We start from the raw sequence: 47,930 nt of genomic DNA on the forward strand, positions 1-47,930 counted from the left end.
GGCTCGGCGGGTTCGGCACGGGGGGCCTGGGCGGTCTGGGCGGGTTCGGCGCGCACGGCGCGGAGACCGGTCCGGTCCGCGCCGAGACCGACAAGGTGATGGACGACCTGCGCGACATCCTGGAGCGCCACGGGGAGGCCGGCGGGCCGGCGCAGGGCGAGGTCACCGTGCGCTGGGCCTACGAGGTGGCCGCGCCGGCCGTCGCCGGGGCGGTGCTGCTGGCGATCCTGCTGGCCGTGGGCTGAGGCCCCGGCGCGGGGGCGGAGTGTGACCGCGGGGCGTGGTGTGCGCGGGCCGTTCCGGGATGCGCGGCGTGGGTGGGGGACCGTGGGCCGCTTGGCCGCTTGGCTGCCTGATCGCCTGATCGCCCGTCCGGTGCCCGGGTCGTGGGGGTGTGGCGCGCGGGGCGGGGGTGCGGTGTCCGCGGGCCGTTCCGCGGTGTGTGGCGTACGCCGGGACTGTGGGCTGCCCGCTCGCCCGCTCGCCCGGGCCCTGGGGGTGCGGTGTGCGCGGGCCGTTCCGCTGTGTGTGGCGTACGCGGGGGCCGTGCGCCGCTCGCCTGCCCGCCCGCCCGGTGCTCCGGCCGTGGGGACGGGGCCGCGCGTTTCGGTCGGTCGCTTCGTCGTCGGTCCGCATTCCGACTGCCGGTGCCGTGTTCCGACGGTCGGCGCCGTGCCCCGACGCCTCACCCGGAGGGGCCGGAGCGCGCCGGGCGTACGGTCCGGCGCCCGGGTACGACGGAACGGGGCGCCCCGGGAGGGGCGCCCCGTTCCGTGCGTGGACTCCGTGCCGTACGCCTCAGATGCCGGCCGCCGCCGACAGGTCCCGCTTGACGGCCGCCAGCAGCTCGGTCGCGCGGGCGCGCGCGGCCGGCAGGCCGGTCCGGTCGGCGACCGGTACGACGACCTCCAGGTAGCACTTCAGCTTGGGCTCGGTGCCGCTCGGGCGGACGATGACCCGGGCGCCGTCGAGGGTGTAGCGCAGGCCGTCGGTGGGCGGCAGCGTGTCCGTGCCCCGGGTCAGGTCCTCGGCCCGGGTGACGGGCAGGCCCGCCAGTTCCGTCGGCGGCCGCTCGCGCAGCCGGCGCATCGCGTCGGCGATCAGGGAGAGGTCCTGGACGCGCACCGAGAGCTGGTCGGTGGCGTGCAGGCCGTGCTCCACGGCGAGGTCGTCGAGCAGGTCCAGGAGGGTGCGGCCCTCCTCCTTCAGCGCGGACGCCAGCTCGGTGATCAGCAGCGCGGCGGTGATGCCGTCCTTGTCGCGCACGCCCTCGGGGTCCACGCAGTAGCCGAGGGCCTCCTCGTAGCCGTAGCGCAGACCGTCCACGCGGGCGATCCACTTGAAGCCGGTCAGGGTCTCCTCGTACGCCAGCCCCGCCTTCGCGGCGATCCGCCCGAGCAGCGAGGACGAGACGATCGACTCGGCGAAGGTGCCGGTCACGCCCCGGCGGACCAGGTGGGCGGCGAGCAGCGCGCCGACCTCGTCGCCGCGCAGCATCCGCCAGTCGCCGCCGTCCTCGACCGCCACCGCGCAGCGGTCGGCGTCCGGGTCGTTGGCGATGACCAGGTCCGGGCCGGTGGCGCGGGCCCGCGCGAACGCCAGGTCCATCGCGCCCGGCTCCTCCGGGTTCGGGAACGCGACCGTGGGGAAGTCCGGGTCCGGGTCGGCCTGCTCGGCGACCAGCACCGGCTCCGGGAACCCGGCGCGGGCGAAGGCGGCCAGCAGGACGTCCCGGCCGACGCCGTGCATGGCCGTGTAGACCGTGCGGGCGGTGCGCGGGGAACCGGCGGACAGGACGGCGTCCGTACGGGCCAGATAGGCGTCCAGGACCGAGTCGTCCAGGACCTCCCAGCCGGACTCCGGGCGCGGCACGTCGTGCAGGGAGGCGATGGCGTCGATCCCGGCGGCGATCCCCGCGTCGGCGGGCGGCACGATCTGGGAGCCGTCGCCGAGGTACACCTTGTAGCCGTTGTCCCGGGGCGGGTTGTGGCTGGCGGTGACCTCCACGCCGGCGACCGCGCCCAGGTGCCGTATGGCGAACGCCAGGACGGGCGTGGGCAGCGGGCGGGGGAGCACGGCGGCGCGCAGACCGGCGCCCGTCATCACGGCGGCGGTGTCCCGGGCGAAGTCGGCGGACTTGTGGCGGGCGTCGTAGCCGATGACGACGAGTCCGGCGTCGTCGCCCCCGTGCGGGGTGCCGTTCTCCTTCAGGTACGCGGCGAGGCCGGCGGCGGCGCGGATGACGACGCTGCGGTTCATGCGCATCGGGCCGGCGCCCAGTTCGCCGCGCAGGCCCGCGGTGCCGAACTGGAGGGTGCCGGCGAAGCGGGCGGCCAGCTCCTCCGTGTCACCGGCGGCGATCAGCTTGGCCAGTTCGTCGCGGGTCTCCTGGTCCGGGTCCTCCGCGAGCCAGGTCTCGGCCTTGCCGATGAGATCGTCGTGCACCGTGGGATCAACCTCTCCGTGTTTTCCTGCTCCACTGGGGGCTCGGCCCCCGGATGGCGGGACTCCGCCACCGGCCCCCTCCGCCCGTCCGCCCCGCCGCGTCGGTCGAGGGGCGGGCGCGGGGGTCCGTCACCGGCGCGGCAGCGCCCGGGGTCCGCTACAGCTTGCCCAGCACCCGGCCGAGCAGCTCGCCCATCCGGGCCGCCGAGTCGCGGCCGGCCTGGAGGACCTCCTCGTGGTTGAGGGGCTCGCCGGTCATCCCCGCGGCGAGGTTGGTGACCAGGGAGATGCCCAGCACCTCGGCGCCCGCCTCGCGCGCGGCGATCGCTTCCAGCACCGTCGACATGCCGACCAGGTCCGCGCCGATGACCCGGGCCATGCGGATCTCGGCCGGGGTCTCGTAGTGCGGGCCGGGGAACTGGGCGTAGACGCCCTCCTCCAGCGTGGGGTCGATCTCCTTGCACAGGGCGCGCAGGCGCGGCGAGTACAGGTCCGTCAGGTCGACGAAGTTGGCGCCGACGATCGGGGAGGTCGCGGTGAGGTTGATGTGGTCGCTGATCAGCACCGGCTGGCCGGGGCGCATGCCCTCGCGCAGGCCGCCGCAGCCGTTGGTGAGGACCACGGTCTTGCAGCCGGCGGCGACGGCGGTGCGCACGCCGTGCGCCACGGCGGCGACACCGCGGCCCTCGTAGTAGTGGGTGCGGCCCAGGAAGACCAGGGCCCGCTTGTCACCGAAGGAGTACGAGCGGACCTTGCCGCCGTGCCCCTCGACGGCCGGCGGCGGGAAGCCGGGCAGCTCGGTGACCTGGAACTCGGCGTCGGGCGCGCCCAGGGCGTCGACGGCCGGAGCCCAGCCGGAGCCCATCACGAGGGCGACGTCGTGGGTCTCGGCGCCGGTGAGGGCGCGCAGGCGCGCGGCGGCGGCGTCGGCGGCGGCGTACGGGTCGCCCTGGATGTCGTCCGGAAGAAGAGATGCGTTCACGCCGATGAGGGTAGCCGGTTCTCGCCTACGCGCGTAGATGACAGACCTCACGGGATTGCTTTCGTTGCCTTGTCGTTTCCCACAACGGGGGCCGAAAGCGGAGGAAAGCCGCGCGAGGGCGGGGCGGACCGGCGTGGCGGGCCGGTTCAGCAGGGGCGCTTGCGCAGCTCCATCACATAGTCGTGCGGCGCCCCGGCCGACTCCGCCGCGTCGGCGATCTCGCCCAGGTAGCGCGCCGACGGCAGCCCGCCCTCGTAGCTGTCGAGGACGTACGTCCAGGCGGACTCCTCGCCGTCCAGGGTGTGCACGCGCACGCGCACCCGCCGGTAGAGGTCGAGTCCCGCGCCCTCCCACCGGTCGAGCGACTCCTCGTCCATGGGCGCGATGTCGTACAACCCGACGAAGACCTGGGCCAGCGGGTCCTCGACGATCGTCGCCAGCGCGCCCTCCCAGCTCAGCTGCTCGCCGCCGAAGGTCAGCCGCCAGCCGTTCAGCCAGCCGGTGGCGCGCAGCGGCGAGTGCGGGGCGCGGCGGGACATCAGGCGCGCGTCGAGGTTGCCGGCGTACGCGGCATAGAGCGACATGCACAGAGGGTACGGCAGCCGCACCATGCGTCCCGGGCGTCCCGGGAGTGACACCGATGGCGCCGGTGGCGCCCCGGGCCGTGGCACGTTGAAGCGTGCGGGACAATGGAATACGTGACTCGGATCGTGATCATCGGTGGCGGACCCGGCGGATACGAAGCGGCGCTGGTCGCCGCTCAGCTCGGCGCGGAGGTGACCGTCGTCGACTGCGACGGTCTGGGCGGGGCGTCGGTGCTGACCGACTGCGTGCCGTCGAAGACCCTTATCGCTACGGCCGAGGTGATGACCACCTTCGACTCCTCCTACGAGGAGCTGGGCATCATCGTCGCCGACGACACCCCGCCGCTGGAGCAGACGGCCCGGGTGGTCGGGGTGGACCTCGGCAAGGTCAACCGCCGGGTGAAGCGCCTGGCGCTCGCCCAGTCGCACGACATCACCGCGTCCGTCACGCGCGCCGGTGCCCGGGTCATGCGCGGGCGCGGCCGGCTGGACGGCATGCAGGCCCTGGACGGGTCCCGGAAGGTCGTCGTCACGGCCGCCGACGGCACCGAGGAGACCCTCACCGCCGACGCCGTCCTCATCGCCACCGGCGGTCACCCGCGCGAGCTGCCCGACGCCCAGCCCGACGGCGAGCGCATCCTGAACTGGACCCAGGTCTACGACCTCACCGAGCTGCCGGAAGAGCTGATCGTGGTCGGCTCCGGCGTCACCGGTGCCGAGTTCGCCGGCGCCTACCAGGCCCTGGGCTCCCGGGTCACCCTGGTCTCCTCCCGGGACCGGGTGCTGCCCGGCGAGGACCCGGACGCCGCGGCCGTGCTGGAGGACGTCTTCCGGCGCCGTGGCATGAACGTGATGGCCCGCTCCCGCGCGCAGTCCGCCAAGCGCGTCGGCGACAGGGTCGAGGTGACGCTGGCCGACGGCCGGGTCATCACCGGCTCGCACTGCCTGATGGCCGTCGGCGCCGTCCCGAACAGCGCGGGGCTCGGCCTGGAGGAGGCCGGCGTCAAGCTGCGCGACTCGGGCCACATCTGGACCGACAAGGTCTCGCGGACCACCGCCCCCGGCGTCTACGCGGCCGGTGACGTGACCGGTGTCTTCGCCCTCGCGTCCGTCGCCGCCATGCAGGGGCGCATCGCCATGTACCACTTCCTCGGCGACGCGGTGGCCCCGCTGAACCTGAAGGCGGTCTCCTCCAACGTCTTCACCGACCCCGAGATCGCGACGGTCGGCTACACCCAGGCGGACGTGGACGCGGGCAAGATCGACGCCCGGGTCGTCAAGCTGCCCCTGCTGCGCAACCCGCGCGCCAAGATGCAGGGCATCCGGGACGGCTTCGTGAAGATCTTCTCCCGGCCGGGCACCGGGATCGTCGTCGGCGGTGTGGTCGTGGCCCCGCGCGCCTCGGAACTGATCCACCCCATCTCGATCGCCGTCGACAACAATCTGACGGTCGAACAGATCGCGAACGCCTTCACGGTGTACCCCTCCCTTTCGGGGTCGATCGCTGAGGTCGCCCGGCAGTTGCACACCCGCAAGGCGAGCGCGGAGGCCTGACGGCCGCCGCCGGCTCTCCCCTGGTCACGGGGGTTCGCGGCGGGCGCGGGCGGCTTGGTCGGGGCGGATGGGGTCTATATCACCTCCCGCCCCGCCCTGCGAACAACTTCTGCTATTCGCCGCAAACTGCTGAAAGCAGACGGTCGCTGGGGTTACTGTCAGTTTCGTGTTCGCTGCTGAACGTCGCCAATTGATCCTCGAAATGGTGCGAGCGAACGGTGCCGTGTCGCTCCGTGAACTCGCCCGAGTCGTCCAGACCTCCGAAGTGACCGTACGACGGGACGTGCGCGCACTGGAGGCAGAAGGACTCCTCGACCGTCGGCACGGCGGTGCCGTCCTCCCGGGCGGCTTCACGCGCGAGTCGGGCTTCCCGCAGAAGTCCCACCTCGCGACCGCCGAGAAGACGGCGATCGCCGATCTCGCCGCGGGCCTCGTCGAAGAGGGCGAGGCCATCGTGGTCGGGGCCGGTACGACCACGCAGGAGCTGGCCCGCCGCCTCGCGCGCGTGCCGGGCCTGACGGTCGTCACCAACTCCCTCCTGGTGGCCCAGGCGTTGGCCCACGCCAACCGGGTGGAGGTGGTGATGACCGGGGGCACCCTGCGCGGTTCCAACTACGCCCTCGTCGGCTCCGGCGCCGAACAGTCCCTCCAGGGGCTGCGCGTCTCCAGGGCCTTCCTCTCCGGGAGCGGTCTGACGGCCGAACGCGGCCTGTCCACCTCCAACATGCTCTCGGCGTCCGTCGACCGGGCCCTCGTCCAGGCCGCCGCGGAGGTGGTGGTCCTCGCCGACCACACCAAGCTCGGCACCGACACGATGTTCCAGACCGTGCCGACGGACCTGATCACCCGGCTGGTCACCGACGAACCGCCGGCCCACGACGACCGCGCCGGTACGGAGTTGCAGGCGCTCGCCGACCAGGGCGTGCAGATCGCCGTTGCGGGGGCGAGCGGGAACCCGGGGGGTGACCAGGTCCCGGCGGGCCGCCGTACTCCCCTGCCGGGACCGCGCAGGGGTCATGTACCGGGTGCCACGGCCCTGCGCTCCGCCGCGGGACTGGGAGAGCCCGCGGGAGCCGACCGGGGCCGGGTCGCGGACCTGCGCCGCCGCTGACCGCCCCCACCGGACGGCGCCCACCGGGTGTGGGGCCCGGCCGATGGCCCGCGGGGAGACGGGCCACGGGCCCGCGCGCCCTCACCCACCCTCACGCCGGGGGGCTCCGCCGCCTTGCCCCTCGCCGGGTTTCTGCCGCGTTGGCTCTCGCCGGAGCCTCCGCCGCGGTGTCCGCCGCAGCGCCGGGGCCTTTTGCGACAGGCACGCCGCCCGTGCGGGGCTTGCGCTGCTGCCTGCCGTGCGCCCAGGCGGGGCTGTCCCCGCTGCCTCCCGCGCGCCCTTCGGGGGTTTCGCCGCCGAGTCCGAGTCCGTGTCCGTGCCGGTGCCTGCGCTGCGTTCCGGGTGGCCGTGCGGGGTTGTCCTCGCTGCCTCCCGCGCGCCTGCGCGGGGTTCTCGCCGCTGCGTTCCGCGTGCTCGTGCGGAGTCGTCCCCGCTGTGTCACGCGTGTCCGTGCGGTTCTCGCCGCCCGCCTTACGCGCGCCCTCAAGGGGCTTTCGTCCTCTTCCGTGACCGTGCCCCGGCGCCCGCGCCGCGCCCCCGGTCGGCCGAGTGATGCCGTCGGCCCGGAATCGCCGTCGGTCGAGTGACGGCGTCGGCCGGGAACGGCGTCGGCCCCCGGCGGGTGTGCCGGGGGCCGACGCGCTGTCGTGCGGGGCGGGTCAGTCCTTGATCTCGCAGATCGCCGCGCCCGAGGTGATGGACGCGCCGACGTCGGCGGTCAGGCCCTTGATGGTGCCCGCCTTGTGGGCGTTGAGGGGCTGCTCCATCTTCATGGCCTCCAGGACGACGACCAGGTCGCCTTCCTGGACCTCCTGGCCCTCCTCGACGGCGATCTTCACGATCGTGCCCTGCATCGGCGAGGCGAGGGTGTCGCCGGAGGCGACCGGGCCCGACTTCTTCGCCGCGCGGCGCTTCGGCTTGGCGCCGGCCGCCAGACCCGTGCGGGCCAGGCTCATGCCCAGCGACGCCGGCAGGGAGACCTCAAGGCGCTTGCCGCCGACCTCGACCACGACCGTCTCGCGGCCGCCGTCCTCCTCCGCCTCGACGTCGGCCGGGGCGGCGAACGGCTTGATCTCGTTGACGAACTCGGTCTCGATCCAGCGGGTGTGGACCGTGAAGGGATCCGCCGAGCCGGTCAGCTCCGGGGCGAACGCCGTGTCCCGGACGACCGCGCGGTGGAACGGGATGGCCGTGGCCATGCCCTCCACCTGGAACTCGTCCAGGGCACGCGCGGCCCGCTCCAGCGCCTCCTTGCGGGTGCGGCCGGTCACGATCAGCTTGGCGAGCAGCGAGTCCCAGGCGGGGCCGATCACGCTGCCGGCCTCCACGCCCGCGTCCAGGCGGACGCCGGGGCCGGAGGGCGCGTCGAACCGGGTCACCGTGCCGGGGGCCGGGAGGAAGTTGCGGCCCGGGTCCTCGCCGTTGATGCGGAACTCGAACGAGTGACCGCGCAGCACCGGGTCGCCGTAGCCCAGCTCCTCGCCGTCGGCGATGCGGAACATCTCGCGGACCAGGTCGACGCCGGCGACCTCCTCGGTCACCGGGTGCTCGACCTGGAGCCGGGTGTTGACCTCCAGGAAGGAGATCGTGCCGTCCTGGCCGACCAGGAACTCACAGGTGCCGGCGCCCTCGTAGCCGGCCTCCTTCAGGATGGCCTTCGAGGCGCGGTACAGCTCGGCGACCTGCTCCTCGGAGAGGAACGGCGCCGGGGCCTCCTCCACCAGCTTCTGGTGGCGGCGCTGGAGCGAGCAGTCACGGGTGGAGACCACGACCACGTTGCCGTGCTTGTCGGCCAGGCACTGGGTCTCGACGTGGCGGGGCCGGTCCAGGTAGCGCTCGACGAAGCACTCGCCGCGGCCGAACGCGGCCACCGCCTCACGGACGGCGGAGTCGTACAGCTCCGGGACCTCTTCGAGGGTGCGGGCGACCTTCAGACCACGGCCGCCACCACCGAAGGCGGCCTTGATGGCGATCGGCAGGCCGTGCTCCTCGGCGAACGCCACGACCTCGTCGGCGCCGGAGACCGGGTCGGGCGTGCCGGCCACCAGCGGGGCGCCGGCGCGCTGGGCGATGTGCCGGGCGGCGACCTTGTCACCCAGGTCGCGGATGGCCTGCGGCGGCGGGCCGATCCAGGTCAGGCCGGCGTCCAGGACGGCCTGCGCGAACTCGGCGTTCTCCGAGAGAAAGCCGTAGCCGGGGTGTACGGCGTCCGCGCCGGACTCGCGCGCCGCGTTCAGGATCTTGTCGATGACCAGGTAACTGGTGGCCGGGGTGTCACCGCCCAGGGCGAACGCCTCATCCGCGGCGCGGACATGCAGAGCGTCCCGGTCCGGGTCGGCGTATACGGCCACGCTCGCGATCCCGGCGTCCCGGCAGGCCCGGGCCACGCGGACAGCGATTTCGCCACGGTTGGCGATGAGCACCTTGCGCACGATTGAGGCTCCCTCCTTGAAACAAGCCGAGTTTAGGGACTGCCGACACGGCACTTCGACCCGTCCCCAATGGTGAGCTTGCCCACACGGAGCGTGATACGAGGCTCGCTCGACCCGAGAAAGCCCATGTCGTACCTCGGTACGCAGGACTCCTGCGGAAAACCCTAGCCCTGTCATGTGGTCAAGGTCTCTGTGAGAGCGTGCTGCGGCCCACTCTGATTCTTTGTCGAGTCCCTACGAATGGCCCAATGATTCTTTGCTGCCGCCCGAACCCTTGTCCCTGGGTTTACCCGTTAGTAGCGTCTGCGCTGTCCGGAACGTACCTGAGGTAACAGGCCGTCGGCGTGAGAGTGGGTGGGGACCGGTGGTACGCAGACCGGTGGCAGGGGTCGTGGCGGTGGTCCTCCTCGCGGAGGCGGTCGTCGTCGCTGCGCTGAACTGGTTCCTCGGGGTGGTCGTGGGCCGGCAGAAGATGTCCCTGGCCGGCCTCGACCCCGACGTTATGGCGACGTCCTCGAAGGTCGGCGGAGTCCTCTTCGGGCTCTACTTCGTCCTGTGCGCGCTGGTGGCCGTGCTCGTCGCGGTACGGGACCGCGCCCCGGCCGGTTTCGGCCGCGTCCTGCTGATCAGCGCCGCCGTGGTGCACGGCCTGCTCGGCGCGTTCGCCTGGGGCCTGGTCGGCTGGCCGGCGTTCCTGTTCATGGTCGTCGTGCTCGGGCTGATCGTGCTGCTCCTGATGACGTACGACCGTGCGGGCGGCCCGGGGCGCCGGGCCCCCGGCGGCGCGCCCGGGTCGGGCGCCGGTCCGGCGGCGCGGACGGAACCGGGCGCGGTGCCCGCCGCCGGCCCGGCCGCGCCGGCGAGCCGTACGGAGGAGCCGCGGGACGGGGACGACGAGCCGCGGGACTCCGCCCCCGCCGGGATCACCGTTCCGGCGCCCACAACTCCGTGATGCCCACGCCCAGTTCCGACAGGAGCCGGCGGAGCAGGGGGAGGCTGATGCCGATCACGTTGCCGTGGTCGCCGTCGATGCCCTCGATGAACGGCGCCGAACGGCCGTCCAGGGTGAAGGCGCCGGCGACGTGGAGGGGCTCCCCGGAGGCCACGTAGGCGGCGATCTCGGCGTCGCTCGGGTCGCCGAACCGGACCACGGTGGAGGCGGTCGCCGACACGTACCGCTTGGCCTCCGTGTCCCACACGCAGTGGCCCGTCTGGAGCACACCGGCCCGCCCGCGCATGCTCTTCCAGCGGGCGGTGGCCTCCTCGGCGTCGGCCGGCTTGCCGAGCGCCCGCCCGTCCAGCTCCAGCACCGAGTCGCAGCCGATCACCAGGGCGCCCTGCACCTCCGGCCGGGCCGCCACCACGGACGCCTTCGCCTCGGCCAGGGCGAGCGCCAGCTCCGCCGGGGTGGGCGCGGTGACGGCGTCCTCGTCGACGCCGCTCACGATGACTTCGGGGGCGAGACCGGCCTGCCGGAGCAGGCCCAGCCGGGCCGGGGACTGGGAGGCGAGCACGAGTCGCCTGCGGCGCGTTGCGGTCATGCGGCCAGGTTAGTCAGCGCGTGCCGCGAGGCTCACCTCAGGCCGATGACGATCATGATCAGCACCATGGCGAGCGCCACGAGGAGGCCGAGCCGCCGCAGCATGTCCTGCGCGTCGCGCAGTTCCTTCGGCGGCTCGTTCTCGGGGTCTGACCACAGCATGTCACCAGCGTGCGGCCGGGACGGGCGGGGTGCCTGAGTAGGCGTACTCAAATCGGCACCCGTGTCGGTCACCCCGGCCAGTAGGTGCGGGTCCAGGAGGCCGGGCCCGGCCGGGGGACGCGGGCCGCGGCGATCCGGGACGGGTCCGACCAGGCGTCCCGCGGGCCCTGAGCGCCGGACGGCCGGACCGCGGCCGCCGCGGCGCGGGCGCGGACCACCGCCAGTGCGGCGGCCAGCTCCTCCGGGGTCGGATTGCCTCGTACGACCTTGATGTTCATGACCGCTCCCAGGGTCGGCGGGCCTACAGGGGGATGTTGCCGTGCTTCTTCGGCGGCAGCGACTCCCGCTTGGTGCGCAGCTGGCGCAGACCGCGGACGATGTGCGCACGGGTGTCGGACGGCATGATCACCGCGTCGACGTAGCCGCGCTCGGCCGCGACGTAGGGGTTGAGCAGGGTGTCCTCGTACTCCCGGATCAGCCGGGCGCGCACCGCCTCCACGTCCTCCCCGCCGGCCTCCGCCTCCGCGAGGGTGCGCCGGTGCAGGATGTTCACCGCGCCCTGCGCGCCCATGACGGCGATCTGCGCGGTGGGCCAGGCGAGGTTGAGGTCGGCACCCAGGTGCTTGGAGCCCATGACGTCGTAGGCGCCGCCGAACGCCTTGCGGGTGATGACGGTGATCAGCGGGACGGTGGCCTCGGCGTAGGCGTAGATCAGCTTGGCGCCGCGCCGGATGATGCCCTCGTGCTCCTGGCCGACGCCCGGCAGGAACCCGGGCACGTCCACGAAGGTCAGCACCGGGACGTTGAAGGCGTCGCAGGTGCGCACGAACCGGGCGGCCTTCTCGGAGGCGTCGATGTCCAGGCAGCCGGCGAACTGCATCGGCTGGTTGGCGACGACGCCGACCGGGCGGCCCTCGACCCGGCCGAAGCCGGTGACGATGTTCGGCGCGAACAGCGCCTGCGTCTCGAAGAACTCGGCGTCGTCCAGCACGTGCTCGACCACCGTGCGGATGTCGTACGGCTGGTTGGCGCTGTCCGGCACCAGCGTGTCCAGCTCGCGGTCCTCGTCGCTGACGGCGAGGTCGGCCTCCTCCGGGAAGACCGGGGGCTCGGAGAGGTTGTTGGACGGCAGGTACGACAGCAGCTGCTTGATGTACTCGATGGCGTCCTTCTCGTCCCCCGCCATGTGGTGGGCCACGCCGGAGACCGAGTTGTGGGTGCGGGCGCCGCCCAGCTCCTCGAAGCCGACGTCCTCGCCGGTGACCGTCTTGATGACGTCCGGGCCGGTGATGAACATGTGCGAGGTCTGGTCGACCATGACCGTGAAGTCGGTGATCGCCGGGGAGTAGACCGCGCCGCCCGCGCACGGGCCGACGACCAGGCTGATCTGCGGGACGACACCGGAGGCGTGGGTGTTGCGGCGGAAGATCTCGCCGTACGCCCCGAGGGAGGCGACACCCTCCTGGATCCGGGCGCCGCCGGAGTCGTTGATGCCGATCACCGGGCAGCCGGTCTTCAGCGCGAAGTCCATGACCTTGACGATCTTCTGGCCGTAGACCTCGCCGAGGGCGCCGCCGAAGACGGTGAAGTCCTGCGAGAACACGGCGACCGGGCGGCCGTCGACGGTGCCGTAGCCGGTGACGACACCGTCGCCGTACGGGCGGTTCCGCTCCAGCCCGAAGTGGGTCGACCGGTGCCGGGCGAACTCGTCCAGCTCGACGAACGAGCCCTCGTCGAGGAGCAGTTCGATCCGCTCACGGGCCGTCAGCTTGCCCTTGGCGTGCTGCTTCTCGACGGCGCGCTCCGAGCCGGCGTGCGTCGCCTCGTCGATGCGGCGCTGGAGATCCGCGAGCTTCCCCGCGGTCGTGTGGATGTCGATCTCTGGGATCTCGTGACGCTCTTCCGGCTCGGACATCGGGATGCGGCTCCCTGCCTGCTCAAAAGGGGGGACGGTTACTCATCCGTAGAGTAGTGGCGGCCCCACGGATCAGCAGTGCGTCGTTTACCACACCTAGGGTGGCTTGCATGACGCCGCAGAATCCATCAGACAACAGCCGCTGGTCCGACCTGGACCGCCCGCCCCTGAACGTCGCCGCGCTGCGGCGCGGGCTGGTCCGCGAGGGAGGGCTGTACCGCGACATCGAGGTGGTGCAGCGGACCGGTTCCACCAACTCCGACCTCGCCGCGCGGGCCGCCGCCGGGGAGGCCGAGGAGGGCGCGGTGCTGATCGCGGAGGAGCAGACGGCCGGGCGCGGCCGGCTGGACCGCCGGTGGACCGCGCCGCCGCGGTCGGGACTGTTCTTCTCGGTCCTGCTGAAGCCCGCCGGGGTGCCGGTGGCGCGCTGGGGGTGGCTGCCGCTGCTGACGGGTGTGGCGGTGGCGACCGGGCTGGCGCGGGCGGCGGGCGTCGACACGGCGCTGAAGTGGCCGAACGACCTGCTGGTCACCGTCGACGGCCAGGAGCGCAAGGCCGGCGGCATCCTCGCCGAGCGGGCCGGCGAGGACGGTGTCGTGGTCGGCGTGGGCGTCAACGTCAGCCTGCGGGCGGACGAGCTGCCGGTGCCGCAGGCCGGCTCCCTGGCGCTGGCCGGGGCGGTGGGCACGGACCGGGACCCGCTGCTGCGGGCGGTGCTGCGGTCGCTTGAGGACTGGTACGGGCAGTGGCGGGCCGCCGCCGGCGACCCGGCGGCCGGCGGTCTCCTGGAGACGTACACGGCGGGCTGCGCGACGCTGGGCCGGGTGGTGCGGGCGGAGTTGCCGGGCGACCGGGCGGTGGTCGGGGAGGCCGTGGCCCTCGACGGGGACGGGCGCCTGATCATCGCCACGGAGGACGGGGTGCAGGAGCCGGTGGGGGCGGGGGACATCGTGCACCTGCGGCCCGCGTGACGGAGGCCGCTCATGCGACCGGTGAAGCGTGCGGGACCCGCGGGGTCCGCGACCCGCGCGCGGCACGAGGGCGTGGGGAGCTCGGGGAGCCTGCGCGGTCGTGTCCGGCGGACCGGGTGCGGCCCGCTCGGGGGATCACGGTGCGGCGTAGCCCTCTCCGGGGCGCGGGGGCCGCGCGGCCGGTTCCGGGGCCGGTGCCCGGCGACCGTCGGCACGCCTCCGACCTGGACCGATGCCGGAAACCGGGCAGGACGCCCGCCCGCCCGGCCGGTGCCGGGAGGCGGGCCGCCGGCCCGACCCGACGGAGTGAGCTGGCGCACATCTGCCGTAGAGTTGAGGCCGGTCGATACCTGACCGCGGCAGATCGGAAGGGCAGCAGGCGTGACCGTCGACGACACGGGCTCCGGCGCTGACGGGGACGGCCGGGTGGACCCCGACGCCCCCGACAACGGCGACAACCCGTTGGCCCTGCGGCTCGAACAGCTCATCCTGGGCGCCGAGCGCCGCTACACCCCGTTCCAGGCCGCCCGCAGCGCGGGCGTCTCCATGGAACTGGCGTCCCGGTTCTGGCGGGCCATGGGGTTCGCGGACATCGGACAGGCCAAGGCGCTGACGGAGGCCGACGTGCTCGCCCTGCGCCGGCTCGCCGGTCTGGTCGAGGCGGGCCTGCTCAGCGAGGCGATGGCCGTGCAGGTGGCCCGGTCCACGGGGCAGACCACCGCCCGGTTGGCCGAGTGGCAGATGGATTCCTTCCTGGAGGGCCTGACCGAGCCGCCCGAGCCCGGGATGACCCGCACCGAGGTGACGTACCCGATCGTCGAACTGCTCCTGCCCGAGCTGGAGGAGTTCCTGGTCTACGTGTGGCGGCGGCAGCTCGCCGCCTCGGCCGGACGGGTCGTGCAGTCGGCGGACGACGAGGAGATGGTCGACCGGCGGCTCGCCGTCGGCTTCGCCGACCTGGTGGGGTTCACGCGGCTGACCCGCCGGATGGAGGAGGAGGAGCTGGGCGAGCTGGTCGAGGCGTTCGAGACGACCGCCGCCGACCTGGTGGCCGCGCGCGGCGGCCGGCTCATCAAGACCCTCGGCGACGAGGTGCTGTACGCGGCGGACGACGCCGGTGTCGCCGCGGACATCGCGCTGCGGCTGGTGGAGACGCTGTCGAACGACGAGACGATGCCCGAGCTGCGGGTCGGCATGGCGTTCGGCACGGTCACCACGCGCATGGGCGACGTGTTCGGCACGACGGTCAACCTGGCCTCCCGGCTGACGTCCATAGCTCCCCGGGACGCCGTCCTGGTGGACAGCGCCTTCGCCGAGGAGCTGATCCGCAGCGGTGAGGCGCCCGTCTCGGAGGCGGAGGCGGCGGAGGCCGCCGCGGCGGCCGAGAAGGAGGGCGAGGAGCCGCCCGCCTACCGCTTCGCGCTCCAGCCGATGTGGCAGCGCCCGGTGCGCGGGCTCGGCGTGGTCGAGCCGTGGCTGCTCGCCCGTCGCGACGGCCGGCTCTAGCCAGGGGACTTCCTCCTGCCCGTCGCGCCGGGCAGGTCCACGCACAGGGCGATCACCGGTACGCACAGCTGGCCCGGTGCGGGTGCCGCCGTGCCCGGGTCCGGTGCCGGGGTCCGGGTCGGTGCCGGGGGCGTCGGGGGCGGGGGCGTGGCGGATCTCTTCGGCGTGGGCCGCGCCGTGCGGCCGGGCGTCCGCGGGGCCGTGGTGGGGGCGGGGCGGCCCGTCGGTACCGCGGTCGGAAGAGCCGCGGTCGGTACGGCGGTGCCCCCGGCCGGTGTCCCGGACGCCGGAGCCTTCGACGCCGAGGTCCCGGCGGGTGCCGGGGCGGGGCTTGTGCCGCCCGTGACGGAGGTCGCCGAGGGCCGTGCGGTCGGGGCGGCGGCGAGGGTGGCGGCGGTGTCCGGTGCACGGCCCGGGGCCCTGCCGGGCGGGCCGGGCCGGGGCTCGGCCGCCGCCGTGCCGGGCGTGCCTGCGCCCGGCTCCGGGGCGACCCGGACCAGGCTGAGCAGGCCGGCGGCCAGTGCGAGGCCGCCCGCGACGAGCAGCACCCGCCGGGACCGCGGCTTGCGGTGCCGCCCGCGCCGTACGCCCGGCGCGGGCTCCGCACCGGACGGCGCGGGTATCGGTGCGGATGTCGGCACACGTGTCGATGGCATGGGTTCCCCTCCCCGCCGCGCGCCCGGGACGCGCCACGGCGGAGGCACGCTATGCGTCCGTGTGGGCGGTGTGCGGGGAGACGGCCGGGATGTCACTCGAACGGGCGTAGCCTCCCGGGGTTTCCCGGAACCGGGTACGACTGCGATGATCGGACCGGCAGTCAGTTAACCCGCGTTAACCGGAGGGTGTCATGAGCGAGGAGCGGTTCGGGGAGTTCGTGCTGGTGCGGCGGCACGGGCACGTCGCGGAGCTGGTGCTGGACCGGCCCAAGGCGATGAACGCCGTCTCCACGGAGCTGGCCCGCTCCCTCGCGGGCGCGTGCGCGGCGCTCGCCGGCGACCCCGCGGCCCGGGTGACCGTCCTGACCTCGTCGCACGAACGGGCGTTCTGCGTCGGGGCCGACCTGAAGGAGCGGAACTCCTTCACCGACGCCGACCTCGTCCGGCAGCGGCCGGTGGCGCGGGCGGCGTACACCGGGGTGCTGGAGCTGCCGATGCCGACGATCGCGGCGGTGCACGGCTTCGCGCTGGGCGGAGGGTTCGAGCTGGCGCTGTCCTGCGACCTGATCGTGGCCGACCCTACGGCCGTGGTGGGGCTGCCGGAGGTGTCCGTGGGCGTGATCCCGGGCGGCGGCGGCACCCAGCTGCTGCCCCGCCGGGTCGGCGCGGCGCGGGCCGCCGAGCTGATCTTCTCCGCGCGCCGGGTGGCGGCGGCGGAGGCGGCGGAGCTGGGCCTGGTCGACCAGCTGGTGGACGAGGGCCGCGACCGGGAGGAGGCGCTGGCGCTCGCCGCCCGGATCGCCCGGAACTCGCCGGTCGGACTGCGTGCCGCCAAGCGGGCGCTGCGGCTGGGCCATGGCCTGGACCTGCGGGCCGGTCTGGAGGTCGAGGACGCGGCCTGGCGTTCGGTGGCGTTCTCCGGCGACCGGGCCGAGGGTGTGGCGGCCTTCAACGAGAAGCGCACGCCTCAGTGGCCGGGGGAGTGAGGGCCGCCCGTACCCGGCGCCGGTCCGTGGCGCCGCGCGGTGTCGACGGGGGCGCCACCTGATCGCCGCTCCGACATCCCGAACCATCACATTCCTCCCTAACCTGGAGTAATGGGTGAGGACAAACGGCTGATCGCGGTCGTGGCGCTGGCCCAGGGCATGGCGGCGGCGCACACCCCCCGGGAGTGCTGGCGGGCCGCCGCCCTGGGCGCCTGCCACGCGCTGGACGGCAGTTTCGCCGCGCTGTCGGTGTGGGAGCGCGAGCTGGGCCGGCTCCGGGTCCTCGCCAACGTGGGGGACCGCGCCCCGGACGAGGAGGAGTTCCCGGAGGACGAGACGTATCCGGTGCACCAGTTCCCGGAGATCACCGAGTTCCTGCACGAGCGGTGGGCCGGGGGCGGCGGTCCCAACGCCTGGGTGGAGACGGCCGTGGGCGCGTCCGCCGGCACCCCCGGCTACCTCCACCAGCGGGTCGCCGCCCTGCGCCGCCGGGGCCGCGGCTGCTGTGTCGTCGCCCCCGTCGTGCTGCACGGCCGGGCCTGGGGCGAGCTGTACGTGGCGCGCGAGGGCGGCGCGCCGGTGTTCGCGCGGGCCGACTCCGACTTCGCCACCGTGCTCGCCGCCGTCGTCGCCGCGGGCATAGCGCAGACCGAGCGGCTGGAGGAGGCCCGCCGGCTCGCGTACACCGACGCCCTCACCGGCCTCGCCAACCGGCGTGCCGTGGACGTGTGCCTGGAGGAGGCCGTCGAGCGGCACCGCGCGGAGGGCGTGGCCGTCAGTCTCGTCGTCTGTGACCTCAACGGGCTCAAACGGGTCAACGACACCCTCGGGCACGCCGTCGGCGACCGCCTCCTGGAACGCTTCGGCTCGGTGCTGTCGCTGTGCGGCGCGATGGTGCCGGGCGCGCTGGCCGCGCGGCTCGGCGGGGACGAGTTCTGTCTGCTCGCGGTCGGGCCGCCCGTCGGTGACGTACTGAAGGCGGCGGACGAACTGTGCCGCCGGGCGGGGGAGTTGGAGCTGGGGGAGGGGGTCGCGTGCGGGGTCGCCTCGACCGAGGAGCCGATCGGCGAGGTGGGCGACGCCCGGCGGCTGTTCCGGCTCGCGGACGCTGCCCAGTACCGGGCCAAGGCGATGCGCCTGGACCGTCCGGTGCTGGCCGGCCGGGAGGGCCCGGACGACCCGGTCGTCCGGCTGGCCGACGAGCCGCCGCCCTCGCGCGCCGAACGGCGCCGGTTCCGCGGGCGCCTGCCGTGAGGCGTCCGGGGGCGCCCGCCGTGAGGCGACCAGGGACGCCCGCCGTGAGGCGAAGCCCACACCGCGGGGTAAGGGGTGACCGCGGCCCCCACTAGTGACACCGCCACATTCACTGCGTACGCTCCTGAATATGGATATGCACACTGTGGTGGTGGGGACGTCCGGTGTCACGGCGTCCGACGTTCTCGCCGTGGCGCGCGGCGGTGCCCGCATCGAACTGTCGGCGGAGGCGGTGGCGGCCCTCGCGGCGGCCCGGGAGATCGTGGAAGCGCTGGCGGCCAAGCCCGACCCGGTCTACGGCGTCTCCACCGGCTTCGGCGCCCTGGCGACCCGGCACATCAGCCCGGAGCTGCGCGCCCAGCTACAGCGCAACATCGTCCGCTCGCACGCCGCCGGCATGGGCCCCCGGGTGGAGCGCGAGGTCGTACGGGCCCTGATGTTCCTGCGCCTGAAGACCGTCTGCTCGGGACACACCGGGGTCCGGCCCGAGGTCGCGCAGACCATGGCCGACGTGCTGAACGCCGGGATCACCCCGGTCGTGCACGAGTACGGCTCCCTCGGCTGCTCCGGCGACCTCGCCCCGCTGTCCCACTGCGCGCTGACGCTCATGGGCGAGGGGGAGGCCGAGGGCCCCGACGGGCGCGTCCGGCCCGCCGGCGAACTGCTCGCCGAGCACGGCATCCAGCCGGTCGAGCTGCGCGAGAAGGAGGGCCTGGCCCTGCTCAACGGCACGGACGGCATGCTCGGCATGCTGGTCATGGCCCTCGCCGACCTGGACACCCTGTACAAGTCCGCCGACGTCACCGCCGCCCTCAGCCTGGAAGGGCTGCTCGGCACCGACAAGGTCCTCGCGCCCGAGCTGCACGCCATCCGCCCGCACCCGGGGCAGGGCGCCAGCGCCGCCAACATGCTCGCCGTGCTGAAGGGGTCCGGACTCACCGGGCACCACCAGGACGACGCCCCGCGCGTCCAGGACGCCTACTCCGTGCGCTGCGCCCCCCAGGTCGCCGGCGCCGGGCGCGACACGATCGCGCACGCCCGCATGGTCGCCGAGCGCGAGCTGGCCTCCGCCGTCGACAACCCGGTCGTCCTGCCCGACGGGCGCGTGGAGTCCAACGGCAACTTCCACGGGGCGCCCGTCGCCTACGTCCTGGACTTCCTCGCCATCGCCGCCGCCGACCTCGGCTCCATCGCCGAGCGCCGTACCGACCGGCTGCTGGACAAGAACCGCAGCCACGGCCTGCCGCCGTTCCTCGCCGACGACGCCGGCGTGGACTCCGGCCTGATGATCGCCCAGTACACGCAGGCGGCGCTGGTCAGCGAGATGAAGCGGCTCGCCGTACCGGCCTCCGCGGACTCCATCCCGTCCTCCGCGATGCAGGAGGACCACGTGTCCATGGGCTGGTCGGCCGCGCGCAAGCTGCGCACCGCCGTGGACAACCTCACCCGGATCATCGCCATCGAGCTGTACGCGGCCACCCGCGCCGTCGAGCTGCGCGAGGGCCTGACCCCGGCGCCCGCCTCCCGGGCCGTGATCGAGGCCGTGCGCGCCGCGGGCGTGGCGGGTCCGGGCCCGGACCGGTTCCTCGCCCCCGACCTGGCCGCCGCCGACGCGTTCGTGCGCGGCGGGCACCTGGTGACGGCCGTGGAGAAGGTCACCGGCCCGCTCCGGTGAACGCCGACCGGCCCGCTCCGGTGAGCGGCACCGGCCCGCCGCGGTGAACGCGACGGGGCCCCGGCAGCGACCGCTGCCGGGGCCCCGTCGTCGTCACCGATGAAACGTCACTTCAGCTTGGCGGCCTGGGCCTTCACCACCGGAGCGGAGACCGTGTAGGACTTCTTGGTCATCATCGCGCCGATGTTGATCGTGGTGTACGTCGCCAGGGTGTTGCCGTGCCGCACCACCTCGGCGTGCAGCGGCAGCGCGCCGTCCTTGCCCGCGTCGTTGGTCGCGGTGAAGGCCACCGACGCGTCACCGGTGCCGACGGACTTCTCCTCGGTGACCTTGGTGAACTTGCCCTTCTCACCGTCCTGCTCGCCGGAGAAGCCGGCGGAGCAGGCCTTGACCGCGTCGGTGACCGACGTCAGCGCCCGCTCGGCGCCGTCCCCGTCGTACGAGGCCAGGGTGACCACGGTGACGTCCAGGTCCATGGACTTGTTGATCGCGTCCTCGAACTTGCCGTCGGTCATGTCGTCCAGGGACGTCGCGTCGTCCGTGGGGGCCTTCTTGTCCTGCGTGGCCATGCGGCTGGTGTGCGCCGCCGGGGCGCCGGGCGCGATGCCGGTGAACGCCTGGAGCACCGGGTCGCACTTGGCGTCCTCGGACTTGACCTTGCTCCGGTCGGGGAGGCCGCCCTCGACGGGACCCACCTTGAAGCCGGGCACCTCGCCCTTGGCGATGATCAGCTTCTCCAACTCGGCGGCGCTCAGCGCCTTCGCGGCCGGCTTCGCCGCGTCCTTGCCCGAGCCGGACCCGGAGTCGTTCGCCTCCTGGTCGCCACAGCCCGTGACGAGGGCGAGCGACAGCGCACTCACAGCAGCGGTGGCGCACAGTCGCACACCCGATGATCTCTTCATGGGCGAACTATGTGCGGGCCGTCAAAGTTTCGTCAAGGAGAATTCAAAAGCCCAGGCGTTCGCGGCGGACCGAGTAAACGACGAACCCGGCGCCCACGGCGAGGAAGAGGCTGCCGCCAACCACGTACGGGGTGGTGTCGGGGCTTCCCGTGTCGGCCAGTTCGGCACCCCGCGCGGCCCCGCCCGCCTCCTCGGCGGTTGCCGCCGTCACCGCTCTGGCCTGTGTGACTCGTGTGACCTGTTCGACCTGTGTGACCGATGTGACCTGCACCGGGGTGGACGTGGTGGCCGTCTCTCCCACCGGGGCGTCCTGCGAGGCTTTCGCGGACGGGACGAACCACAGCGCGCAGAGCAGGGTGCCCGCGGCGGTGGCGGTCAGCAGCGGACGGCGAGCGGATGACACGGAATATCGATCCCCTTGTGACGCTGGCGAATTGGCCGTGTGGGGCGATGTTAGTGAAAGGCGCGGGTCACAGGAAAGTCACGGGAGGTTTCGGCCGTACGCTCGCGGCATGAGCACAGAAGAGACATCACGATTTGTGCGGCTTCGGGTGGAGGTCGTGCTGGAAGTGCAGGACGGGGACGAGGTGACCAAGGCCGCGCTGCGCCGGCTCGCCGGTGATCCCGACCTGCCGGAGGAGGAGCGGGCCCACGCCGAGAGCGCTGTGACGGAAGACACCGCGGAGGCCCTGGCCTATCTGGTGGACCCGTTCGACCTGGTCAGCGAGGTGCCCGGAGTGGAGCTCCAGCAGGCGTCCTGGTCCAGCGAGCGGATCGACTACGACCCTGATTCGCCCGACTGGGATCTGGACGAGGATGATGGGGAGGACGACGAGGAAGAGGGCGGCATCGGCTGAGCGTCCCGGGGCACCATGAACCCCGGACGGCAACCGCCGTCCGGGGTTTCGTCGTCCCAGGGGGCGCACGGACCGAATTCCGCACCATCGGCACCGTCGGTGGGCCGCACTCCGCCGACGTGGGATGCCCCACAGCGCCACGGGGTGGGGAACGGGACGAACCGGCCGTAGCGTTGATGGTTCTCGGCGGGGGACTCTCGGGGTTTTCGCGACTCGGCAACGATGGAGAAACTTGTGATGACGGACAGTAAGCGGCGCAGCCGTCTGATGACTGCGTCCGCCCTGCTCGGCGGTGTGCTGGTGCTCACGGGGTGTTCCAGCGGCGAGAAGGCGGCCGCGAGCGGCGGCAGCGGCGACTCCTCCCAGGCGCAGGCCGACGCGGCGGCGGCGAAGAAGTCGTCCGAGGCGCAGATCGCCATCACGCCCAAGGACGGCTCCGACAACGCGTCGATCAACAACTCCGCCGCCGTCACGGTGAGCAAGGGCTCGCTCACCGGCGTCACCATGACCACCCAGGACGGCAAGCCCGTCACCGGCCAGCTCTCCGCCGACAAGAAGAGCTGGAAGCCCACCGCCCAGCTGGAGCGGTCGACCACCTACAAGGTCGCCGCGGAGGCCCGGGACTCCGACGGGCGCATAGCCCACGAGAACGCCTCCTTCACCACGGTCTCCCCGGCCAACAGCTTCATCGGCAGCTTCACCCCGGACAACGGCGCCACGGTCGGCGTCGGCATGCCGGTGTCGATCAACTTCGACAAGGCGATCACCGACAAGGCGGCCGTGCAGAAGGGGATCACGGTCAGCACCAGCAGCGGCCAGGAGGTCGCCTGCCACTGGTTCAACGCCAACCGGATGGACTGCCGTCCGGAGGAGTACTGGAAGGCCGGCTCCACCGTCACCCTGAAGCTGGCGCTCGACGGCGTCCAGGGCGCGAGCGGCGTCTACGGCGTCCAGCAGAAGACGGTCACCTTCCACGTCGGCCGCAACCAGGTCTCGTACGTCGACGCGAAGACCAAGCAGATGAAGATCACGCAGGACGGCAAGGTCGTCAAGACCATCCCGATCTCCGCCGGTTCGCCCGACAACAAGACGTACGAGGGCCAGATGGTGATCTCCGAGAAGTTCAAGGAGACCCGGATGAACGGCGCGACGGTCGGCTTCACCGACGACGACGGCAAGGGCGAGTACGACATCAAGGACGTGCCGCACGCCATGCGCCTGACCACCTCCGGCACCTTCATCCACGGCAACTACTGGGGCGCTCCGTCGGTGTTCGGCAACGTGAACACCAGCCACGGCTGCGTCGGCCTCCAGGACAAGAAGGGCGCCAACGACTCCAGCACGCCGGCGGCCTGGCTCTACAACCACTCGCTGATCGGTGACGTCGTGGTCGTCCAGAACACCGGCGACAAGACGGTCTCGCCGGACAACGGCCTCAACGGCTGGAACATGGACTGGGCGCAGTGGAAGGCCGGCTCGGCCGTCTGACGCCTCCCCTCCCGTCCGCCGGTGCCGCCCCCAGGGGCGGCACCGGTGTTTTCCGGGCCCGGCCGGGACCTTCTCATGCTCCTCTTATGCCGGCCTTATGGTGTCATCAGGGTCCGTCCCTAGCTTGCGGCCATGTTCTTCACCTACCTGAGGCGCGAGCTGCGCCGCCGCAGAAAGGCGGCCCTCGTCGTCGCCTCCGGACTCGCGCTGGGCATCGCGCTGGTCATCGTGGTCACCTCCGTGTCGAACGGCATGGCCAAGGCCCAGGACAAGGTCCTCCAGTCGCTGTACGGCCTGGGCACGGACATGACGGTCACCAAGGCGGCGTCGGCCCCCACCGGTGACGGCCGGCGGCCCCGCTTCCGGTTCGACGCGCGGGGCGACGACGACTCCGCCCAGAGCAGCGACCGCGTCATGGTGCAGGGTTTCCAGACCCTGTCGGCCGCCACGGTGACCAAGGTCGGCGCGCAGTCCGGCGTCTCGGACGCGGTCGGCGGGCTGAGCCTCCAGGTGCTCAAGGTCAGCGGCCAGTTCACCCGGGGGCAGTTCCAGCAGAACAGCGGCGGCGGTTTCCAGCGGGGCGGCGCCGGGAGCGCGCCGCAGGGTGAAGTGCGCGGCGGCGGCGCGGACTTCGACGTCAACAACTACTCCGTCTACGGCACCGACGTCACCAAGCCCGCACTCGGCCCGCTGACCTCCTCGAAGATCACCAGCGGGCGGGCGTTCCGGACGACGGAGACGAACGCCGCGGTGGTCGTCGCCGACTCCGCGTACGCCAAGCAGAAGAAGTACAAGGCCGGCTCCACCGTCACGATCAAGGGCGTCACGTTCACGGTGATCGGCATCGCCACCGCCGACAGCGGTGACGCCGCGGCCGACCTGTACATCCCGCTGAAGCGGGCGCAGACCCTCGGCGACGTGAAGGACAAGGTCACCACGGTCTACGTCAAGGCGACCGACTCGCAGCGGATCGACAGCGTCAAGACGGCGATTCGGAAGAACGTCCCCGGTACGACGGTCACCACCTCCGCCGATCTCGCGGACACCGTCTCCGGCTCCCTGTCCACGGCCTCCTCCCTCACCGGCACCGTCGGCAGGTGGCTGTCCGTGGCGGTGCTGGTCGCCGCGTTCCTGGTGGCCGGCCTGCTCACCTCCTCCGCCGTCTCCCGGCGCGTCCGCGAGTTCGGCACCCTGAAGGCCCTCGGCTGGAAGTCCGGCCGGGTGACCCGGCAGGTGATCGGCGAGGCCATGGTCAACGGCCTGGTCGGCGGCGTCCTCGGCATCGCCCTCGGTCTGGCCGGCGCGTACGCCGTCACCGCCGCCGGCCCCGGCCTCCAGGCCCAGCTCGGCGGCGGCACCGGCGGCGGTTCCGGCGGCCCCGGCGGCGGTGGCTTCGGCGGACCGGGCCGGCAGGCGGCGAAGACCCTGGAGGTGGCCCTCACGGCCCCGGTGAGCGTCACGACGATCGCCCTGGCGGTGGGCCTGGCGGTGGCGGGCGGCCTGATCGCGGGAGCGTTCGGCGGCTGGCGGGCGTCCCGGCTGCGCCCGGCGGACGCGCTGCGGCGGGTGGAGTGACCCGGCCGGACCGGCCCGGCCTCCCCACCACCCCCGAACCCGCCCAGGAGCCATCCACATGTACGAACTGAAGAACGTCACCAAGCGCTACACCCGGGGCAAGGACACCGTGCACGCCCTGGACGGAGTCGACCTCACCATCCCCGACGGCGACCGGCTCGTCATCCAGGGCCCCACCGGCGGCGGGAAGTCCACCCTCCTCCAGATGCTCGGCGGTCTCGACCGTCCCAGCTCCGGCGAGGTGATGCTGGACGGCACCGACCTGGCCGGGCTGAGCGAGGCCCGGCTGACCAGGCTGCGCAGCGAGAGCATCGGCTTCGTCTTCCAGTCCTTCAACCTCATCCCGACGCTCACCGCCCAGGAGAACGTCGAGACCGCCCTCGTCCCGCTCGGCGTCAAGGCCGGGGAACGCCGGGAACGCGCCGCCGACGCGCTGGACTCCGTCGGTCTCGGGGAACGCCTCGGTCATCTCCCCGGTGAGATGTCCGGAGGACAGCAGCAGCGCGTCGCGATCGCCCGCGCCCTGGTGAAGAAGCCCAAGGTGCTGCTGGCCGACGAACCGACCGGCAACCTCGACGAGGGCATGCGGGACGAGATCATGGACGTGCTGGAACGCCTGTGGAAGGAGCGCGGGCTGACGTTCATCATGGTCACCCACGACTCCACGCTGGCGAGGAAGGCCCCGCGGCTGGCGACGTTGCGCAAGGGCAGGATCACGGTGAAGGAGAACGCCGCCACCTGACGGTCCCATAACACCCTTTTCGGCAAAGTGACTTCGCGGTCGTGTAACGGTGTCCAGGACGCCGCGTAACAGTTCCGGCCGCGCTTTCTCACCGTCCTCTCATCTCTTGAGCCGCGTGATCGCCCCCCGGCATACTTCGTGATCCGGGGGGTTGACGTGCGCGCGTGCGGGTCCGAACCCGGCCGGGTGAACGGGGAATTCACCCGGTACTCCATCTCCAGGGGAAGAACTTGCCCAGACAAGTGAGAAAAGCGGCCGCGGCCACCATCGCCACGGCCGCGGCAGTCGCCCTCGCGGCGGGTATGACCAGCCCGGCGTCGGCGAAGCCCGCGGGTCCCTCGACGGCGGCCACGGCCGCCTCGAAGGTCACCGGCAGGCACCATGTCACTCTGATCACCGGGGACCGCGTCGCCCTCGACGCCAAGGGCCGCATCGTCGGTCTGGAGCGGGCCAAGGGCCGTGAGCACATACCCTTCCAGGTCCGCAAGGCGGCCGGGCACACGCTGGTCGTCCCCGCGGACGCGGCCCGGCTGGTCGCCTCCGGCACGCTGGACCAGCGGCTGTTCGACATCACCGAGCTGAACAAGGCCGCCACCCGCAAGGCCCAGAAGAACGGCCTGAAGGTCATCGTCGGCTACCGCGGTGCCGCCACGGCCGCCAAGACCGACGTCCGCGACGCGGGCATCCTGCGCCGCAGCCTGACGGCGCTCAACGCGGACGCCGTGCAGACCCCGGTCAAGAACACCGCCGGTCTGTGGGACGCGGTCACCAACGGCGACCGCACCGCCTCCGGCATCGCGCACGTCTGGCTCGACGGCGTCCGCAAGGCCAGCCTTGACAAGTCCGTGCCGCAGATCGGCGCCCCCACCGCGTGGCAGGCCGGCTACACCGGCAAGGGCGTCAAGGTCGCCGTCCTGGACACCGGTGTGGACACCACCCACCCGGACCTCAAGAACCAGGTGGTCGAGTCCAGGAACTTCACCACCGCCGCCGACGCCGGCGACCACTTCGGCCACGGCACGCACGTCGCCTCCATCGTGGCGGGCACCGGCGCCAAGTCGGGCGGCAAGTACAAGGGTGTGGCCCCGGACGCCAAGCTGCTCAACGGCAAGGTGCTGGACGACTCCGGCTTCGGTGACGACTCCGGCATCCTCGCCGGCATGGAGTGGGCGGCCGCCCAGGGCGCCTCCGTCATCAACCTGAGCCTCGGCGGCTACGACACACCCGGGATCGACCCGCTCGAGGCCGAGGTCAACAAGCTCTCCGCCGAGAAGGGCGTCCTGTTCGCGATCGCCGCGGGCAACGAGGGCCCCCAGTCGGTCGGTTCGCCCGGCAGCGCGGACGCCGCGCTCACCGTCGGCGCCGTCGACAAGAAGGACGTACTGGCGGACTTCTCCTCCACCGGCCCCCGCAACGGCGACGGCGCCGTCAAGCCGGACGTCACCGCGCCGGGCGTGGACATCACCGCCGCCGCGGCCAAGGGCAGCGTCATCGACCAGGAGGTCGGCGAGAAGCCCGAGGGCTACCTGACCATCTCCGGCACCTCGATGGCCACCCCGCACGTCGCGGGCGCCGCGGCCATCCTGAAGCAGGAGCACCCCGACTGGGGCTACGCCGAGCTGAAGGGCGCCCTGACCGGCTCCGCCAAGGGCGGCAAGTACACCCCCTTCGAGCAGGGCACCGGCCGCATCCAGGTCGACAAGGCCATCAAGCAGTCGATCGTCGCCGACCCGGTGTCGGTGAGCTTCGGCGTGCAGCAGTGGCCGCACACCGACGACACGCCGGTCACCAAGAAGGTGACCTACCGCAACCTCGGTGACCAGGACGTCACGCTCGCCCTGTCCAGCACCGCCACCGACCCCAAGGGCGCGACGGCCCCGGCGGGCTTCTTCAAGCTGGGCGCCACCACGCTGACCGTCCCGGCGCACGGCACGGCGGCGGTCGACCTCACCGCCGACACGAAGCTGGGCGGCAAGGTCGACGGCGCCTACTCCGCGTACGTCACGGCGACGGGCGCCGGCCAGACGGTCCGCACGGCCGCCGCGGTGCAGCGGGAGGTGGAGTCCTACGACCTCACCCTCAAGCACATCGGCCGGAACGGCAAGCCCACCGGCGACTACTACCCCGACCTGATCGGCTACGCGGGGCTCGGCAAGGACAGTGCCGTCTCGGTGAGTCCGTCCGCCTCCGGCACGACGACCGTGAGGGTGCCGAAGGGCACTTATCTGTTGAACGACTGGATCACCAAGGATCCGTTGAACTTCGAGGGCGGCATCGACTGGCTGCTCCAGCCGAAGCTGACCCTCACCAAGAACACGACGGTGACGGTCGACGCCCGTAAGGCCAAGGCCGCCGACATCACCGTCCCGGACCGCGGCGCCAAGCCGCTCTCCGCGGTGATCGACTACGCGTACGACCCCGCGGGCATCGGCTACGGCATCGGCTTGGGGTCCTTCGCCGACATCCGTGTGGGCGCGCTCGGCTCCGAGGTTTCCGGGCTGACCCAGTCCTGGAGCGGCCAGTGGGTCAAGGGCGCCGCCACCGAGTACGACGTGGCGACCACCGCCGTCGTCAAGCGGTTCCAGGGCGGCAAGGTCCGCCACTTCAAGGCCGGTGAGCTGGCCACGGTCAAGAACACGGTGGGCGCCTCCGCCCCCGGCAAGACCGGCGGTATCACCACGTACGGGGAGTTCCCCAACGACGCGGTCCTGAACACGCCGGTCGAGCAGAAACTGCCGGGCACCCACACGCAATACCTGTCGACGTCCGACGGTGTCTACTGGTCGTTCGGTGTCGACCAGTACGGGGGACACGACAAGAGCGGTACGCCGATCAATGAGGCGTACTACACCCTGGGCGTCGGACAGAAGCTCAAGGCCGGGAAGACGTACCGGAACACGGTCAACACGGCCGTGTTCGGTCCCCACCTGAACGCGGATTACGGCCTCTTCCGGGACGGAGACTCGATCTACGGCCTGGTGCCCCTGTTCGCGGACGGGAAGAAGCACGCCGGCTCGTCGCTGTTCACCTCCGTGAACACCACTCTGTACCGCAACGGCACCAAGGTCGGATCCAACGACGACCCGCTGTTCGGGGAGAAGTACTTCCAGGTGCCGGCCGGCGACGCCGCCTACAAGCTGACCACCTCGGTCAAGCGGTCCTCCAAGTTGTCGACGGCCTCGACGCGCATCGACGCGACCTGGACCTTCCGCTCCAAGAAGCCGGCGAACGGTTACGCCCGACTGCCCGCCTCCGCCGCGCACTTCGGGGCCACCACCGGCCTGGACGGCCGGGTCGCGGCCGGCAGGAAGGTCACCTTCCCGGTCACCGTGGAGGGCGCCGCCGCGGGCGGCAACCTGAAGTCCCTCGCGGTCTACGTCTCCTACGACGGCAAGAAGTTCACCAAGGTCGACGTCCGCGGTGGCAAGATCACGGTGAAGAACCCGGCGAAGAACAAGGCCGTCTCGTTCCGCGCCAGGATCACCGACAAGAAGGGCAACACGTCGGAGATCACGATCTACAACGCCTACTCCGGCAAGTGACCCTCACCAGCCGGACAGCCCGATGAAGAACGGCCCGCGGGAAGCGACACCTCCCGCGGGCCGTTCGCCGATCCGACCCGGGTGCACCCGTGACCACCGCCATCACCGCCATGATCACCGCCGTCGTCGGCGTGCTCGGCACCCTGCTCGCTCCCGTGCTGAGCCAGCGGCACGCGGCCCGGCAGCGGGCCGAGGAAGCCGCCCGGGAGGAGCGCAGACGGGTCTTCGAGGAGCGGCGGAACGCCTACACCGCGATGAACCGCGCCTCGCGGCAGTTCCACACCCTGCTGAAGGACGCCCTGCACCGCATCCGCGACGGCGTCTACACCGACCACGACCGCGAGCGGCTGGAGGAGGCCCGCCGGGACTACCGCGACCGGTACGCCGAGGCGCAGATGGTGGTACCCGAGCGCGTCCTGGACGCCTCCCGGGCGGTGAACGAGGTCCTCGCCCGCGTCGACGCCGTCGCCAAACGGCTCGACCGGGGCCTGGCCCGCGAGGGGGAGGACGCGCCGTCGGCGCTGCTGGCCCTGAAGGACGCCGAGCCCCGGCTCACGACGATGCGCCGGCTGATGCGCGCCGACCTCGGCATCGAGGACTAGCCGACCTCGGTGTCGGGGACTAGACGTCCTCGAAGCGGCCCTGAGGCGACGGCACCGCGCGGGTCGCGTCCGTGCCCCAGGCGGCCAGCAGGCGCAGGGACTCGGCGGAGGGGGAGCCGGGCTCGGCGTGGTAGGTGATCAGGGACTGGTCCGAGTCGTCCGTCAGGCGGAAGCTCTCGAAGTTCAGCGCGAGGTCGCCCACCAGCGGGTGGTGCAGCCGCTTGACGCCGTGGTTCTTCTCCTTGACGTCGTGCGTGGCCCACAGCCGCCGGAACTCCTCGCTCTTCACGGACAACTCGCCCACCAGCGTCGACAGACGCGGATCGTCCGGGTAGCAGCCCGCGTCCATGCGCAGCGCGCACACGATGTCGATCGCCTTCTGCTCCCAGTCGACGAACAGCTCGCGGTAGTCCGGGCGCAGGAAGACCAGCCGGGCCCAGTTCCGCTCGCCGGACGGCAGCTCCGCCCAGTCGCCGAAGAGGGCCGCCGCCATCCGGTTCCAGGCGAGGATCTCCGAGCGCCGGCCCGCGATGTACGCCGGGACGCCGTCCAGGCTGTCGAGCAGCTGGCGCAGCGCCGGCCGCACCTGCTGCTGGCGTCCCGCCGGCTTCTTCTTGTGCGCCTTCGGCTTCGCCAGGTGGGTCAGGTGCGCGTGCTCGGCGTCCGACAGCCGCAGGGCCCGGGCGATGGAGTCCAGCACCTCCGCCGAGACGTTCCGGCCGTTGCCCTGCTCGAGCCGTGTGTAGTACGCCACCGACACCCCGGCCAGCTGCGCCAGCTCCTCCCGGCGCAGCCCGGGCACCCGCCGGTGCCGTCCGAACCCGGCCAGGCCCACGTCCTCCGGCTTCAGCCGGGCCCGCCGGCTGCGCAGGAACTCGCTCAGCTCCGCGCGCCGGTCCAAGGTCCGGCCGGTGGCGGACGCTCCGCCCGGCTGCTCGTCCCTGCTGTCCATACGCCCAGTATTCCTGGTCGTACGTCCAGGAGCCTGACCTCGCTGGTGGTAGGCACGGCAGTCGTACGCAGAGCCGGGGACTGGGTGGTGCCACGGATCGGGGGCACCCTGGAGCAGTACCCGGTGGAAGGCAACCGGGCACACGACCCTCGCTAGGAGATCCCCGGCATGACCACTGTTGCTGCTTACGCCGCGCCCGCACCGAAGGCCCCGCTGGAGCGGACCACCATCGAGCGGCGCGCGGTCGGCGAGTTCGACGTCCTGATCGACATCAAGTTCGCCGGTATCTGCCACTCCGACATCCACCAGGCCCAGGACGGCTGGCGCCCCGGCATCTTCCCGATGGTCCCCGGCCACGAGATAGCGGGTGTCGTCGCCGAGGTCGGCTCTGGTGTGACCAAGTACGCCGTCGGCGACCGGGTGGGCGTCGGCTGCATGGTCGACTCCTGCCGGGAGTGCGACAACTGCAAGGCCGGTCTGGAGCAGTACTGCACCGGCGGCGGCCCGACCTGGACCTACAACGACACCGGCAAGGACGGCGAGCCCACCTACGGCGGCTACTCCGAGAAGATCGTCGTCGACGAGAACTACGTCGTGCGCATCCCCGAGGGCCTGTCGCTGGACGTGGCCGCGCCGCTGCTCTGCGCGGGCGTCACCACGTACTCGCCCCTCAGGCACTGGAACGCCGGTCCCGGCAAGAAGGTCGCCGTCGTCGGACTGGGCGGCCTCGGCCACATGGGCGTCAAGATCGCGCACGCGCTCGGTGCCGAGGTGACCGTCCTGTCGCAGTCCCTGCGCAAGAAGGACGACGGCCTCAAGCTGGGTGCCGACCACTACCACGCCACCAGTGACCCGGAGACCTTCGAGAAGCTGGCGGGCACCTTCGACATCATCCTGAACACCGTCTCGGCGCCGCTGGACTTCTCCGCGTACGCCTCCCTGCTGCGCACGGACGGCACCATGGTGAACGTCGGCCTGCCCGAGGAGCCGGTGCAGATCGTGCTCCAGTCGCTCTTCGGCCACCGCCGCAGCATCAGCAGCTCCGGCATCGGCGGCATCGCCGAGACCCAGGAGATGCTGGACTTCTGCGCCGAGCACGGCCTGGGCGCGGAGATCGAGCTGATCGACGCCGACCGGATCAACGAGGCGTACGAGCGGGTGCAGGCCAGCGACGTCCGCTACCGCTTCGTGATCGACACCGCCACCATCTGACCGACGGCCCGCCGGCCGGTGCCCCGGGCGCCGGCCGGCGCCGCGGGACCGGGCCCGCGCTACCGCGCACCGAACGCCTCCCCGGCGCCGTACGCCCGCACGGTCACACTCCCCCCGGAGGCCGGCCGCACCACGTGGACCCGCCCGGCCCCGGCCACCCGGGCCGTGTCGCCGTCCACCGTGAGCAGGGTGTTCTCGTCCACCGCGACCCCGTACGGCACCTCCCGCCGGCCGACCGCCGCGACCAGCCGCGCCAGCGTCCCCCACTGCGCCGCGTGCACGTCCACCGCGAACGGCACCAGCCCGAGCCCGGCCCGCACCTCGACCTCCGCCAGGTCCTCGCCGGTCTCCTCCGGACACACCGGCACCCCGTCCACCAGCCACCCGCCGACCACGGCCCGCCGCGCCGCCACCGCGGCACCGGCGGAGAAGCCCGCGTACGGCACACCGCGCGCGGCCAGCAGCTCCGGCAGCCGCTCCCGGCAGTCCGCGAGCGCCTCCTGGTACGCGGGCGTGAGCCCACCGCACACCAGCAGTCCGTCGATCCCCGCCAGCGCGGTCTCCGGCTCGAACCGGCCGCCGAGCGGCAGAAGCAGGGGGACCGGCGCGCACTTCGGCCCGGCCCCCCGCAACGCACCGGCGTACCGCTCGAACTGCGCGGCCCCGTCCCCCTCGTCGACGATCAGGCACCCGATCCGCCGCTCGCCGCGCGCCTCGCGCAGAAACGGCGCGTACACCTCGGCGCGGTCCCACCCGCCACCGATCAGGAACGTACGACTGCCCATGCCCACCCCTTCGCGCTTTCCCGGCAAAGGGGTGAATCTACGGCGCGGCGGCCGACGCCGTCGCCTGATTTACGCGGACCACGGCCGGGCACACGCGAGGGCGGTGTGCCCGGCCGGCGACCGGTGGCGTCAGCCCGCGGCCCGGGCCAGTCCGACCGGGCAGGACACGCCCGTGCCGCCCAGCCCGCAGTAGCCCGCCGGGTTCTTGTCCAGGTACTGCTGGTGGTAGTCCTCGGCCGGGTGGAAGGTGCGGCCCTCGGCCGGGAGGATCTCCGTGGTGATCGTGCCGTAGCCGGAGGCGGTCAGTACCTTCTGGTAGGCCGCGCGGGAGGCGTCCGCCGCCGCGGCCTGCTCCGGGGTGTGGGTGTAGATCGCCGAACGGTACTGGGTGCCCACGTCGTTGCCCTGGCGGAAGCCCTGGGTGGGGTTGTGCGACTCCCAGAAGGTCTTCAGCAACTGGTCGTAGGAGATCAGCGACGGGTCGTAGACCACCCGGACCACCTCCGTGTGGCCGGTCAGCCCGGAGCAGACCTCCTCGTAGGTCGGGTTCTCGGTGTAGCCGCCCTGATAGCCCACCAGGGTCGTGTACACGCCCGCCGGGAGCCGCCAGAACGTGCGCTCCGCGCCCCAGAAGCAGCCCAGGGCGAAGTCGGCCGTCTCCAGGCCCTCGGGGTAGGGGCCGAGGAGCGGCGTGCCGAGGACGGTGTGGCGGTCGGGAACGGTGTAGGCGGGCACGGGGCGGCCCTTGAGCGCCTGCTCGGGGGTGGGCAGCTGGGGCGTGCGGCCGAAGAGCATGGGTTCTCCCTGTCGGTCGGAGAAGGGGTGCCGGCGCCTCGGCGGAGCCGGCATCCCCTCAACACCCCTGACAGCCCGGCGCATTCCGCTCAGGCCGGCGCCGCGGCGGCCTCCCGCACCGTCTCCGCCACCGTGTTGCGGACCTGGCAGTAGTACCCGGCCATGTCGTCGCGGTAGCGCCACGGCAGCGCGTTCACATAGCCGTCGACCAGCTTGAACTGCTCCAGCGCCGCCTCGTTGCGGTCCTGGAGGTGCAGGTAGAACGCCAGCAGGTGGCGCAGCTCCGCAAGCCGCGGGTGGGACGGGTCGGCCGCCGCCGCGTCCGTGAGCGCCGCCTCGACCCGGGCCAGCATCAGCGGGGTGTTGTCGGCGGCCGTGTCGTCCGACTCGTCGTGCTCGAAGTGCGCGATCAGCGGCAGCGCCGTCAGCAGGCTGCCCGGCGGCGCGTCGGCCGCCGCCCGCTCGGCGAAGTCGACGGCGAGCCGCTCCGAGCCGCGCCACTTCGCGCACCAGTACTGGAGCGCCGAGTAGTGCGCCTCGTAGTGGTGCGGGGCGCGGCTGGTGATCTCCGCCCAGACCTTGTCCATCCGGGCGTTCGGGTAGCCGAGGCCGAGCGCCACCCAGATCTCCGCGACGAACGGCGTGGGGTCGTCGGGGTTGAGCGCCGCCGCCCTCGCGATCTCCTCGCGGGCGGCGGTCAGCGCGCGGTGGAAACCGTCGAACTGCTCCTGGGTCGTGTACTGCGCCTTCTTGCCGCCCCGCAGCTCCCAGGCGAGGAACACCGTGCTGCGCGCCCGGACCACGGCCGCGTCCGGATCGTCGGGCCGCACCGCCTCCCACGCCAGCAGCCACGCGTCCTCCTCGGCCGCGATCTGGGCGAGCAGGCCGACGAAGGCCGACCGGCGCTCCCAGTCCCGGCCGATCGCCGCGAGCCGCTCGGCGGCCGGGACCCAGTCACCGCCGCGCACCGCGGCGAGCGCGGTGGCCCACTCGGCGGGCAGCGGCGCGGCGAGGTCGGTGTTCTGCCGCTCGGCGGGCAGCAGGCCGAGCCGCTCCGCCGCCTCGGCGGCCCTGGCGGCGTCGTCCGTGCCGTCGTCGGGGGTCGGCGAGAAGAGTTCCCTCAGGAACACCCAGGCCAGCCACAACACGAAGATCGCGGTGGGCACGGCCAGGATGCCGAGGATCCAGAAGAGGACGGTCATCGGGGGCGGTCCGTTCGTTTTCCCGGGGGCGGGCCGGTCAGGCGTTCTGGGGCACCGGCGGCAGCAGCGCGCGGAGCCGTCCGGTCTCGGGGTGGTCGGCGACCGCCGCGTCCAGGGCCGCCTCCAGCGTGGCCTCGGGACTGTCGTCCGCCGTCTCGGAGCCCCAGCCGGGCAGCCGCACCGACGCCGGGCGGGACCAGGAGAACTCCCAGTGCAGCAGCGAGCGGGAGCTGAACTCGGCCAGCACCATCGTGCGCAGCGAGCGGCGCAGCACGGGCCGTACGAACTCGCGGAACGCCCGGCCCTTCGCGGTGGACGCCTCCTCGGAGAGGGGCAGTCGCTCCGCCAGCCGCCACAGCCGGCCGTCGTCGATGACGTCCAGCAGCGCGGGCAGCGTCGCGGGCTGCCCGGTGTATGCGGTCAGCGCCTGGTGCAGCGGGGTCCGCGCGGACGCCAGTCCGGCGGCCATCGCGGCATCCAGCAACTGCTGCCAGTCCGCGGCGCGCTCGTAGGCGAGGAGGCGGTTGACGAGGACGGCGTCCTCCAGGGCGGCCAGGCTGCGCGCCGGGTCTGTGAGCAGGGACAGTGCCGCGCCCGTGCCCTCGTCGGCGCGTCCGTCGGCGGGCAGCGCCTCGATGCGGCGGACGCGCTCGGCGATCGGCGGGTGGGAGTCGTACGCCCCGGTCTGTTCCTCGGGCAGTTCCGCGCGCAGCTGGGCCAGTTCGGGCTCGCGGGCGGTGAGCATGCGGTCGAAGCCGCCGAAGAACTCGCCGCGCGGCGGCATCAGCCGGGCCGGCAGGCCGAGGGTGGCGTAGGACTCCGTGTAGAAGTCGTGGGAGGCGGAGAGCGCCGGGATCGCGCGCAGCGCCGACGCGGTGGCGTCGCGTCCGGCGATCCGGGCCGCGGCCAGGTCGGCGGCGAACTCCTGACCGCGCGCGGTGGAGAGGGACGCGCGCAGGTAGAGCTTGCCGTAGGCGGTGTAGATCGCGGCCATCGTCCGGTACGTCAGCCCGACACCGGCGGTGTCGATCTCCTTGGCCTTCCTGCCCTTGGCGACCCGCTTGGCGGACGCCCGCTCCTGCCGGGCCCGGTCGGCGGCCACCTTGTCGTCCGCCCTGTCGTGGAACTGGCCGATGACCCGGCCGATCTGTACGCGTCCGCGCACGACGAGGGCGGACAGCCGGGTGTCGCCGCCGGTGAAGTGCCCGAACTCGTGGGCGAGCACGGACCGCAGCTGGGCCTCGGTCAGACCGGTCAGCAGCGGGACGCCGAGGGTCAGCCGGCGCGGACCGGGCACCAGGCCGAGCAGCCGCGGAGTCTCGCTGACGGACGCGTTGACCTCACCGGTGAGCAGGATGCGGTCGGGGGCGCGGGTGCCGGCCGCGGCGGCCAGCTCGCGGACCAGCGCCCACAGCCGGGGCTCGTCGGCGTCGGTGACCGGGAGCCCGGGCGGGTCGACGCCCTTGGGGGTGCGCAGCATGAGCATGCCGCGTACGACGGGGACGGCCAGCAGTACCGTGACGAAGCCGACCTTCAGCGTGAGCGGGCCGTGTCCCCAGCTGAACACGAGGACATCGAGGCCGACCAGCGCGGCGAGCGGGACGAGGCTCAGCAGGTAGAAGCCGAGCAGCAGGACGAGAGCGCGCACCGCGCGCAGAGTTGCGCCCATCGGGCAGATCCCCCCACAGGACCTCGGAAAGGACATGACAAGGCACGCGACCGGCGGCCGGCCGGTACGGAGGGTGCCGGGCCGGTGCCGCGGGTGGTGCGGTGTTGCTGATGTTGCGGTGAGTGGTGCTGGTGGTGCCGGTGGTGCGTGTGGGGGGAAGCGGGAGTATGCCCTACCGCAGGTCAGAAGGGCAATGTCAACAGGGGGTAAAGGCCGGTGTGCGGGGATTGACGGCCGCGCGGGCCGGAGCGGAGTGGGGTCGGGTGAGGTGGGTGGGTGATGTTCGGGGGCGGGAGCGCGGTGGGTCCGTCAGCCGGGCAGGCCCGCCGGGCTGCCGCCGTTGGCCTCGTACCCGGCCACCGCCAGGGCGCGGTGCAGGGCGAATTCGGCGGCCGGGTCCTGGGAGAGGGTCCACGGCAGCGCGCCGACGTGCCCGTCGACGTGCACCAGCTGGTCCATGGCCTCCGCCCAGCGCTCGGCCCGGACCAGGAAGAAGACCAGCAGGTGCCGGACGTGCGGGAGCGTCGGGTCGTCGGGGTCGGCCTCGTGCACCGCGTGCAGCGCGCCGTGGATCGCCTTGGTGACGACCTCGCTCCGGTAGAAGCTCGCGACCAGGTTCACCTCCGGGAGGTGCTCGAACACCGCGAACAGCGGCAGCGCGGCGAGCAGCGAGCCACGCGGCGCGCGGGCGGCGGCGGCCTCGGCGAAGGCGTACGCCTGCTCACGTGAGCCGTGCCACTTCTCGCACCAGTGGTGCAGCGCGGCCAGGTGCGCGCCCATGTGGTGCGGGGCCCGGTCGAGGATCTTGCGCCACAGCTGCTCGAACTCGGCCGGCGGGTAGGCCAGACCGCGCGCGATCGACAGCTCCACGACATACGGCACCGGGTCGCCGGGGGCGAGCAGGGCGGCCTCCGCGCAGATGTTCCGGGCCTCCTCCATGATGATCCGGAACTCGTTCGTGCCCGGCGTCGCCGTCCGCCAGGCCTGCTGCACCAGGAACTCGGCGTGGACGGCGGCGCCGCCCGCGTCCTTGGGCTGCTCGGCCCGCCACACCCGCAGCCACTGGCCGCCCGGCGTCTCGTGCACCCCGCCCGGCCGCTGCTGGAGCTCCAGCGCGGCGGCCCCGGCGAGGGACTGCACCCGCTGCCAGCGCAGCTCGCCCTCGGCCTCGGTGCCGGCCAGCAGCTGGGCCGCGGCCCGGTAGTCCCGGGTGCGCTGCACCAGCTCCAGGACCTTCAGCAGGTCCTCGTCCGGGCCGGGCAGGCGCACGTCCAGCTCCTCCTGGCGCAGGAAGCCGTAGTCCGCCGGGTCTGCGGCGTCCGGGTGTCCCGGGTGAACCCGCTCGATCGTCCCGCGCCTGCGCCGCAGGACCGGGAGCAGGACGACGCCCAGCATGAGCAGCGCCATCAGCAGCCAGAGAATCGCCATGCCCCAAGCGAACCAGACCCCGCGGACAATTGGCGAACCCCGGCGCTCGCCTGTGGAAAACTCCCGGTCGGAGCATGACAGTGACATTGCGGAACCCGACGATCACCTCCTGTCGGACGTCGGGAACCCGCCGGGCGCATTAGGCTCGATGCACATGAGCGACAGGCATATCAGCGACCACTTCGAAACCCTCGCGATCCACGCGGGCAACACCGCGGATCCCCTCACCGGCGCGGTCGTCCCGCCGATCTACCAGGTCTCGACCTACAAGCAGGACGGGGTGGGCGGCCTGCGCGGCGGCTACGAGTACAGCCGCAGCGCCAACCCCACCCGCACCGCCCTGGAGGAGAACCTCGCCGCCCTGGACGGCGGACGCCGTGGTCTCGCCTTCGCCTCCGGCCTGGCGGCCGAGGACACGCTGCTGCGCACGCTGCTCAGCCCCGGCGACCACATGGTGATCCCGAACGACGCCTACGGCGGCACCTTCCGGCTCTTCGCCAAGGTCGCCGGCCGCTGGGGCGTTCAGTGGTCGGTCGCCGACACCAGCGACCCGGCCGCCGTCCGGGCCGCGATCACCCCGCAGACCAAGGCCGTCTGGGTGGAGACCCCCTCCAACCCGCTCCTCAACATCACCGACATCGCCGCCGTCGCCCAGGTCGCCCATGACGCGGGCGCGCGGCTCGTCGTCGACAACACCTTCGCCACGCCCTACCTCCAGCAGCCGCTGTCGCTCGGGGCGGACGTCGTCGTGTACTCGCTCACCAAGTACATGGGCGGCCACTCGGACGTGGTCGGCGGTGCGCTGGTCGTCTCCGACCAGGAGCTGGGCGAGGAGCTGGCCTACCACCAGAACGCGATGGGCGCCGTCTCGGGCCCCTTCGACTCCTGGCTGGTGCTGCGCGGCACCAAGACCCTCGCGGTCCGCATGGACCGGCACAGCGAGAACGCCACGAAGATGGCCGACATGCTGACCCGGCACCCGCGCGTGACTAGCGTGAGCTACCCCGGACTGCCCGACCACCCCGGCCACGAGGTCGCCGTCAAGCAGATGCGCGCGTTCGGCGGCATGGTGTCGTTCCGGGTCGCGGGCGGCGAGGAGGCCGCGCTGGAGGTGTGCAACCGGGCCAAGGTGTTCACCCTGGGCGAGTCCCTCGGCGGCGTCGAGTCCCTCATCGAGCACCCCGGCCGGATGACGCACGCCTCCGTCGCCGGCTCCCAGCTGGAGGTCCCGGCCGACCTGGTGCGCCTGTCCGTCGGCATCGAGAACGTCGACGACCTGCTGGAGGACATCAAGCAGGCCCTCGGCTAGTCCCTGGGGGCAGGCGCCGCCGGCCGCTGTCACCAGCCGGTGACCGGTGGGGTCGTCCGCGTGGACGGCTCCACCCAGGGGTGCGCGCCGGCCGCCCACACGGCGAACGCGACGGCCGCCGCGCACGCCGGCAGCCACAGCACCCGGCGGACCAGTCGCCGGCGGCGCAGCAGCCGGTCCCCGCGCCGTACCGCGTCCGCGTGCAGCTCCGGCGGCACCGGCGCCACGGCCCGCCGCATGGCATCGCGTACGGCGGCCTCCCGCTCCTCCCGCTTCACCACGCCCTCCCGCGCGCGCGGGTCATGAGGGGGCCGTCCTCGGGGCCGCCGGCCGGGCGGCCGTCCGGTGCGCGGGGTGCAGCACGGTGGCCGTCGCGCGGTCGCAGAGGGTGTGGACGTACTCCGCGGGCAGGCCGAGCAGGGCCGCCGCCTGCTCCTCGGCCAGGCCCTCGTACAGCCGCAGGACCAGGACCAGGCGTTCCCGCGCGGTCAGTACGGCGAGCGGGCCGCAGGGACCGGGCCGGGCCCGGCCGAGGACGCCGTACCGGTACCAGGCGGCCCGCGCGAAGCGCGTGGCGAGGTACTGGCGGGCACGGTCGTACGGGTCCTCGCCGCGCAGCCGGTCCCACCGGGCATAGGTGTGCGCGAGCGCGAGCGTCAGCAGGCGCCGCGCGCGCGGGTTGACGTCCGGCGGCTCCGCCGTGAGCAGCGTGGCCGCGGTCAGCAGGCGCCCCGCCGCACCCGCGACGAACGCCTCGAACTCCCGTGCCCGACGGGCATCGTGGCCCGATCGTCGTTCACGCACCACGCCTCCCCGCGACGGGGTCCTGTGCGGACCCGGTCTCATACAGGGCCGTCGGCGGCCCGGGGTCAAGACGTGGGAACCCCCCGGTGCGCGCGGGCCCTCAGGAGGCCGGGGCCGGCGGCTGCTCCGCCGCCGGGACGCCCTGCACCGCCATTCGCGCGGAGAGGGCGTGATTGAAGCGGGTCAGGAGCGTGCAGAAGTGCTCGCGCTCCTCCGGCGCCCAGTCGTGTGTCAGCTCGGCCATGAGCTGACGCCTGGACGAGCGCACCTCCTCCAGCCGGGCGGCCCCGCGCGGCGACAGCTGGAGCACCACCGCGCGCCCGTCCTCCGGGTGCGAGGTGCGCTTGACCAGCCCGGTGTCGACCAGGGGCGCCACCTGCCGGGTGACCGTGGAGGAGTCGATGCCCATGCTCGCGGCGAGCGCCTTGACGCCCATCGGGCCCTCGTTGTCGAGGCGGTTGAGCAGCAGGTAGGCGGCGCGGTCCATGGAGTTGCGCACCTGGCCCACGCCGCCGAGCCGTGTCTGTTCGGCACGGCGGGCGAACACCGCCACCTCGTGCTGAAGGGTGTCGAGAAGACCGGTGTCACCGACGGTCGTCATGTCCATCGACATTCCAGGTGTTGTGGGCATGGCCGGGGGCTCGCTTCATGAAGGGCTGCTGGGTTGGGGGACAGGTTACGCGGCCCGGCGCCGGGCCGTGGGGGCGCTGCGCAAACCCGGTCTCGCAGCTTGGTCAGGCCCGTCGCGCGCGGAGGCGAACTGCGATGCTGGAGGCATGAACCACCGCACGGCCATACCCTCGCGTTCCGTCACCCTCGACGATGTGCGCGGCGCCCAGCGGATGCTCTCGGGCGTGGCACGGGTGACCGCGCTGGAGGGCAGCCGGCACCTGTCCCGGCTGGTCGGTGCGCCGGTGCACCTGAAGTGCGAGAACCTCCAGCGGACCGGCTCGTTCAAACTGCGCGGCGCCTACGTGCGGATCGCCGGGCTGCTGCCGGAGGAGCGGGCCGCCGGGGTGGTGGCCGCGAGCGCCGGCAACCACGCGCAGGGCGTGGCGCTGGCCTCCTCGCTGCTGGGTGTGCACGCCACGGTGTTCATGCCCGAGGGCGCCCCGCTGCCGAAGGTGAGCGCGACCCGGGAGTACGGCGCCGAAGTGCGCCTGTACGGCCAGGTGGTCGACGAGACGCTGACCGCCGCCGCGGAGTACGCGGCCGAGACCGGCGCGGTCTTCATCCACCCCTTCGACCACCCGGACGTGATCGCCGGACAGGGCACGGTCGGCCTGGAGATCCTTCAGCAGTGCCCGGAGGTCCGCACGATCGTCGTCGGCATGGGCGGCGGCGGGCTGGCGGCCGGGATCGCGGTGGCGGTGAAGGCGGTCCGGCCGGACGTCCGGGTCGTCGGCGTGCAGGCGGAGGGTGCCGCCTGCTACCCGCCCTCGCTGGCCGCCGGGCACCCGGTGTCGCTGCCGAACCCGACGACGATGGCCGACGGCATCAAGGTGGGGCGGCCGGGCGCGGTGCCGTTCGGGATCGTCGGCGAGCTGGTCGACGAGGTGCGCACGGTCAGCGAGGACCAGCTGTCCGCGGCGCTGCTGCTCTGTCTGGAGCGGGCCAAGCTGGTCGTGGAGCCGGCCGGGGCGAGCCCGGTGGCCGCGCTGCTGGCCGCGCCGGACGCCTTCGAGGGCCCGGTCGTCGCGGTGCTCTCCGGCGGCAACGTCGATCCGGTGCTGATGCAGCGCGTGCTGCGGCACGGCATGGCCGCGCAGGGCCGCTACCTGGCCGTACGGCTGCGGCTGACGGACCGGCCGGGTGCGCTCGCCACGCTCCTCGGGGTGCTGTCGGCGGCCGACGCCAACGTCCTCGACGTGAGCCACGTCCGTACCGACCCGCGCCTCGGGCTCACGGAGGCGGAGGTGGAGCTGCACCTGGAGACGAAGGGTCCGGCGCACTGCGTGGAGCTCGGCCGGGCCCTGGAGAACGCCGGCTACCCGGTCATCGGCTGACCCTTCCCGGCCGGTCCCCCGGCCATCCCTTCGGGTGAAGTCGCTCCGCGGGTACGACGAAGCCCCCGGCGGGCCCTCGCGGGCCGCCGGGGGCGGGAAGCGAACCGGAGGCCGGATCAGCCGGTGTAGGGCTCGGCCTTCAGGATCCGCACGGAAGCCTTCTTGCCGTTCGGCAGCTCGTACTCGGCGTCGTCACCGACCTTGTGGCCGGTGACGCCCGCGCCGAGCGGGGACTGCGGCGAGTACGTCTCGATGTCGGCGCTCGCGTACTCGCGGGAGGCGAGCAGGAACGTCAGCGTGTCGTCCTCGTCACCGTCGAAGGCGATCGTGACGACCATGCCGGGGGCGACGGCACCGTCCGCGGCCGGGGCCTCGCCGACCTTGGCGTTCTCCAGGAGCTGGGTCAGCTGGCGCACACGCAGCTCCTGCTTGCCCTGCTCCTCCTTGGCAGCGTGGTACCCGCCGTTCTCGCGCAGGTCGCCCTCCTCGCGCGCGGCCGCGATCTTGGCGGCGATCTCCGTGCGCGCAGGACCAGTAAGGTACTCAAGCTCGTCCTTGAGCTTGTTGTACGCCTCCTGGGTCAGCCAGGTGACGTTCTCGCTGGTCTGGGTCACAGGGTGCTCCTCGTCGGTACTGGGAATACAAAGCATCGCCCTACCCAGAAGAATGTTCCTTCTTGGATGGGCGAAACCACGAGCCTAACAATTCATGGGCGAAAGGGGGAGGACATAAGTCACCAAATTTACATCCACGCAGGTCAGAGCCCGCGCATTCCGGGCGAAACCGGGGTGTGTCCGCGGCTCGTCAGCCGGCGTGGCAGCCCAGCAGCTCGGCCGTCGTCCCCTGGGCCGTCGTACGGAGCGTGACGACCTTGTCGATGCGCGTGGCGGAGCCCGAGAAGCGGAAGTCCGCCCGGCCCACCTCGGCGCCGTCGGCCGACTGGGAGCGCACGGTGCAGTAACCGGAGGTGCCGGCGTCCTTGCGGACCTCCAGGTGGACCTTGACCGCGTCGTCCGACGCCCGGAAGGTGATGACCTCGGCGCTGATCTCGTTCCTGGCGACGTAGTGGTACGCGAAGTAGCCGACCAGCGCGAGCAGCGCCGCGCCCAGCACCCAGCCGGCGATCCTGAGCTTGCGGTCGGCGCGCTCGTCCGAGGGGCGGCCGTAGCGGCCCTCGGGCGGCCGCGTGCTCGCGGTACTCATGATCGTCCTCTCCGCGGAATTATTAGCCCCCCGATTGGGTCACTATAGAAGCTCCCCGCCCGCACCCGACCGCCGCCCCTCGACGGGGGTCCTTCGGGACGACAACTGTTTGATCGCGCCCGAAGCCACGGGGGCGCCGAGTTACCGAGGATTGAGCCTTGACTGACCAGTTGCGACTGATGGCCGTACACGCGCACCCCGACGACGAGTCGAGCAAGGGCGCGGCCACCATGGCGAAGTACGTGTCCGAGGGGGTGGACGTGCTGGTGGTCACCTGCACTGGCGGAGAGCGCGGCTCCATCCTCAACCCCAAGCTCCAGGGCGACACGTACATCGAGGAGCACATCCACGAGGTGCGCAAGAAGGAGATGGACGAGGCCCGCGAGATCCTCGGCGTCGAGCAGGAGTGGCTCGGCTTCGTCGACTCCGGCCTGCCGGAGGGCGACCCGCTGCCGCCGCTGCCCGAGGGCTGCTTCGCGCTGGAGGACGTCGACAAGGCGGCCGGCGAGCTGGTGCGCAAGATCCGCTCCTTCCGTCCGCAGGTGATCACCACCTACGACGAGAACGGCGGTTACCCGCACCCCGACCACATCATGACCCACAAGATCTCCATGGTGGCGTTCGAGGGCGCGGCGGACACCGGGAAGTACCCCGAGGCCGAGTTCGGCCCCGCCTACCAGCCGCTGAAGCTCTACTACAACCAGGGCTTCAACCGCCCCCGCACCGAGGCGCTGCACCAGGCGATGCTCGACCGCGGCCTGGAGTCGCCGTACGGGGACTGGCTCAAGCGCTGGGACGAGATGGAGCACTCCGAGCGCACGCTGACCACGCACGTCCCGTGCGCGGACTTCTTCGAGATCCGCGACAAGGCGCTGATCGCGCACGCCACCCAGATCGACCCGGACGGCGGCTGGTTCAAGGTGCCGCTGGAGCTCCAGAAGCAGGTCTGGCCCACCGAGGAGTACGAGCTGGCGAAGTCGCTCGTCGACACCTCCCTCCCCGAGGACGACCTCTTCGCGGGCATCCGGGACAATGCCTGACATGAGTGCAAGCCTGAACCTGGCCGTGACGCATCTCGCCCCCCTCGCCAAGGAGGTCGACCAGAACAAGGTCACCCCCGGCGTCCTCGGTTTCATCGTCTTCGCGGTGATGGCCGTGGCCGTGTGGGGCCTGATGAAGTCGATGAGCAAGCACATGCAGAAGGTCGACTTCAAGGAGGCCCCGGACACCGGGGCGGAGCCGGCCGCGCGGCAGACCGGCTCCGCGGCCCAGCGGGGCTGACCCCGCCGCCCCGGCCCTCCGGCACCGCCACGCCCCGCACCGCCCGGGCGTGGCGGTCCGCAGCCGTGCGCGGCCGCCCTCCGGCGCCAGGACGTACCGAGCGCGCCCGGGACCGGGCACGCCCGGTGCTCGCGTCTCTACGCGGTCCCGGAGGCCGTGGGAGAGTGGAACGGTGAACCGACTGGCCGATGAGACGTCCCCGTATCTGCTCCAGCACGCCGACAACCCCGTCGACTGGTGGCCCTGGTCGGCCGAGGCATTCGACGAGGCCCGCAGAACGCGCAAACCCGTGCTGCTGAGCGTCGGGTACTCGAGCTGCCACTGGTGCCACGTCATGGCGCACGAGTCCTTCGAGGACCAGGCCACCGCCGACTACCTCAACGAGCACTTCGTCAGCGTGAAGGTCGACCGCGAGGAGCGGCCGGACGTGGACGCCGTCTACATGGAGGCGGTGCAGGCCGCCACCGGCCAGGGCGGGTGGCCCATGACCGTCTTCCTCACGCCCGACGCCGCGCCCTTCTACTTCGGCACCTACTTCCCGCCCGCCCCGCGCCACGGCATGCCCTCCTTCCGGCAGGTGCTGGAGGGCGTGCAGCAGGCGTGGACCACCCGGCAGGACGAGGTCGGCGAGGTCGCCGGGAAGATCGTCCGGGACCTCGCCCAGCGGGAGATCGTCCGGCAGGCGGCCGAGGCGCCCGGCGACCAGGAACTCGCCCAGGCCCTCCTCGGACTCACCCGCGAGTACGACCCGCAGCGCGGCGGATTCGCCGGCGCGCCCAAGTTCCCGCCGTCCATGGTGCTGGAGTTCCTGCTGCGCCACCACGCGCGCACCGGCGCCGAGGGCGCGTTGCAGATGGCCCGGGACACCTGCGAGCGGATGGCCCGGGGCGGCATCTACGACCAGCTCGGCGGCGGGTTCGCCCGCTACTCCGTCGACCGTGACTGGGTCGTCCCGCACTTCGAGAAGATGCTGTACGACAACGCCCTGCTCTGCCGGGTCTACGCCCACCTGTGGCGGGCCACCGGCTCGGACCTCGCCCGGCGGGTCGCGCTGGAGACGGCCGACTTCATGGTCCGGGAACTGCGCACGGCGGAGGGCGGGTTCGCCTCCGCCCTCGACGCCGACAGCGACGACGGCACCGGGCGGCACGTGGAAGGGGCGTACTACGTGTGGACGCCCGAGCAGCTGCGCCGGGTCCTCGGCGACGACGACGCCGAACTCGCCGCCCAGTACTTCGGCGTGACCGAGGAGGGCACCTTCGAGCACGGGCAGTCCGTGCTGCAACTCCCGCAGGCGGAGGGCGTCTTCGACGCGGAGAGGATCGCCTCGGTCAAGCGCCGGCTGCTGGCGGAGCGGTCCGGGCGGGCCGCCCCCGGCCGGGACGACAAGGTGGTCGCCGCCTGGAACGGACTCGCCGTCGCCGCGCTCGCCGAGACCGGTGCCTACTTCGACCGCCCCGACCTGACCGAGGCCGCGCTCGGCGCAGCCGACCTGCTCGTCCGCGTCCACCTGGACGAACACGCCCGGCTCGCCCGCACCAGCAGGGACGGCCGGGTCGGCCCCAACGCGGGCGTGCTGGAGGACTACGCCGACGTCGCCGAGGGCTTCCTCGCGCTCGCCTCGGTGACCGGCGAGGGCGTCTGGCTCGACTTCGCCGGACTCCTGCTCGACCAGGTGCTCGCCCGGTTCACCGACCCGGAGACCGGCGGCCTGTACGACACCGCCTCCGACGCCGAGCAGCTGATCCGCCGCCCCCAGGACCCCACCGACAACGCGGCCCCCTCCGGCTGGACCGCCGCGGCCGGCGCGCTGCTGGGCTACGCCGCGCACACCGGGTCCGAGCCGCACCGGACCGCCGCCGAGCGGGCGCTGGGGGTCGTGAAGACGCTCGGCCCGCGCGTGCCGCGGTTCATCGGCTGGGGGCTGGCCGTCGCCGAGGCGCTGCTCGACGGGCCGCGCGAGGTGGCCGTCGTAGGACCGTCGCTCACCGACGAGCGGACGGCGGCCCTGCACCGTACGGCGCTGCTGAACGCCTCCCCGGGGGCCGTCGTCGCCTGCGGCACCCCGGACAGCGACGAGTTCCCGCTCCTCGCCGACCGCACCCTGATCGACGGCGCGCCGGCCGCGTACGTCTGCCGCGGCTTCGTCTGCGATCTGCCGGTGACGGACCCGGCGGCCCTGCGGGCGAGGCTCGCCGTCTCCTGAGCGGCCGTACCCGCGCCGTACGGCCCCGCCGCCGGCCTTCTAGCGTTCCCTCAGGGCGCGCTCCACGATGGCTTCCAGCTGGTCGTGGTGCGCGCCCTTCCAGTACGCCCGGCCGCAGGCCGTGCACTGGGCGAAGACGTCGTACGACCGCTGGGTGCCGCCCTTGAGCTGCTCGGCGACCTCGTCCTTGGTGGCCTCCTTCAGCAGGCCGTTGCACGCGGTGCAGCGGGTCCAGGGGCGCAGCTCGGGGTCGAACCGGGTGAGGACGTCGTGGAGCTGGTCCTCGGGGCGGGTGCTGTAGACGAAGGCGCCGGCCCACAGCTCCCGGCGGCGCAGCAGGCCCCGGTCGCGGCTGAGCATCACCCGCTTCTCGGCCGCCGAGCGGGCGGCGAGCGCCGGATCGCCGATGTCCGTCGACTCGTACGCCGTGTCCACGCCGAGCAGCCGCAGCCGGCGGGCCAGCGTGCCCAGGTGGACGTCGAGGAGGAAGCGCAGCGGTGCGCCGGGCACCCGCTGGGGGCGCTCCACCGGCCGTACGACGACCCGCTCGGCGGCCCCGGGGACGTGCGAGGGCGGGACCGCGCGGCCGTCCACGAGCAGGGCGCCGACCTCGGTGAGCGGGACCCCGAGGGACTCGACGACGTGGCCGAGCGTCGAGACGCCGTCCGTGACCAGTGCGGTGGCCGCGCCGCGGCGGGCGGCCGGTACGAACAGGTGCAGTTCGGGGGCGACTTCGACGTGGATCTCCGGTCCGTTCACTCCGTCAGGATGTCATGGGCGGTGCCGTACGCCTCAGGGGTTTCCGGGGTGGGGACCCTCCTCCATGACGTCCAGGGCCCGCTCCATGAGGTCCGGCAACCGGTCCTCGCAGCCGTGCTCCGCCCAGTACATGGAGACCTCCATCATGCCGCCGATGAGCGCCATCACGCCGACGCGCACCTCGAGGCTCTCCGGGTCGCGGCCCGTGCGCTCAGCGAGGGCCCGGCGGAGCAGGCGGCCGGTCTCCGTCATGCTCTCGAAGTACCGGGAGCGGACGGCGGGGACCTGGACCCCGAGGCGGGCGCGCAGCCGGAGCGCCTCGGGGTCCTCCCGCTCGCTCAGTTCGAGGCTCTCGCGGACCACGTGCCGCAGGGAGTCCGTCCACGGCTCGTCCGCGGGCCGGGCGCGCAGCTCGTCCAGGAGCAGGGGGCCGTACTCGTCCGTGAGGACGATGTCCTCCTTGGCCGGGAAGTAGCGGAAGACGGTCGACGGCGACACCTCGGCCCGTTCGGCGATCTGCTCGACCGTCGTGGCGTCGTACCCCTGTTCGCGGACCAGCGCGTAGGCCGCGGCGCGGATCGCCGCACGGGTCTTGATCTTCTTCCGCTCCCGCAGCCCGGGCCGGGGGCGGTCGGCGGGGAAGTGCGGGGAGTGCGCGGCCGTCATGGGGATCATTCTCCGGCATCGGTCACCGGGGTGGCCATCGGCCGCGTGCCGCCCGGCCGGGCCGGACGGCGCCCGGGCAAGGGCCGCAGGACCGCCGCCCGGACAGGGGAACGGCCACGGCTCGGGTGAGCCGTGGCCGGGAGGGGGCGGGAGGGAAGGGGCGGGTGGGAGC

44 protein-coding genes and 1 pseudogene are annotated in these 47,930 nt (G+C 72.9%); 21 read left to right on the top strand and 24 right to left on the bottom strand.

All coding sequences use genetic code 11. From position 1 onward, the window contains the following. A pseudogene (locus IF37_RS0123680) lies at positions 1 to 245 on the top strand (PH domain-containing protein); the annotation flags it as partial. A 553-nt stretch (positions 246 to 798) separates the two neighbouring features. Here IF37_RS0123680 and IF37_RS0123685 read toward each other — a convergent pair. The 3 genes from IF37_RS0123685 to IF37_RS0123695 form a co-directional block, all read right to left on the bottom strand. Further along, positions 799 to 2,445 carry a phospho-sugar mutase gene (locus IF37_RS0123685; protein ID WP_030745909.1) on the bottom strand — a complete coding sequence of 549 codons (1,647 nt, stop codon included), beginning with the start codon at positions 2,443 to 2,445 and terminating at the stop codon, positions 799 to 801. A 157-nt stretch (positions 2,446 to 2,602) separates the two neighbouring features. Continuing rightward, positions 2,603 to 3,427: a purine-nucleoside phosphorylase gene (locus tag IF37_RS0123690; RefSeq protein ID WP_030745912.1), complete on the bottom strand. Its 825-nt coding sequence runs from the start codon at positions 3,425 to 3,427 to the stop codon at positions 2,603 to 2,605. 146 nt (positions 3,428 to 3,573) lie between these two features. After that, on the bottom strand, positions 3,574 to 4,011 hold the full coding sequence (locus IF37_RS0123695) for a gamma-glutamylcyclotransferase (protein ID WP_030745915.1): 438 nt from the start codon (positions 4,009 to 4,011) through the stop codon (positions 3,574 to 3,576). A gap of 105 nt (positions 4,012 to 4,116) precedes the next feature. On the opposite strand from IF37_RS0123695, the gene IF37_RS0123700 reads away from it, so the two are divergent. Beyond that, positions 4,117 to 5,565, top strand: a complete 1,449-nt coding sequence (locus IF37_RS0123700) for an NAD(P)H-quinone dehydrogenase (protein ID WP_030745918.1) — start codon at positions 4,117 to 4,119, stop codon at positions 5,563 to 5,565. Between the two features lie 166 nt (positions 5,566 to 5,731). After that, positions 5,732 to 6,676 carry a DeoR/GlpR family DNA-binding transcription regulator gene (locus IF37_RS0123705; RefSeq protein WP_079165851.1) on the top strand — a complete coding sequence of 315 codons (945 nt, stop codon included), beginning with the start codon at positions 5,732 to 5,734 and terminating at the stop codon, positions 6,674 to 6,676. A gap of 659 nt (positions 6,677 to 7,335) precedes the next feature. Here the strand turns inward: IF37_RS0123705 and IF37_RS0123710 are convergent. Beyond that, a complete protein-coding gene (locus IF37_RS0123710) occupies positions 7,336 to 9,108 on the bottom strand; it encodes a biotin carboxylase N-terminal domain-containing protein (RefSeq protein ID WP_030745924.1) in 1,773 nt (590 codons plus the stop codon). 364 nt (positions 9,109 to 9,472) lie between these two features. On the opposite strand from IF37_RS0123710, the gene IF37_RS0123715 reads away from it, so the two are divergent. Continuing rightward, positions 9,473 to 10,060: a hypothetical protein gene (locus tag IF37_RS0123715; RefSeq protein ID WP_253915830.1), complete on the top strand. Its 588-nt coding sequence runs from the start codon at positions 9,473 to 9,475 to the stop codon at positions 10,058 to 10,060. Here IF37_RS0123715 and IF37_RS0123720 read toward each other — a convergent pair. The 4 genes from IF37_RS0123720 to IF37_RS0123735 all read right to left on the bottom strand — a co-directional run bounded on the left by IF37_RS0123720 (position 10,032) and on the right by IF37_RS0123735 (position 12,725). Then, the gene (locus IF37_RS0123720; RefSeq protein ID WP_030745930.1) at positions 10,032 to 10,649 is read right to left on the bottom strand and encodes a nucleoside triphosphate pyrophosphatase; all 618 of its coding nucleotides are present in this window, start codon (positions 10,647 to 10,649) and stop codon (positions 10,032 to 10,034) included. The two genes, IF37_RS0123715 and IF37_RS0123720, sit on opposite strands and share 29 nt — an antisense overlap. 32 nt (positions 10,650 to 10,681) lie before the next feature. Then, on the bottom strand, positions 10,682 to 10,810 hold the full coding sequence (mmpB, locus tag IF37_RS46410) for a morphogenic membrane protein MmpB (protein ID WP_106981839.1): 129 nt from the start codon (positions 10,808 to 10,810) through the stop codon (positions 10,682 to 10,684). Positions 10,811 to 10,878: 68 nt separating this feature from the next. Continuing rightward, positions 10,879 to 11,088, bottom strand: coding sequence for an acyl-CoA carboxylase epsilon subunit (locus tag IF37_RS0123730; RefSeq protein WP_030745934.1), 210 nt, complete (start codon positions 11,086 to 11,088; stop codon positions 10,879 to 10,881). Positions 11,089 to 11,111: 23 nt separating this feature from the next. Next, complete coding sequence (locus IF37_RS0123735) at positions 11,112 to 12,725, bottom strand: acyl-CoA carboxylase subunit beta (RefSeq protein WP_030745937.1); 1,614 nt, start codon at positions 12,723 to 12,725, stop codon at positions 11,112 to 11,114. Positions 12,726 to 12,835: 110 nt separating this feature from the next. On the opposite strand from IF37_RS0123735, the gene IF37_RS0123740 reads away from it, so the two are divergent. Both IF37_RS0123740 and IF37_RS0123745 read left to right on the top strand, forming a co-directional pair. Continuing rightward, a complete protein-coding gene (locus tag IF37_RS0123740; RefSeq protein ID WP_030745940.1) occupies positions 12,836 to 13,696 on the top strand; it encodes a biotin--[acetyl-CoA-carboxylase] ligase in 861 nt (286 codons plus the stop codon). Positions 13,697 to 14,077: 381 nt separating this feature from the next. Beyond that, complete coding sequence (locus IF37_RS0123745; protein ID WP_030745943.1) at positions 14,078 to 15,202, top strand: adenylate/guanylate cyclase domain-containing protein; 1,125 nt, start codon at positions 14,078 to 14,080, stop codon at positions 15,200 to 15,202. Here IF37_RS0123745 and IF37_RS0123750 read toward each other — a convergent pair. After that, positions 15,199 to 15,858 carry a hypothetical protein gene (locus IF37_RS0123750; protein ID WP_106981840.1) on the bottom strand — a complete coding sequence of 220 codons (660 nt, stop codon included), beginning with the start codon at positions 15,856 to 15,858 and terminating at the stop codon, positions 15,199 to 15,201. The genes IF37_RS0123745 and IF37_RS0123750 overlap by 4 nt on opposite strands. A 191-nt stretch (positions 15,859 to 16,049) precedes the next feature. Here IF37_RS0123750 and IF37_RS0123755 point away from each other — a divergent pair, with 191 nt between their 5' ends. From IF37_RS0123755 to hutH, 3 genes are all read left to right on the top strand, one after another. Further along, complete coding sequence (locus IF37_RS0123755; RefSeq protein WP_030745948.1) at positions 16,050 to 16,844, top strand: enoyl-CoA hydratase/isomerase family protein; 795 nt, start codon at positions 16,050 to 16,052, stop codon at positions 16,842 to 16,844. Positions 16,845 to 16,955: 111 nt separating this feature from the next. Beyond that, positions 16,956 to 18,098 carry a GGDEF domain-containing protein gene (locus tag IF37_RS0123760; RefSeq protein ID WP_030745950.1) on the top strand — a complete coding sequence of 381 codons (1,143 nt, stop codon included), beginning with the start codon at positions 16,956 to 16,958 and terminating at the stop codon, positions 18,096 to 18,098. Positions 18,099 to 18,234: 136 nt separating this feature from the next. Continuing rightward, positions 18,235 to 19,773, top strand: a complete 1,539-nt coding sequence (gene hutH, locus IF37_RS0123765) for a histidine ammonia-lyase (RefSeq protein ID WP_030745952.1) — start codon at positions 18,235 to 18,237, stop codon at positions 19,771 to 19,773. A 107-nt stretch (positions 19,774 to 19,880) separates the two neighbouring features. Here hutH and IF37_RS0123770 read toward each other — a convergent pair whose 3' ends face one another. Next, the gene (locus IF37_RS0123770) at positions 19,881 to 20,675 is read right to left on the bottom strand and encodes a hypothetical protein (protein ID WP_253915831.1); all 795 of its coding nucleotides are present in this window, start codon (positions 20,673 to 20,675) and stop codon (positions 19,881 to 19,883) included. A gap of 43 nt (positions 20,676 to 20,718) precedes the next feature. Then, positions 20,719 to 21,078: an LAETG motif-containing sortase-dependent surface protein gene (locus IF37_RS0123775; protein ID WP_030745956.1), complete on the bottom strand. Its 360-nt coding sequence runs from the start codon at positions 21,076 to 21,078 to the stop codon at positions 20,719 to 20,721. 109 nt (positions 21,079 to 21,187) lie between these two features. On the opposite strand from IF37_RS0123775, the gene IF37_RS0123780 reads away from it, so the two are divergent. The 6 genes from IF37_RS0123780 (at position 21,188) to IF37_RS0123805 (ending at position 29,481) form a co-directional block, all read left to right on the top strand. Then, a complete protein-coding gene (locus IF37_RS0123780) occupies positions 21,188 to 21,532 on the top strand; it encodes a hypothetical protein (protein WP_173456972.1) in 345 nt (114 codons plus the stop codon). A 237-nt stretch (positions 21,533 to 21,769) separates the two neighbouring features. Then, positions 21,770 to 23,020 carry an Ig-like domain-containing protein gene (locus IF37_RS0123785; protein WP_030745967.1) on the top strand — a complete coding sequence of 417 codons (1,251 nt, stop codon included), beginning with the start codon at positions 21,770 to 21,772 and terminating at the stop codon, positions 23,018 to 23,020. A gap of 132 nt (positions 23,021 to 23,152) precedes the next feature. Beyond that, a complete protein-coding gene (locus tag IF37_RS0123790) occupies positions 23,153 to 24,595 on the top strand; it encodes an ABC transporter permease (protein WP_030745971.1) in 1,443 nt (480 codons plus the stop codon). A 58-nt stretch (positions 24,596 to 24,653) separates the two neighbouring features. Next, complete coding sequence (locus IF37_RS0123795; RefSeq protein WP_030745974.1) at positions 24,654 to 25,337, top strand: ABC transporter ATP-binding protein; 684 nt, start codon at positions 24,654 to 24,656, stop codon at positions 25,335 to 25,337. Positions 25,338 to 25,639: 302 nt separating this feature from the next. After that, the gene (locus IF37_RS0123800; protein WP_052845329.1) at positions 25,640 to 28,879 is read left to right on the top strand and encodes a S8 family serine peptidase; all 3,240 of its coding nucleotides are present in this window, start codon (positions 25,640 to 25,642) and stop codon (positions 28,877 to 28,879) included. A gap of 89 nt (positions 28,880 to 28,968) precedes the next feature. Then, positions 28,969 to 29,481: a hypothetical protein gene (locus IF37_RS0123805; protein ID WP_030745979.1), complete on the top strand. Its 513-nt coding sequence runs from the start codon at positions 28,969 to 28,971 to the stop codon at positions 29,479 to 29,481. A gap of 19 nt (positions 29,482 to 29,500) precedes the next feature. On the opposite strand, the gene IF37_RS0123810 is transcribed toward IF37_RS0123805, so the two are convergent. Then, on the bottom strand, positions 29,501 to 30,433 hold the full coding sequence (locus IF37_RS0123810; RefSeq protein ID WP_030745982.1) for a helix-turn-helix domain-containing protein: 933 nt from the start codon (positions 30,431 to 30,433) through the stop codon (positions 29,501 to 29,503). A gap of 168 nt (positions 30,434 to 30,601) precedes the next feature. Here IF37_RS0123810 and IF37_RS0123815 point away from each other — a divergent pair, with 168 nt between their 5' ends. Continuing rightward, on the top strand, positions 30,602 to 31,645 hold the full coding sequence (locus tag IF37_RS0123815; RefSeq protein WP_030745985.1) for an NAD(P)-dependent alcohol dehydrogenase: 1,044 nt from the start codon (positions 30,602 to 30,604) through the stop codon (positions 31,643 to 31,645). A gap of 59 nt (positions 31,646 to 31,704) precedes the next feature. Here the strand turns inward: IF37_RS0123815 and IF37_RS0123820 are convergent, their stop codons facing one another. From IF37_RS0123820 to IF37_RS0123840, 5 genes are all read right to left on the bottom strand, one after another. Further along, the gene (locus tag IF37_RS0123820; protein WP_030745987.1) at positions 31,705 to 32,430 is read right to left on the bottom strand and encodes a Type 1 glutamine amidotransferase-like domain-containing protein; all 726 of its coding nucleotides are present in this window, start codon (positions 32,428 to 32,430) and stop codon (positions 31,705 to 31,707) included. A gap of 129 nt (positions 32,431 to 32,559) precedes the next feature. Beyond that, positions 32,560 to 33,225: a peptide-methionine (S)-S-oxide reductase MsrA gene (gene msrA, locus IF37_RS0123825; protein ID WP_030745990.1), complete on the bottom strand. Its 666-nt coding sequence runs from the start codon at positions 33,223 to 33,225 to the stop codon at positions 32,560 to 32,562. An 89-nt stretch (positions 33,226 to 33,314) separates the two neighbouring features. Beyond that, positions 33,315 to 34,427 (bottom strand): hypothetical protein, encoded by a 1,113-nt coding sequence (locus tag IF37_RS0123830; protein ID WP_030745992.1) that lies wholly within the window; start codon positions 34,425 to 34,427, stop codon positions 33,315 to 33,317. Positions 34,428 to 34,464: 37 nt separating this feature from the next. Continuing rightward, entirely contained in the window at positions 34,465 to 36,096 is a 1,632-nt protein-coding gene (locus IF37_RS0123835) for a M48 family metallopeptidase (RefSeq protein WP_030745995.1), read from the bottom strand. Positions 36,097 to 36,405: 309 nt separating this feature from the next. Next, entirely contained in the window at positions 36,406 to 37,524 is a 1,119-nt protein-coding gene (locus IF37_RS0123840) for a hypothetical protein (protein WP_030745998.1), read from the bottom strand. A gap of 154 nt (positions 37,525 to 37,678) precedes the next feature. Here IF37_RS0123840 and IF37_RS0123845 point away from each other — a divergent pair, with 154 nt between their 5' ends. After that, positions 37,679 to 38,833 (top strand): cystathionine gamma-synthase, encoded by a 1,155-nt coding sequence (locus tag IF37_RS0123845; RefSeq protein ID WP_030746001.1) that lies wholly within the window; start codon positions 37,679 to 37,681, stop codon positions 38,831 to 38,833. A gap of 29 nt (positions 38,834 to 38,862) precedes the next feature. Here IF37_RS0123845 and IF37_RS43775 read toward each other — a convergent pair whose 3' ends face one another. From IF37_RS43775 to IF37_RS0123860, 3 genes are all read right to left on the bottom strand, one after another. After that, the gene (locus IF37_RS43775) at positions 38,863 to 39,111 is read right to left on the bottom strand and encodes a hypothetical protein (RefSeq protein ID WP_030746004.1); all 249 of its coding nucleotides are present in this window, start codon (positions 39,109 to 39,111) and stop codon (positions 38,863 to 38,865) included. Positions 39,112 to 39,133: 22 nt separating this feature from the next. Beyond that, positions 39,134 to 39,637: a sigma factor-like helix-turn-helix DNA-binding protein gene (locus IF37_RS0123855; protein WP_030746007.1), complete on the bottom strand. Its 504-nt coding sequence runs from the start codon at positions 39,635 to 39,637 to the stop codon at positions 39,134 to 39,136. 100 nt (positions 39,638 to 39,737) lie between these two features. Continuing rightward, entirely contained in the window at positions 39,738 to 40,250 is a 513-nt protein-coding gene (locus tag IF37_RS0123860; protein ID WP_030746010.1) for a MarR family winged helix-turn-helix transcriptional regulator, read from the bottom strand. 163 nt (positions 40,251 to 40,413) lie between these two features. Here IF37_RS0123860 and ilvA point away from each other — a divergent pair, with 163 nt between their 5' ends. Beyond that, positions 40,414 to 41,643, top strand: coding sequence for a threonine ammonia-lyase (gene ilvA / locus IF37_RS0123865; RefSeq protein ID WP_030746013.1), 1,230 nt, complete (start codon positions 40,414 to 40,416; stop codon positions 41,641 to 41,643). Between the two features lie 116 nt (positions 41,644 to 41,759). Here the strand turns inward: ilvA and greA are convergent, their stop codons facing one another. Both greA and IF37_RS0123875 read right to left on the bottom strand, forming a co-directional pair. Continuing rightward, positions 41,760 to 42,257: a transcription elongation factor GreA gene (gene greA / locus IF37_RS0123870; RefSeq protein WP_030746016.1), complete on the bottom strand. Its 498-nt coding sequence runs from the start codon at positions 42,255 to 42,257 to the stop codon at positions 41,760 to 41,762. A 190-nt stretch (positions 42,258 to 42,447) separates the two neighbouring features. Beyond that, a complete protein-coding gene (locus IF37_RS0123875; protein WP_030746019.1) occupies positions 42,448 to 42,846 on the bottom strand; it encodes a DUF4307 domain-containing protein in 399 nt (132 codons plus the stop codon). Positions 42,847 to 43,025: 179 nt separating this feature from the next. On the opposite strand from IF37_RS0123875, the gene mca reads away from it, so the two are divergent. The 3 genes from mca (at position 43,026) to IF37_RS0123890 (ending at position 46,333) form a co-directional block, all read left to right on the top strand. Beyond that, a complete protein-coding gene (gene mca, locus IF37_RS0123880; RefSeq protein ID WP_030746022.1) occupies positions 43,026 to 43,886 on the top strand; it encodes a mycothiol conjugate amidase Mca in 861 nt (286 codons plus the stop codon). Beyond that, on the top strand, positions 43,879 to 44,127 hold the full coding sequence (locus IF37_RS0123885) for a hypothetical protein (RefSeq protein ID WP_030746026.1): 249 nt from the start codon (positions 43,879 to 43,881) through the stop codon (positions 44,125 to 44,127). The genes mca and IF37_RS0123885 overlap by 8 nt, the downstream gene beginning before the upstream one ends. Before the next feature lie 172 nt (positions 44,128 to 44,299). Further along, on the top strand, positions 44,300 to 46,333 hold the full coding sequence (locus tag IF37_RS0123890; protein WP_030746030.1) for a thioredoxin domain-containing protein: 2,034 nt from the start codon (positions 44,300 to 44,302) through the stop codon (positions 46,331 to 46,333). A 39-nt stretch (positions 46,334 to 46,372) separates the two neighbouring features. Here the strand turns inward: IF37_RS0123890 and IF37_RS0123895 are convergent, their stop codons facing one another. Together IF37_RS0123895 and IF37_RS0123900 are read right to left on the bottom strand one after the other, a co-directional pair. Then, positions 46,373 to 47,092, bottom strand: coding sequence for a Mut7-C RNAse domain-containing protein (locus tag IF37_RS0123895; protein ID WP_030746033.1), 720 nt, complete (start codon positions 47,090 to 47,092; stop codon positions 46,373 to 46,375). Between the two features lie 33 nt (positions 47,093 to 47,125). Beyond that, the gene (locus tag IF37_RS0123900) at positions 47,126 to 47,767 is read right to left on the bottom strand and encodes a TetR/AcrR family transcriptional regulator (RefSeq protein WP_037856946.1); all 642 of its coding nucleotides are present in this window, start codon (positions 47,765 to 47,767) and stop codon (positions 47,126 to 47,128) included. Positions 47,768 to 47,930: the final 163 nt, after the last annotated feature.

This window comes from Streptomyces sp. NRRL S-31, from assembly GCF_000718775.1.
GTDB lineage: Bacteria > Actinomycetota > Actinomycetes > Streptomycetales > Streptomycetaceae > Streptomyces.

Coding starts and splice junctions, on each gene's coding strand:
- IF37_RS0123695 (WP_030745915.1), bottom strand. CDS start 4,011: ATGTCGCTCTATGCCGCGTACGCCGGCAACCTCGACGCGCGCCTGATG.
- IF37_RS0123700 (WP_030745918.1), top strand. CDS start 4,117: ATGGAATACGTGACTCGGATCGTGATCATCGGTGGCGGACCCGGCGGA.
- IF37_RS0123720 (WP_030745930.1), bottom strand. CDS start 10,649: ATGACCGCAACGCGCCGCAGGCGACTCGTGCTCGCCTCCCAGTCCCCG.
- mmpB (WP_106981839.1), bottom strand. CDS start 10,810: ATGCTGTGGTCAGACCCCGAGAACGAGCCGCCGAAGGAACTGCGCGAC.
- IF37_RS0123730 (WP_030745934.1), bottom strand. CDS start 11,088: ATGAACATCAAGGTCGTACGAGGCAATCCGACCCCGGAGGAGCTGGCC.
- IF37_RS0123735 (WP_030745937.1), bottom strand. CDS start 12,725: ATGTCCGAGCCGGAAGAGCGTCACGAGATCCCAGAGATCGACATCCAC.
- IF37_RS0123740 (WP_030745940.1), top strand. CDS start 12,836: ATGACGCCGCAGAATCCATCAGACAACAGCCGCTGGTCCGACCTGGAC.
- IF37_RS0123750 (WP_106981840.1), bottom strand. CDS start 15,858: ATGCCATCGACACGTGTGCCGACATCCGCACCGATACCCGCGCCGTCC.
- IF37_RS0123755 (WP_030745948.1), top strand. CDS start 16,050: ATGAGCGAGGAGCGGTTCGGGGAGTTCGTGCTGGTGCGGCGGCACGGG.
- IF37_RS0123760 (WP_030745950.1), top strand. CDS start 16,956: ATGGGTGAGGACAAACGGCTGATCGCGGTCGTGGCGCTGGCCCAGGGC.
- hutH (WP_030745952.1), top strand. CDS start 18,235: ATGCACACTGTGGTGGTGGGGACGTCCGGTGTCACGGCGTCCGACGTT.
- IF37_RS0123770 (WP_253915831.1), bottom strand. CDS start 20,675: ATGAAGAGATCATCGGGTGTGCGACTGTGCGCCACCGCTGCTGTGAGT.
- IF37_RS0123780 (WP_173456972.1), top strand. CDS start 21,188: ATGAGCACAGAAGAGACATCACGATTTGTGCGGCTTCGGGTGGAGGTC.
- IF37_RS0123785 (WP_030745967.1), top strand. CDS start 21,770: ATGACGGACAGTAAGCGGCGCAGCCGTCTGATGACTGCGTCCGCCCTG.
- IF37_RS0123790 (WP_030745971.1), top strand. CDS start 23,153: ATGTTCTTCACCTACCTGAGGCGCGAGCTGCGCCGCCGCAGAAAGGCG.
- IF37_RS0123795 (WP_030745974.1), top strand. CDS start 24,654: ATGTACGAACTGAAGAACGTCACCAAGCGCTACACCCGGGGCAAGGAC.
- IF37_RS0123800 (WP_052845329.1), top strand. CDS start 25,640: ATGACCAGCCCGGCGTCGGCGAAGCCCGCGGGTCCCTCGACGGCGGCC.
- IF37_RS0123810 (WP_030745982.1), bottom strand. CDS start 30,433: ATGGACAGCAGGGACGAGCAGCCGGGCGGAGCGTCCGCCACCGGCCGG.
- IF37_RS0123815 (WP_030745985.1), top strand. CDS start 30,602: ATGACCACTGTTGCTGCTTACGCCGCGCCCGCACCGAAGGCCCCGCTG.
- IF37_RS0123820 (WP_030745987.1), bottom strand. CDS start 32,430: ATGGGCAGTCGTACGTTCCTGATCGGTGGCGGGTGGGACCGCGCCGAG.
- msrA (WP_030745990.1), bottom strand. CDS start 33,225: ATGCTCTTCGGCCGCACGCCCCAGCTGCCCACCCCCGAGCAGGCGCTC.
- IF37_RS0123830 (WP_030745992.1), bottom strand. CDS start 34,427: ATGACCGTCCTCTTCTGGATCCTCGGCATCCTGGCCGTGCCCACCGCG.
- IF37_RS0123835 (WP_030745995.1), bottom strand. CDS start 36,096: ATGGGCGCAACTCTGCGCGCGGTGCGCGCTCTCGTCCTGCTGCTCGGC.
- IF37_RS0123840 (WP_030745998.1), bottom strand. CDS start 37,524: ATGGCGATTCTCTGGCTGCTGATGGCGCTGCTCATGCTGGGCGTCGTC.
- IF37_RS0123845 (WP_030746001.1), top strand. CDS start 37,679: ATGAGCGACAGGCATATCAGCGACCACTTCGAAACCCTCGCGATCCAC.
- IF37_RS0123860 (WP_030746010.1), bottom strand. CDS start 40,250: ATGTCGATGGACATGACGACCGTCGGTGACACCGGTCTTCTCGACACC.
- ilvA (WP_030746013.1), top strand. CDS start 40,414: ATGAACCACCGCACGGCCATACCCTCGCGTTCCGTCACCCTCGACGAT.
- IF37_RS0123875 (WP_030746019.1), bottom strand. CDS start 42,846: ATGAGTACCGCGAGCACGCGGCCGCCCGAGGGCCGCTACGGCCGCCCC.
- mca (WP_030746022.1), top strand. CDS start 43,026: ATGGCCGTACACGCGCACCCCGACGACGAGTCGAGCAAGGGCGCGGCC.
- IF37_RS0123885 (WP_030746026.1), top strand. CDS start 43,879: ATGCCTGACATGAGTGCAAGCCTGAACCTGGCCGTGACGCATCTCGCC.
- IF37_RS0123900 (WP_037856946.1), bottom strand. CDS start 47,767: ATGATCCCCATGACGGCCGCGCACTCCCCGCACTTCCCCGCCGACCGC.